Origin of the sequence: Streptomyces sp. NPDC047869 (assembly GCF_040704065.1) — a bacterium.
Classification (GTDB): Bacteria; Actinomycetota; Actinomycetes; order Streptomycetales; family Streptomycetaceae; genus Streptomyces.
Window position 1 is genome coordinate 1 of sequence record NZ_JBEYRK010000049.1, and the last position, 43,499, is coordinate 43,499.

The 43,499-nt window shown below is 69.8% G+C and carries 48 protein-coding genes and 3 pseudogenes; 25 read left to right on the forward strand and 26 right to left on the reverse strand.

Annotated features, from left to right (window positions below; translation table 11 throughout):
- Positions 1-858: 858 nt before the first annotated feature.
- Positions 859-957: pseudogene (locus AB0924_RS36845) on the forward strand (N-acetyltransferase); the annotation flags it as partial.
- Between the two features lie 98 nt (positions 958-1,055).
- Positions 1,056-1,364, forward strand: a complete 309-nt coding sequence (locus AB0924_RS36850; protein WP_366913825.1) for a GNAT family N-acetyltransferase — start codon at positions 1,056-1,058, stop codon at positions 1,362-1,364.
- A 414-nt stretch (positions 1,365-1,778) separates the two neighbouring features.
- Here AB0924_RS36850 and AB0924_RS36855 read toward each other — a convergent pair whose 3' ends face one another.
- Together AB0924_RS36855 and AB0924_RS36860 are read right to left on the reverse strand one after the other, a co-directional pair.
- Positions 1,779-1,982, reverse strand: coding sequence for a cold-shock protein (locus AB0924_RS36855; protein ID WP_358940336.1), 204 nt, complete (start codon positions 1,980-1,982; stop codon positions 1,779-1,781).
- Between the two features lie 773 nt (positions 1,983-2,755).
- Positions 2,756-3,115, reverse strand: a complete 360-nt coding sequence (locus AB0924_RS36860; protein WP_358940337.1) for a hypothetical protein — start codon at positions 3,113-3,115, stop codon at positions 2,756-2,758.
- Between the two features lie 302 nt (positions 3,116-3,417).
- Between AB0924_RS36860 and AB0924_RS36865 the strand changes: the two genes are divergently transcribed.
- Positions 3,418-4,992 (forward strand): serine hydrolase, encoded by a 1,575-nt coding sequence (locus AB0924_RS36865; protein ID WP_358940338.1) that lies wholly within the window; start codon positions 3,418-3,420, stop codon positions 4,990-4,992.
- Between the two features lie 591 nt (positions 4,993-5,583).
- Here AB0924_RS36865 and AB0924_RS36870 read toward each other — a convergent pair.
- From AB0924_RS36870 to AB0924_RS36890, 5 genes and pseudogenes are all read right to left on the reverse strand, one after another.
- Positions 5,584-5,703: a ribosomal protein bL36 gene (locus tag AB0924_RS36870; RefSeq protein ID WP_366913794.1), complete on the reverse strand. Its 120-nt coding sequence runs from the start codon at positions 5,701-5,703 to the stop codon at positions 5,584-5,586.
- Positions 5,704-5,746: 43 nt separating this feature from the next.
- Complete coding sequence (locus tag AB0924_RS36875) at positions 5,747-6,007, reverse strand: type B 50S ribosomal protein L31 (RefSeq protein WP_366913795.1); 261 nt, start codon at positions 6,005-6,007, stop codon at positions 5,747-5,749.
- 49 nt (positions 6,008-6,056) lie between these two features.
- Complete coding sequence (gene rpmG / locus AB0924_RS36880; protein ID WP_358940593.1) at positions 6,057-6,221, reverse strand: 50S ribosomal protein L33; 165 nt, start codon at positions 6,219-6,221, stop codon at positions 6,057-6,059.
- Positions 6,222-6,546: 325 nt separating this feature from the next.
- Positions 6,547-7,215, reverse strand: a complete 669-nt coding sequence (locus AB0924_RS36885; protein WP_366913796.1) for a class I SAM-dependent methyltransferase — start codon at positions 7,213-7,215, stop codon at positions 6,547-6,549.
- 178 nt (positions 7,216-7,393) lie between these two features.
- Positions 7,394-7,498 (reverse strand): annotated as a pseudogene (locus tag AB0924_RS36890) (RNA-binding protein); the annotation flags it as partial.
- A gap of 125 nt (positions 7,499-7,623) precedes the next feature.
- Here AB0924_RS36890 and AB0924_RS36895 point away from each other — a divergent pair.
- Positions 7,624-8,019 carry a VOC family protein gene (locus AB0924_RS36895; protein WP_330346980.1) on the forward strand — a complete coding sequence of 132 codons (396 nt, stop codon included), beginning with the start codon at positions 7,624-7,626 and terminating at the stop codon, positions 8,017-8,019.
- Positions 8,020-8,034: 15 nt separating this feature from the next.
- Here AB0924_RS36895 and AB0924_RS36900 read toward each other — a convergent pair.
- Positions 8,035-8,316 (reverse strand): annotated as a pseudogene (locus tag AB0924_RS36900) (transposase); the annotation flags it as partial.
- Positions 8,317-8,521: 205 nt separating this feature from the next.
- On the opposite strand from AB0924_RS36900, the gene AB0924_RS36905 reads away from it, so the two are divergent.
- Positions 8,522-9,151, forward strand: coding sequence for a DUF1963 domain-containing protein (locus AB0924_RS36905; RefSeq protein WP_366913826.1), 630 nt, complete (start codon positions 8,522-8,524; stop codon positions 9,149-9,151).
- 225 nt (positions 9,152-9,376) lie between these two features.
- Here AB0924_RS36905 and AB0924_RS36910 read toward each other — a convergent pair whose 3' ends face one another.
- On the reverse strand, positions 9,377-10,039 hold the full coding sequence (locus AB0924_RS36910; protein ID WP_366913797.1) for a DUF1963 domain-containing protein: 663 nt from the start codon (positions 10,037-10,039) through the stop codon (positions 9,377-9,379).
- A gap of 367 nt (positions 10,040-10,406) precedes the next feature.
- Here AB0924_RS36910 and AB0924_RS36915 point away from each other — a divergent pair, with 367 nt between their 5' ends.
- Positions 10,407-10,655 (forward strand): hypothetical protein, encoded by a 249-nt coding sequence (locus tag AB0924_RS36915; protein WP_366913798.1) that lies wholly within the window; start codon positions 10,407-10,409, stop codon positions 10,653-10,655.
- A gap of 478 nt (positions 10,656-11,133) precedes the next feature.
- Positions 11,134-11,643: an NUDIX domain-containing protein gene (locus AB0924_RS36920; RefSeq protein WP_366913827.1), complete on the forward strand. Its 510-nt coding sequence runs from the start codon at positions 11,134-11,136 to the stop codon at positions 11,641-11,643.
- 333 nt (positions 11,644-11,976) lie between these two features.
- Here the strand turns inward: AB0924_RS36920 and AB0924_RS36925 are convergent, their stop codons facing one another.
- From AB0924_RS36925 to AB0924_RS36935, 3 genes are read right to left on the reverse strand one after another with little or no spacing between them, the layout of a single operon-like run.
- Positions 11,977-12,975, reverse strand: coding sequence for a hypothetical protein (locus AB0924_RS36925; protein WP_366913799.1), 999 nt, complete (start codon positions 12,973-12,975; stop codon positions 11,977-11,979).
- Between the two features lie 31 nt (positions 12,976-13,006).
- Positions 13,007-13,918, reverse strand: coding sequence for a DJ-1/PfpI family protein (locus tag AB0924_RS36930; RefSeq protein WP_366913800.1), 912 nt, complete (start codon positions 13,916-13,918; stop codon positions 13,007-13,009).
- Positions 13,915-14,454, reverse strand: coding sequence for an isochorismatase family protein (locus tag AB0924_RS36935; RefSeq protein WP_366913801.1), 540 nt, complete (start codon positions 14,452-14,454; stop codon positions 13,915-13,917). Before AB0924_RS36935 ends, AB0924_RS36930 begins: the two co-directional genes overlap by 4 nt.
- A gap of 380 nt (positions 14,455-14,834) precedes the next feature.
- Here AB0924_RS36935 and AB0924_RS36940 point away from each other — a divergent pair, with 380 nt between their 5' ends.
- The 4 genes from AB0924_RS36940 (at position 14,835) to AB0924_RS36955 (ending at position 16,691) form a co-directional block, all read left to right on the forward strand.
- Entirely contained in the window at positions 14,835-15,005 is a 171-nt protein-coding gene (locus tag AB0924_RS36940) for a hypothetical protein (RefSeq protein WP_366913802.1), read from the forward strand.
- A 304-nt stretch (positions 15,006-15,309) separates the two neighbouring features.
- Entirely contained in the window at positions 15,310-15,852 is a 543-nt protein-coding gene (locus AB0924_RS36945) for a hypothetical protein (protein ID WP_366913803.1), read from the forward strand.
- Positions 15,853-15,861: 9 nt separating this feature from the next.
- Complete coding sequence (locus AB0924_RS36950) at positions 15,862-16,089, forward strand: hypothetical protein (protein WP_366913804.1); 228 nt, start codon at positions 15,862-15,864, stop codon at positions 16,087-16,089.
- A gap of 266 nt (positions 16,090-16,355) precedes the next feature.
- Positions 16,356-16,691: a hypothetical protein gene (locus AB0924_RS36955; RefSeq protein WP_366913805.1), complete on the forward strand. Its 336-nt coding sequence runs from the start codon at positions 16,356-16,358 to the stop codon at positions 16,689-16,691.
- Positions 16,692-16,860: 169 nt separating this feature from the next.
- On the opposite strand, the gene AB0924_RS36960 is transcribed toward AB0924_RS36955, so the two are convergent.
- The 4 genes from AB0924_RS36960 to AB0924_RS36975 form a co-directional block, all read right to left on the reverse strand.
- Entirely contained in the window at positions 16,861-17,319 is a 459-nt protein-coding gene (locus AB0924_RS36960) for an SMI1/KNR4 family protein (RefSeq protein WP_366913828.1), read from the reverse strand.
- A gap of 498 nt (positions 17,320-17,817) precedes the next feature.
- Positions 17,818-18,294 carry a hypothetical protein gene (locus tag AB0924_RS36965; RefSeq protein WP_366913806.1) on the reverse strand — a complete coding sequence of 159 codons (477 nt, stop codon included), beginning with the start codon at positions 18,292-18,294 and terminating at the stop codon, positions 17,818-17,820.
- 118 nt (positions 18,295-18,412) lie between these two features.
- Positions 18,413-19,045 (reverse strand): hypothetical protein, encoded by a 633-nt coding sequence (locus AB0924_RS36970; RefSeq protein ID WP_366913807.1) that lies wholly within the window; start codon positions 19,043-19,045, stop codon positions 18,413-18,415.
- Between the two features lie 219 nt (positions 19,046-19,264).
- Positions 19,265-19,597: a hypothetical protein gene (locus tag AB0924_RS36975; protein ID WP_358940706.1), complete on the reverse strand. Its 333-nt coding sequence runs from the start codon at positions 19,595-19,597 to the stop codon at positions 19,265-19,267.
- Between the two features lie 1,153 nt (positions 19,598-20,750).
- On the opposite strand from AB0924_RS36975, the gene AB0924_RS36980 reads away from it, so the two are divergent.
- The 4 genes from AB0924_RS36980 to AB0924_RS36995 all read left to right on the forward strand — a co-directional run bounded on the left by AB0924_RS36980 (position 20,751) and on the right by AB0924_RS36995 (position 22,608).
- Positions 20,751-20,963, forward strand: coding sequence for a hypothetical protein (locus AB0924_RS36980; protein ID WP_358940705.1), 213 nt, complete (start codon positions 20,751-20,753; stop codon positions 20,961-20,963).
- 342 nt (positions 20,964-21,305) lie between these two features.
- On the forward strand, positions 21,306-21,563 hold the full coding sequence (locus tag AB0924_RS36985; protein WP_366913808.1) for a helix-turn-helix domain-containing protein: 258 nt from the start codon (positions 21,306-21,308) through the stop codon (positions 21,561-21,563).
- Positions 21,560-22,327 (forward strand): IS3 family transposase, encoded by a 768-nt coding sequence (locus AB0924_RS36990; RefSeq protein WP_366913809.1) that lies wholly within the window; start codon positions 21,560-21,562, stop codon positions 22,325-22,327. Before AB0924_RS36985 ends, AB0924_RS36990 begins: the two co-directional genes overlap by 4 nt.
- Before the next feature lie 11 nt (positions 22,328-22,338).
- Entirely contained in the window at positions 22,339-22,608 is a 270-nt protein-coding gene (locus tag AB0924_RS36995; RefSeq protein ID WP_366913810.1) for a hypothetical protein, read from the forward strand.
- A gap of 43 nt (positions 22,609-22,651) precedes the next feature.
- On the opposite strand, the gene AB0924_RS37000 is transcribed toward AB0924_RS36995, so the two are convergent.
- A complete protein-coding gene (locus AB0924_RS37000; RefSeq protein WP_359557497.1) occupies positions 22,652-23,023 on the reverse strand; it encodes a helix-turn-helix transcriptional regulator in 372 nt (123 codons plus the stop codon).
- A gap of 284 nt (positions 23,024-23,307) precedes the next feature.
- Between AB0924_RS37000 and AB0924_RS37005 the strand changes: the two genes are divergently transcribed.
- Together AB0924_RS37005 and AB0924_RS37010 are read left to right on the forward strand one after the other, a co-directional pair.
- On the forward strand, positions 23,308-24,516 hold the full coding sequence (locus tag AB0924_RS37005; RefSeq protein WP_366913811.1) for an RNA-guided endonuclease TnpB family protein: 1,209 nt from the start codon (positions 23,308-23,310) through the stop codon (positions 24,514-24,516).
- Positions 24,517-24,683: 167 nt separating this feature from the next.
- A complete protein-coding gene (locus tag AB0924_RS37010; protein ID WP_366913812.1) occupies positions 24,684-25,160 on the forward strand; it encodes a hypothetical protein in 477 nt (158 codons plus the stop codon).
- Positions 25,161-25,380: 220 nt separating this feature from the next.
- Here the strand turns inward: AB0924_RS37010 and AB0924_RS37015 are convergent, their stop codons facing one another.
- The 7 genes from AB0924_RS37015 to AB0924_RS37045 all read right to left on the reverse strand — a co-directional run bounded on the left by AB0924_RS37015 (position 25,381) and on the right by AB0924_RS37045 (position 31,803).
- Positions 25,381-26,319, reverse strand: coding sequence for a sigma-70 family RNA polymerase sigma factor (locus AB0924_RS37015; RefSeq protein ID WP_366913813.1), 939 nt, complete (start codon positions 26,317-26,319; stop codon positions 25,381-25,383).
- Between the two features lie 10 nt (positions 26,320-26,329).
- On the reverse strand, positions 26,330-27,520 hold the full coding sequence (locus AB0924_RS37020; protein WP_366913814.1) for an FAD-dependent oxidoreductase: 1,191 nt from the start codon (positions 27,518-27,520) through the stop codon (positions 26,330-26,332).
- Positions 27,521-27,975: 455 nt separating this feature from the next.
- On the reverse strand, positions 27,976-28,548 hold the full coding sequence (locus AB0924_RS37025; RefSeq protein ID WP_366913815.1) for a dihydrofolate reductase family protein: 573 nt from the start codon (positions 28,546-28,548) through the stop codon (positions 27,976-27,978).
- A 410-nt stretch (positions 28,549-28,958) separates the two neighbouring features.
- Positions 28,959-29,186 (reverse strand): hypothetical protein, encoded by a 228-nt coding sequence (locus AB0924_RS37030; protein ID WP_366913816.1) that lies wholly within the window; start codon positions 29,184-29,186, stop codon positions 28,959-28,961.
- A 201-nt stretch (positions 29,187-29,387) separates the two neighbouring features.
- The gene (locus tag AB0924_RS37035) at positions 29,388-30,680 is read right to left on the reverse strand and encodes a BN159_2729 family protein (RefSeq protein ID WP_366913817.1); all 1,293 of its coding nucleotides are present in this window, start codon (positions 30,678-30,680) and stop codon (positions 29,388-29,390) included.
- A complete protein-coding gene (locus AB0924_RS37040; RefSeq protein WP_358939997.1) occupies positions 30,677-31,276 on the reverse strand; it encodes a sigma-70 family RNA polymerase sigma factor in 600 nt (199 codons plus the stop codon). The genes AB0924_RS37035 and AB0924_RS37040 overlap by 4 nt, the downstream gene beginning before the upstream one ends.
- Before the next feature lie 221 nt (positions 31,277-31,497).
- Positions 31,498-31,803, reverse strand: coding sequence for a helix-turn-helix transcriptional regulator (locus AB0924_RS37045; RefSeq protein WP_358939995.1), 306 nt, complete (start codon positions 31,801-31,803; stop codon positions 31,498-31,500).
- 220 nt (positions 31,804-32,023) lie between these two features.
- Between AB0924_RS37045 and AB0924_RS37050 the strand changes: the two genes are divergently transcribed.
- The 3 genes from AB0924_RS37050 (at position 32,024) to AB0924_RS37060 (ending at position 34,113) form a co-directional block, all read left to right on the forward strand.
- Positions 32,024-32,551, forward strand: coding sequence for a transcriptional regulator (locus AB0924_RS37050; protein ID WP_366913818.1), 528 nt, complete (start codon positions 32,024-32,026; stop codon positions 32,549-32,551).
- A 542-nt stretch (positions 32,552-33,093) separates the two neighbouring features.
- Positions 33,094-33,333, forward strand: coding sequence for a hypothetical protein (locus tag AB0924_RS37055; RefSeq protein ID WP_358939991.1), 240 nt, complete (start codon positions 33,094-33,096; stop codon positions 33,331-33,333).
- Between the two features lie 216 nt (positions 33,334-33,549).
- On the forward strand, positions 33,550-34,113 hold the full coding sequence (locus tag AB0924_RS37060) for a dihydrofolate reductase family protein (RefSeq protein ID WP_366913819.1): 564 nt from the start codon (positions 33,550-33,552) through the stop codon (positions 34,111-34,113).
- Positions 34,114-34,354: 241 nt separating this feature from the next.
- On the opposite strand, the gene AB0924_RS37065 is transcribed toward AB0924_RS37060, so the two are convergent.
- Both AB0924_RS37065 and AB0924_RS37070 read right to left on the reverse strand, forming a co-directional pair.
- Complete coding sequence (locus AB0924_RS37065; RefSeq protein WP_366913820.1) at positions 34,355-34,840, reverse strand: hypothetical protein; 486 nt, start codon at positions 34,838-34,840, stop codon at positions 34,355-34,357.
- A 104-nt stretch (positions 34,841-34,944) separates the two neighbouring features.
- On the reverse strand, positions 34,945-35,757 hold the full coding sequence (locus AB0924_RS37070) for a class I SAM-dependent methyltransferase (protein WP_366913829.1): 813 nt from the start codon (positions 35,755-35,757) through the stop codon (positions 34,945-34,947).
- Between the two features lie 388 nt (positions 35,758-36,145).
- Between AB0924_RS37070 and AB0924_RS37075 the strand changes: the two genes are divergently transcribed.
- The 5 genes from AB0924_RS37075 (at position 36,146) to AB0924_RS37095 (ending at position 43,238) form a co-directional block, all read left to right on the forward strand.
- Positions 36,146-37,243, forward strand: coding sequence for a MerR family transcriptional regulator (locus AB0924_RS37075; protein ID WP_358940003.1), 1,098 nt, complete (start codon positions 36,146-36,148; stop codon positions 37,241-37,243).
- A gap of 268 nt (positions 37,244-37,511) precedes the next feature.
- Positions 37,512-38,432, forward strand: a complete 921-nt coding sequence (locus tag AB0924_RS37080; protein WP_366913821.1) for a serine hydrolase — start codon at positions 37,512-37,514, stop codon at positions 38,430-38,432.
- Between the two features lie 1,374 nt (positions 38,433-39,806).
- Positions 39,807-40,019 (forward strand): hypothetical protein, encoded by a 213-nt coding sequence (locus AB0924_RS37085; protein WP_366913822.1) that lies wholly within the window; start codon positions 39,807-39,809, stop codon positions 40,017-40,019.
- A gap of 494 nt (positions 40,020-40,513) precedes the next feature.
- The gene (locus AB0924_RS37090) at positions 40,514-42,430 is read left to right on the forward strand and encodes a hypothetical protein (protein WP_366913823.1); all 1,917 of its coding nucleotides are present in this window, start codon (positions 40,514-40,516) and stop codon (positions 42,428-42,430) included.
- Between the two features lie 115 nt (positions 42,431-42,545).
- A complete protein-coding gene (locus tag AB0924_RS37095) occupies positions 42,546-43,238 on the forward strand; it encodes a hypothetical protein (protein WP_366913824.1) in 693 nt (230 codons plus the stop codon).
- Positions 43,239-43,499: the final 261 nt, after the last annotated feature.

Here is a 43,499-nt window from a genome sequence, read left to right on the forward strand (position 1 = left end):
CTGGGGCAATAGCCCTCTTTTTCCCCGCCCGGGGGGGGGGGCCGGGGGCCCCCCCCCCCCCCCCGGGCCCCGAGCTTTCAACACCATCTACCGGCTGACTGCGCCGGCCCTTTGTGTCCGCAGGGTCCGCCTGGGAGGGCGAGACTGCGGGGATCGCGAATGCGTGACCGGGGACCACCTTCCAATCCAAGGCCTTGCGGTACCCGGGCGGACTGCTCCCTCACCCGGGCGATCCTGATGGCGTTCGGCTCCTTACCTTCGGTTACTGGGTTGTACTGCTGAATCGGTACTGCTCGCGGCCCCTCCGGGTCGCGTCGTGCTGACCTGCTCGCATGGCAGTTCGTGTCTGCCGTGCCCACTTGGACTTCCTGGGTACAGCAAGAACGGTACCCCCACCACACCCCAATGTCTACTGCCGTCATGACAGATTTTCTCTGTGATCGATGCTCGGGCATCTTCCTCACTGGCATGCGGAAGAGTGGTGCCCCTGATCGAGCTCCGGCCCGGCCGGTTCACCTGCGGCTGCGCTCTCGACGCCTGCGCGGGACGTCGACGCCACCTACGGCCTCCTGTGGTGGCCGCGGCGGAGAAACGGCTTCCCTCCACCACTCGTCGACTCGGGTGCGCGTCACTGCGCACGCGACGGATCAGTCGACATCAGGGGAAACGCGGTGATCGCGCGCTGTGTGGTGCTCGATGCGCCCGCCGGCCTCGGGTTCTCCCTCGCTTTCGTCCCAGTCGCCAAGTCCCTGCCCCCGCAAGGTCCCTGCCGTCCCGTCCGCGCAGCCCGCGCGCTCGCCGACAGTGCGTCCGAGTAAAGCCGTTGAGCTGCCCGACCTGCTTTAGGCATGATCAACTGTGCACACCTACCTGGAGACCGAGCGCCTGACCCTGCGCCGCTTCACTACCGACGACGCGGACCTGCTGATCGAGTTGGACAGCGACGCCGCGGTGATGCGCTATCTGACCGGGGGTGAACCGACCGCGAGATCATCCGCGAGCGCCACCTGCCGAACATCATCGCCGGCTACGAGAGGTGGCGCGGCGATCTTGGACTGTTCGCCGCGCACGAGAAGGACGGCGGCGCGTTCATCGGCTGGTTCTGCCTGCGTCCCGAGTCTCAGGGCCCGCTGGACGAGGTCGAACTCGGCTACCGGCTACGGCAGGCGGCTTGGGGCAAGGGTTATGCCACCGAAGGCTCGCGGGCTCTGCTGGGCAAGGCGTTCACGGAGCTCGGTGTGCGCATGGTCTGGGCTGAGACGATGGCCGTGAACCACGGTTCGCGCACAACATCATGGAGAAGCTCGCCGTCGCCACTGCGCGAACGGCCGTTCTGTATCCACGCCGTTGAAACCGGCGGGTGAACGGCACAAGTCGCACCAGCGGTTGCCATCGCGCGGGGTGCGATGCCGGCGCGGACGCGGGAAGCTTCCTTGGCGAACACGTCTCTCACGTGGCGCACCTTGATCGTCAAGGGTCCGCGTTCGTCGCCGCCAGGCACGGTCAAGCAGGCCGTACGTTCGTGTACGCGTTGCTCATCTCGCAGAAGGCCCGCACCCGGGGCTTGCGTTCCAGGCAGCCGGACACCGGCCGGGTGCCCATGCCCATCAGCGCGGAGGATGGGAAAGGCCCGTGTGACCGGGCCTTTCCCGTCTCTCAGCGGGGACAGGACGTGAAGGTGCGACCTGTGGGTCATGGGCCCAGCGAGCTACCGGGCCGCTCCGCCCGCGTCGGTGCCGCCGCTTTCCGCATGAGTGGGACGGGGCAGGGCGGTGACGTCAGCCCCGGACGATGTTCTCCGCCTGAGGCCCCTTCTGTCCCTGTGTCACATCGAAGGTGACCTTCTCGCCTTCCACCAACTCGCGGTAACCGTTCCCGGCGATGTTGGAGTAGTGCGCGAAAACGTCCGGTCCGCCGCCGTCCTGGGCGATGAAGCCGAAGCCCTTCTCGGCGTTGAACCACTTCACGGTGCCGCTGGCCATGCTGTTGTCCTTCGTTCTCGCCGGGGCAGGCCCGGCTGGTGGTGAGGGGCGCCCGCACAGGGACACCCGGCGTCCTTTCTACCCGAGGCACCTGCGGGTTATCCGACTTTCCGCTCGCACCGCTCACGGGAATCGGCCGTCCTGACGCTTCCTGCCGCCCCGGTTCGACGACAGGGCGCGTACCCCCAGACGCTCGCCGTTCTGGGCAGGGTGGGTTCATCCGCGACGATGTGGATGCTCTGCCGGTCCCGCTCATCCAGCGCGGTGATCAGCGAGGGCCAGCACAAGGCAGCCCTTCACCGGTTCGAAGACCAGGCTTTCGAGTAGGGACGAAGCCCTGCGGCGGCCGCACCGTGCGACGCCGGTGAGAGAGACCTCTCCCGGCAAGGAGGCCCGTCCGTTGACCGGCTGGACGCAGACGCCCGAAGTCTGAGCCGTGACGCGGCCCTGACCAGGTATGGCTCTCGTCCGAGAGCGCGCGCGGTGTGAGGGGTCAAATGATGGGTTGATCAGTTCGGTGACCGGGCGCGGTACGGGTCGGTTGGCTCGCTCGGCTGTACGCGGCCCCGTCTTCGGAGAGTGACTGTGCCCCGCGGTTGATCAGGATCCGCTTGCCGCACATCGATAAGTCCCAGCGCAGGGGCATCGATTCGTCGTGGTCGGCGCTCGACCCTTCAGTCCTGTGGCCGCAACGCCGACTTGGTGGCCGTCTCGCGTTCGCGGCCACCGAGTCGGCACCTCTCTCAGGTCCTAGTCCCACACTGAAGTCTTCCTCAGAAGTCCCTGAACGGGCTGAGGCACACAAGGTGGCCGGGGACGATCGTCTTGACGATCACCACACGGTCGTCAAACCGGAAAATCCGGATCACCACGTGGCGGTGCACGAAGAAGCAGAACCGGTGGTGCCGGTGCAGCCGGAAGATACGGCTGTGGTTCCGGTCACCGGACCCGTGGTTTGTCCGGACGTCGCCGAACCCGACCGCGTTGTCTTCGCCGTGGCCGACCCGCCCCCCGTTGTCGGATCCAGAAGCCGTTCCAGGCTGCGGCATGGTGCTGGTAGTGGGCGGAGCCGGGCTGGGTTGCGGGTCTGCCATAGCGGGTGCCGCCCCCGTGAAGGCCACTCCGGCTGCCACGAGGGGGATGATCGTGGCTGTTGAGAGACGCACAGTACGTGACCTCCTAATATGGTTTGCCACATATGCCATCTCGTGTACGTATCTGGCGTCCGCAGAGATTGCGCTGGTGACACGTCCGGGGCAGCGGTGCCCCTCCGCACAGGGGAAGGCGATTCCCGAGTGCCGTGGTCCGCCGCTGAGGCGAGTATGGAACGGGTGCCGTGCGTGCCCCTGAGGGCATCCGAGCGCGAGGTATCTGGACGATGGTGAATCGGCGTCGCGGGAGAACGCTGTGCCGACGGGCCCAGGTGGGTGCCGCGGTGGTGTATCTGGGTGTGCTCGGGGCGGTGCTGCCTGGGTGCGCCGGCACGGGCGCCGCGACCAGCAGCCCGTCCGCCGAGGCGTCGCTCGCCCCCACGCCGCCGAAGCAACCGCCACCTCAATTGACGCGGGCGCAGGTGGGAGACGCCGTGGGCCGGCTCGACGGCCTGGTGGGGGACGCGATGCGCAAGACGGGGGTGCCGGGGGTCGCCGTGGGCGTCGTCCACCAGGGCAAGGTCGTGTACGCGAAGGGCTTCGGCGTCCGTGAGCTGGGCAAGAGCGGCAAGGTCGGTCCCGGGACGGTCTTCCAGCTGGCGTCTTTGTCCAAGCCGCTGTCATCCACCGTCGTCTCCGGGGCCGTAGGGCGCAGGGTGGTCGGCTGGAACGACCGGATAGTCGTCCATGATCCGGGCTTCGCGCTCAAGGACCCGTACGTGACGGCGAACGTGACGGTCGCGGACCTGTTCTCCCACCGCAGTGGACTGCCCGACCACGCCGGTGACCTGCTGGAGGACCTTGGCTACCAGCGCGACTACATCCTGCGGCACCTGCGGCTCGAGCCGCTGACCGCGTTCCGCGCGACCTACGCCTACACCAACTACGGCCTCACCGAGGCGGGCGTGGCGGTGGCCGACGCGGCGAGGACCAGTTGGCCGCGGCTGGCGGCGGACACGCTGTTCAAGCCCCTGGGTATGGGTCACTCCAGCTACGAGCGTGCCGACTACGACAAGGCCGCGGACAAGGCGTCCGCCCACGTGGAGGTCGACGGACGCTGGAAGCCCTCCACCACCGAGAACGCCGACAGCCAGGCGCCCGCGGGCGGTGCCAGTTCGAATGTCGACGATCTCTCCCAGTGGATGCGCCTGCAACTGGCCAACGGCGCGTTCGACGGGAAGCGGCTGGTCGACCCGGCGGCCCTGGACCAGACCCGTATCCCGCACGCCGTGGCGATGGACCCACTCGCCCCGGCAGGTGAGCCGGGCTTCTACGGGCTCGGTTGGAACGTCGGGTACGACGAGCGCGGACGGCTGCGCCTGAACCATTCCGGCGCCTTCGACCTGGGCGCCGCGACCGAGGTCACCCTGCTGCCCAGCGAACGGCTCGGCATCGTGGTGCTGACGAACGGGCAGCCCATCGGCGTGCCGGAGGCGGTGGCCGCCGCGTTCTTCGACATCGCCCAGAACGGCAAGCAGACCGTCGACTGGCTGGCCTTCTACCGAAAAGTGGTGCAGGCCGCCGCCTACACGGGTCTCTCCCCGACGAACTACGCCGAGCCGCCCGCCAAAGCCGCCCCGGCCCGGGCCGACGACGTCTACACGGGCACCTATGCGAACGAGTACTACGGGCCGCTCACCGTCACCCGTGACAACAGCGGCAAGCTGAGCATGACGCTGGGCCCGCTGAAGATGTCGTTCCCCCTGAGGCATTACACCGGTGACACCTTCAGCTACCGGACACAGGGCGAGAACGCTGTCGGCCTGTCCGGCGTCACGTTCCACACCCGTTCCGGCAAGGCCACGAGCGTCACCGTCGAGCACCTCGACGCCAACAAACTGGGCACCTTCAGCCGCTGACGGCCTTTGGCCCGAGGCCCCGAGGGCACGACCACCGTCACAGGGCCGGCAGAGCGCGACATGGCGCGTCGACGATCACGCTGATCGCCCACCCCGAGGTGGAGCATCCTCACGACCACGGCCGGTGAGGCGGTGAAGGACAGGAATACCGCGGTCATGACGAACGCCGCAGCAAAGATCACGCGCGCCATCGCGGACAGCCCCTCCCCCGCAGCGAGCCGGTGGTCGCCGGTCGGGTGCCAGACCTCGGCGACTGGGGACAGCAGGAAGATCTCGCAGTCCCTGGACACCGCAGGCCCCCCCACAGCACGAGCCGCTGAGCCGCGCGTGCCGCCGGTAAGGGAGGCCGACCAGGCAGTGGTGCCGGCCGGCGGGCGTCGAACCCCTTGCGGTACCCGGCCGTCCGGCGGATCCGGGCGATCATCCGGGCTGTGCCGGTCTCCCGGAACAGCTCGACCGTCCGGGGCGAAGGCCGGCACGTCCACCGGTTCAGCTGTGCCCGCGCCGGCCGCCCCCAGGGCCAACCGGCGCGGGCCCGCGACGTTCCACGAGGCGACCGACGCACGCTGGACGCGCGGCGGGGGCGGAATTTCAGCCCTGCCGGGCCTTGAAGCGGGGGTCCTTCTTGTTGATGACGAAGGCCACGCCCCGTCGGCGCACCACTTGGGCGCCGGGCCGGGTCTTCAGTGACCGCGCAAGGGACGTGCGCACCTTCCTGAGGGGCTCCTCTTGGGCAGATCGAACGGGCCCGCGGTCAGTGGCGGGCCGAGGTGGTATGGCCGTAGCGCCGCTCGAAGCGCTGCACGCGGCCCGCGGTGTCCACGACGCGTGCGTTGCCGGTGTAGAACGGGTGGCTCGCCGACGAGGTCTCGACGTCGACGACCGGGTAGGTGGTGCCGTCCTCCCACTGGACCGTCTGCCGGGTGTCGATGGTCGAGCGGGTGAGCAGGTGGAACCCCGCCGCCCGGTCGCGGAAGACGACGGGGCGGGAGACGGGGTGGATGCCGGGCTTCATGGAATGTCCCTCCTTGGGAACCTCCGTCGCCGGGCGGCGAAGGCGGGTGTCAGCGCTCCTCGCGGAACGGGACGTGCTTGCCGATCACGGGGTCGTACTTGCGCAGGACCAGCCGGTCGGGATCGTTGGTACGGTTCTTGCGGGTCACGTGGACGGCTCCGGTACCGGCCGTCGACCTCAGCGTGACGACGGGCCGCGCGGTGCTGCGTGCCATGAGGGGGCTCCTTCCCTTGTCCCACACCCCGAGTCGATTGACTCAGCCATGCCAGACAGCCATGTCAACCACACCACCCGCCAGCGCATTCCCGCCGGTCAGCGACCTCAACGAGTGCACGTCCTCCACGACGGAGGCTGTGAACCGCTGACACAGGGTGTTCCCCCGCGGAACCCTCACCGCAGCGACCGACACCTTGTCGCATCCGGCTCGCGTGGTGGGCCTCCAGCCCCGAACTCGAGGTGCGGGTCCGAACACGAGGGTGCGGGGGCGCCAGGTCATGAGTGCGGGCACGAGCCCCTGTGCCGCCTCCGGCAACTGATCCTCAGGCGGGGCGCTCGGCCATGACGATGAGACCCGGCCCGCTGAACTCATCTGCCGGGAGCCGAAGTTCGGCGACGGGGCGCAGTCCGGCCTGCTCGATCAGGCCGACGAACTGTTCCGGCTGCCATTTGTGCGTCGTCCAGCGGACGGGCACACCTCCGTAGGCCTCCGTGCGCACCACATCCTCCTCACCGACGTGCGTTCCGGTGATGAAGTGCCCGCCGGGCTTGAGGGCTCGCGCGAACAGGGCGAGGACCTGAGGAAGGACGTCGCGCGGGAGGTTGAACAGTGACCACCACCCGAGTACGCCGCCGAGGGACGCCTCTTCAAGGTCGAGGTCGGTGGCGGAGGCGATGTGGAAGCGGCAGTGCGGATACAGACGGCGGGCGTTTTCGATCATGCCGGGCGAGAGATCGACTCCGGAGACGTCGAGTCCGCGTTCGGCGAGGTAGGCGGTCACTGTTCCGGGCCCGCATCCGACGTCGAGGACGGGCCCGAACTCGCTCACGGTGTCGGCGAAAGCGTCGATCGATGCCTTGAGCCAGGGATGGCGACGGATGTCGCCCATTCCCGTCGTCGCCACCATCTCGGCGTAGTTGTCGGCCACCCGGTCATAGGACTCACGGACTACGTCGAGATCGGCCGGTCGGTCGATTTGGTGTGCACGCATCAGCCAACGATAGGGCGAGGAGTTCGCTGGGGCAGGAGGTGAAACAACTCGGTTATGTGGACAGGACACCGTTGTGTCGCGGCCGAACGTCGCGGGCACTGGGCCGGCTGTGGCAGCTTGCTGCGCGGGTCGCCCGGGACTCGCTCACGTCACATCGCAGACCTGGCGGGAAACCGCGATACTGCACCCGCACCTCGATCGTCTTCTGCCCGGCCGCGACAAGGTCGAAGCAACGTCGGTAGAGGTTCAGTTCACGGACGCGCGCGGCAGCAGGTTCCGTCATCGGGCGGAGACGCTCCTGGGCGGTTCCTGCGGATCAAGCCCGTTCGATGTCTCTGGTCAATAAGATCTCGGATCTGTCGGGCGGGCGACCTACGCTGAGCCCCGTCCGCACTATCTGGGAGAAGCATGACAAGCAGGTTCACCGAGTTGACCGTTGACTGCCATGATCCGGAGAGGCTCGCGGCCTTCTGGTGCGAGGTCCTGGACTTCAAGGTGATCGACCGGAGCGAGGGCAAGGTCGAGATCGGCTCTTGGGTGCCGACCGTCGAGGATGTCCGGGCCCGACAGATGCCGCCCACTCTGGTGTTCATCCGTGTGCCTGAGGGCAAGACCGTCAAGAACCGGCTTCACCTCGACGTCAGCCCGATCGACGGCAGCACCGAGGACGAGGTGACCAGACTGCTTGGTCTCGGCGCCGTCAAGGTGGACGTGGGCCAGGGCCCGGACCGGAACTGGGTGGTCATGGCCGACCCCGAGGGCAACGAGTTCGACGTCCTGCGCACTCTGGCACCGCAGGACTAGGCCGCCTTCCTCGGATCACCTTTCCGACCAGATGAAGAGAGCGGCGATGTGCAGTCCGGCGAGGTAGAGGGTGGCGGTCTTGTCGTATCGGGTGGCCCGACCGCGCCACGGCTCGATCTTGTTGATGCACCGTTCAACCGTGTTCCGCTGCTTGCAGGCGTCGCGGTCGAAGGCTGGCGGACGGCCGCCGCGCCGGCCGAGCCGCTTGCCATTCGCGGCCTGGCCGGCCGGCTGTGGGATCACCGACCGGATTCCGTGCCGTCGCAGGTGACTGCGGATCGCCCGAGACGAAAACGCGAGCGGCCGCTCTCGCTGCCGTCCCTGCACCGGCACCGACGTCATCGGCGGCGAGCTCATCTCTGGTGAGAGCACCGTTTCGGCAGGTCAAGCGGCTTGCCGGGGCGTTGAGGTACGTTCGTCACGGTGATAGCGGGATGCCTTGGTCGGCGCCTGCGGGCTGGGTCACTGCTCTGTTCTAGAGTCCAGGATCGTGACGACTCTCATGATCGATGCAGGTGCGGTTTCGCCGACTGCTCCAGTGACGCGGACCGGCGGTGTGCCTCTGGCGCCGGCCGAAACTCCCTGGCCCTGCTGTGCTTCGTGCAGCGGCCCGATGCAGTTCCTCGCCCAGGTGGTCCTGGACGACCTTCAGGATGGACCTGAACACCGGGGATTCCTCGCACTGTTCGCATGCCAGAACGATCCGGGAATGTGCGGCGACTGGGAGCGCGACTCCGGCGGGAACCAGGCTTTGCTCTTCCCGGCGGACGGCCTTGAGCCGTTGGCGCAGCCCGCCGACGATGTCGATGAGGCCCTGCTTCTGCTCGGTTCCGTTCGAGCAGTCAGCTTGGTGCAGATGGACCAACCCGATTATGACCAGGCCGGCGAGGAGTGGACAGCGAGAAGCGACCGTCCCAGGTCATCCGTGCTCGGACAGCTGGGCGGAGAACCGGCCTGGATTCAGAACGACGAAACCCCGTCCTGCCCGTCATGCGCCTTGCCCATGCCACTGATCGTCCAGCTCGAGGAAGGCCCTGACCACAGCACCGCCATGAACTTCGGCGGCTGCGGCAGCGGCTACGCGTTCGCCTGCGAGCCCTGTGGCCACGCGAAGCTTCTGTGGCAATGCTGAGCCGGCCACGCACAGACGCGCCGCTGCCCCGCCGAAACACGGCGGAGCACCCGTGATCCACCGGACGTCTCAGAATGTCGTGACGCTCGTGGAACGGTGGCGTGGCTGTCCGGCTGCCGCCGCCTGCACCGGCGTTGGGAGCGCAAGGCCGAACACTTCCTGGCTTTCGCCTGCATCGCCTTCGCCTTGATCTGCTCTCGCCGGCTCCGCCGGGGGGTTTTGCGCTCAGGAACAGTCAAACCAGTGGCCAATCGGACGATCAGGGCATGACCGGCACTCGAATATGTACACGCCGCCCGCATCGCCCAGCATCAGGCCCGCCGCGTCGTGGGCTGCGAGACCCTCCTCGCTGCGATGCGGCTCATGGCCGTCGACGGCCCCACGGTCCTCAACCGGAAGCCACGTGCGCCACGACTCCCCGTCATACTCCCAGCCGGCCACGGTGAGCAGGTGGTCCATACGCCGTCCACACGCCGCGCAGTCCGGCCAGACTGGTTCCTGGGTCCAGCCGGGATAGCCGCCGAGTTTGATGCCGGGGGCGTCGGCGAGGTGGTACCAGTACAGCCAGCCGGTCTCCCGCTCCAACTGATCGAATCGGTCTCGTAGCCTGCTGTGGAGGTCCTCCGGCAGATCCCAGCTGGGGTACTCCGCCACCTGCTCGGGGTGGACCACACAGGGGCTGGGCACGTAGTCCTTCGGTGCGTCGGTGGGTGCGGCAGGAGTGGCCTTCACCGGGCCAACCGGCCGGGAATCTCGCCAGTGGACCTGCGGCAGGGGATAGCAGAACTCCCCGTGGTCGAACGGGCACCACAGAACTTGCAGGAGGTCACACCCCGGCCGGAACGGGACGCTGGGTGCATCCGCCTGATAGACCTGCACAATCGGCACGAGAGGCACCTCGGCCTCATGAGGCGTGTTGCTGCCGATGTCGTAGTGCTCCTCAGCGCACACAGGCCAGGGCTCATCTTCCGGCCACAGCAACGGTCCCCCGACCGAACTGTCGTGACAGGACGGGCGACCCGCCCGAGGATGAAGCCGTACCGTCTCCCGGCGCAACGGCCCCAGTTCGGGAAACAGCCGTTCTACGGCCACTGGGCGGGGCGGGGTACGACGGCTCACCAGCATCTCCAATGCGTTGTCCCTGAAGAACGCATGGACTCTACGGCCCGAGTCTGACATCCGGCCCCCGCCTCCACTCAGGCAGGCGGGCACTCGCCGAGCACCACTTCAGACGACGTCTGAGCAGGCTCCCCGCGTGACAGAGGCGTCCACGCCGGCTGTCGTCAGCCGCTATCACGCCCGGATGGTGAACTGGACGCGGACGCACGACTGCTCCGGCGATGCCGATCGCGCCCCTGCGCTTCCGGGGCGGGTGGAGGTCGAGGACAGTGCCGAAGCACGGGAGGAGCCGGGCCGGCTGACCCTCGCACACGACCCCGTCTCCCCCGCCGGCTTCGTCGCCCTGCCGCGCCTGGTGCACCTTTCCTCGAGGATCGGGCGCTGAGGCCGGGGCCTGGAGCAGTTCCGCAGCGCCGGCTGTCAAACCCTCTCACCACACTGAGATCCGAGCGGACGCGTACGCGCTTGGGCCCATCTCAGGAGGCCGACGCGAGCGTTGTGACGTCCAACGCCGTCAGGTGAGCTGGGCGGTGAAGGCCATGCCGGCGCGAACTGAGCCGCTTGAGGTGGCATCGCAGTGCGGTCGGCGCGTGAAGGCAGGGCCTCGCGGTAGCTCGGAACTGTCGAGGCCAACGAGCTGATCCAAAGGCCCTGTTGCCGCAGTCTTTCGTGCTCGCGTGTGCTGAGTCCAACTCGGGTTCGTCGTGTGACTGCCTCGCGCACAGGTCCGGCAATGCGGCGAACGGCCCAGACCGCGCCCCTTGTTATGGCACGGAGTGGAGTTGGGAGCTGGAGACTTGGCAGTCCGGCATCGAGGACTGCTGTCAGTGGGCTCTGCGATCGTGAGCGTCGTGGATGAAGTCGTGGAACGTGTTGATGCACAGGACCGTGTGCTGGGGCCGGTGAGTCGGAGAGACGCCGTCCGGGAAGGCTGGCTGCACCGGATTGCCGTGGTCGTGTGTCACGACCGGCACGGTCGGATCCTCGTCCATCGGCGTGCTGAGCAGGTGCCCCGATTCCCGGGGTATTACGAGGTCGGAGTCGGTGGAGCCCTGGGAGTCGGGGAGTCTTATGAGCAGGCGGCTACCCGTGAGCTGGAGGAGGAACTGGGGGTGTCGGCGGCAGTGCGCTTTCGGTTCAAGTTCCTTAACCGAAGCGGGCTGAGCCCTCACTGGCTTGGGGTGTGCGATGCCGTCGTTCCGGGGGCTGTCATGCCGAACTCGAATGAGGTCGCCTGGCACGGCTGGCTGAGTGATTCCGATCTGCCGCGGATCCTTCGGGAGTGGACTTTCACTCCCGACAGTCCGGAGATCCTGGACCGGTACTTCGCTGGTCGCGCTGATGGGACGTCTGCGCAGGGACCGTGCTCTTGAGCTGGGTCAGAAGGCTTCTGCTCACCGATCAACGGGCTTGTCCGGTCGAACAAGGTTCCTGACCGGGTGATCGCGCCGGGGGCGGTGAGACGAACAGACGAACCACGCCCCTCTCTCCCAATACAACCCCCACGCATCTCTCAGACGCCATCCGCTTTCCGAACGTGAGCGTTTGGTTCGGGCTGGGTGGGCATGAACTCCTGCTGGCGGCGTCGTGGCTTGTCCTTCAGTCGCCAGCGGCATGGTTCCCCTCCCCCGTAACGCTGGTAGAGAGCGGAACAGCTGACAGGCCTGCCCCGGCCGGCGGACGGTGAGCTGCAGTCCGCCAAGTGGTCACTGGGTGACGAGGCTGATGGGGTGGCTGGCATCGCGGGGACAGGCAGCGATGGTGAGTCGGCCGCGGCCCGGCGATACGCCGGTGGGGATGTTGGCGTCCATGATGTCCGCGTGCGGCCGGTCTTCGAGTGGGATCCAGCTTGCGGTGCCGGGATCCCATTCGCGCTCGTCGACGGTAAGGAGAGGGTGGAGTTCCGTATCGCACTCCGGGCAGGTCAGCGGCTGGGGGGCAGTGAGTCGCCAGGCGATGTGGCCGCCAATCTTCCAGCCGGGGGCGGTGGACAGGTCGTAGATGTACTGGGGGTGGTCGTCGTCCTCGGGGCCTTCCCATGCGTCGATGCGGGCCTGCAGGGATTCCGGGAGGACGCTCAGGTAGGGGTGCTCGACGATGTCCTCGGGGTGCAGAACGCAGCGGGAGGGCACGAGTTCTGGGCGGCCGACGACCTCGGGGGCCGGCTGCTCCTGCAGAAGCGGTCCGACATCTTCCAAGTGGCGCCAGCGCAGGTGTACGTGGGGGTCGTGCCGGCTGTCGCCGTGTTTTTCGAAGGGGCACCAGAACACCTGGAGCAGGTCCTCCCCCTCCCCTGTTTCCGGCAGACCGGGAACGTCACGGCGGTACAGCTGGGCCACGGCCAGCATCGGGATGGGGTCGGTGTCGGCCAGGTGCGGGGCATGGCGGCCGCGTTTGAAGCCGGCGAGGACGGTGGATTCCTCGTCGTCGGGTCCGGACTGCGGGTCACGCTGCCAGGCGCGCGCGAGGATGTCGCGTTCCTGCAGGACGTCGGTGAGCCGGTAGCCGCTGCTTCGTCTGTGCGGGAGGGTGCAGACGGGCCAGGGTTCGCCTGCCGGCCACAGCATGGGGCCGGCCACGGAGCTGTCCTGCGCCGTGGGTGCGCCGCGGCGGGGGTGCAGGCGGGTCGCCGGTCGGCGCATGCGGGCCAGTTCGGGGAAGGCGGCTTCCACGTCGGCGGGGCGCGGCGGGGTGGTACGGGGCATGAGCCTTGGCTCCCGGGGCTCGGTGGGCGGTTCAGGAGGGCCGGGACCGCAGGCGGCGCACCATGCGGGCGTCCTCGAAGCCCACCTGCCGGGCCGCGGACTCGACGGTAGTGCCTTGGCTGATCAGGTGTTCGGCCCGCTCCAGGCGCAGGGTCTGCTGGTAGCGCAGCGGGGTGAGGCCGCCGGTGGCCCGGGAGAACTGGCGGGTGAGTGTGCGGGCGCTGACGCCGGCGTGGGCGGCCAGGCGCGTGAGGGGCAGCGGCTCGGCGTAGTGGGTGTCGATCAGGTCCTGGACTTGGTGCACGGTGTCGTCGACGTGGCTGCGGTGCCGGAGCATGGCGCTGGCCTGGGGTTCGTTGCCGTTGCGGCGCGTGTAGATCACCATTTCGCGGGCCACCCGGGCGGCCAGGGCGGGTCCGTGGCGTGCGGCCAGCAGGTGCAGGGCCAGGTCGATGCCACTGGCGATGCCGGCGGAGGTGACGACCCGGTCGTCGGCCGAGAACAGGACGTCGCGGACCACCGTCGCCCGTGGGTGGCGGGCGGCCAGTTCGTCCTGGAGCTGGTGGTGTGTGGTGCAGCGGCGGCCGTCGAGCAGCCCGGCCTGTCCCAGGGCCTCGGCTCCGGCGCAGACGCTGGCGACGGTGCCGCCCGCGGCGTGGTGCGCGCGCAGCCGGCCGGCGGTCTCAAGGCTGATGAGGGGCCCTCCCCTGAGAGTGGGCGCGCTCCATCCGGGGACCACGACCAGGTCGTCCGGGCCGAGGTCGGGCCAGGTGGTCCGGGCGGTCAGCGGCAGGCCCTGCGCGCTGCGTATCTGGGGTTCCTCGGCGACGTAGTCGAGGTCGTACGGCTGCCCGAAGGCCCCTGCCGTGGAGAAGACCTGGGCCGGGCCGGCCAGGTCGAGCAGGTGGACTGCGGGCAGCAGGACGAAGACGACACGGCTCATACCGGTGATGCTGCCAGCTCATCCACCGTGGCGATCCGCGCGAAGCGGCCTTGCAGGACGGCCAGGGTGCGTTCGGTGATCGCCTCGGCGCTGAGGTCGCCGATCGGGTTGGTCGTGGTCGCATCCGCCACGAACACGACCTCGTATCCCAGGTCGCTGCCGATCCGGGCGGTGGTCTCGACACACTGCTCGGTCCGGATCCCGCAGACCCACAGCTCGCCGACCCCGGCCTCGGTGAGCCGCTGCTGCAGATCGGTGGTGGTGAACGCGTTGTGCGAGGTCTTGTACAGCACCGGCTCTCCCGGCAGCGGCTGCTCCAGCTCCTTCAGCAGCCGGACGTGCCCCGCCTCCGGGTCGAACACGTCACCGCTGCCGGGCTCGGTGTGCAGCACCCAGACCAGCAGGTCACCGTTGTCCCGCGCGATCCGCACCAGCCGGTTCACCGGCTCGGCGATATCGGGGTTGGCGATCTGCTCCCACAGGGGGCGGGCGCGGAAGGATTCCTGGACATCGATCACGATCAAGGCTCGTCTCATGCCCACCAGTGTGACCAGGGCGTACCCGGGGCCGGCAGGCATGATCGGGGCCGAGACCGGAACGATCCGGTCATCTGCCATGGAGCGCCCCAGGAGGTCCTACAGGCGTGTGCGGCCGCAGCCACAGGTCAGCTGGTCAGCTCGCTGGGCGGAACCGTCACCGTCGGGTGCTGTCAGACGGATCGTTGGGCGCCGTAGTAGCCGTGGCGCATCCGGTACCTCATGGGGTCGGTACCGTCCGCTTGGATGTGCTCGATCAGCGTCGATCTCAGCGGCTCGGGCACGTCCCTACCCAAGAACCGCACTGACAAGCCCTCGATCACATGACCCGATCAGTCCCACCAGTTGAACATCAGCTCGCCGACCGTGCCGGGACGCCAGTGACGCACCCCGAAGGCCACGCGCTCATCGAGCGGTCCGTCGATGCCGTACTCGGCCGGGAGGCCACACTCGTCAGCTGCCTGTCGGCACGCGAACGCACCGCGTTCATGGAGCTGCTGGACAAACTGATGGCCGACGTCCGCCGGCGCACGGCCCCCGAGGAGCGCTGAACCGGCCGCCCGGCGTTCGCCCCGCTTGCGGTGCACCCGCCTGCCCGGCGGGCGGACGACGGCCTCCCGGACAAGCACGGCACGCGCCCGGGCCTGGTATCTGCGCCTGCTTCCTTTAGCAAGGCGCGCGCCTACTGCGGCGTGTGCGGCACCGCGACAGGTTCTGGTTTCGGACGTCGGCGGCGAGGATAAGCTCGCCCGGATCGACCAGCGGCCTGGAGTGCTTCAATTTCGCCGAGCTGTCCTTCGCGTTGGGCGGTGTAATCGTCGGTCTCGGTGTGCCTAGGGCCAGGAGCGAATATCCGTGAGCGGCGCTGCCGATCGGGAAGAGGCAGGGCCCGCGATGAGCACGTGGCCGATCGAGCGCCTTCAGGCGTTCATCACGGACGCTCGCGACCGGGGGCAGCTTGAAGCGGCTCGTGTCGTCGCTCAGCAGCACGTCTACTACGACGTTGACCAGCCGCGGGAGGTGCGGCGGCAGTGGGCCAAGGTGTCACTGCTGGCGAACCGGCGCATGCGCGGTGACGGTCCCGGAGATCCCGCGCGCGAGGTCCAGCAGGACTTCATGCTCCGCATGTGGGTCATCGACCACCTCGGCGGCAACGAGGATCCGGACTGGAGCCCCGAGGGGTTGGCAGCCGACACCCTCGACGCACTGGCTCTCGCGCCATCAGACGCCGGCACGCTCGCCGGGAACTGGCGTGGGCTTCCCGTCGAGCAGATCCGCGAGCTACGGCGTCACAAGAACCTGACAACCCACCTGGACAGGCTCATCAGCCACCTGCCGTCCGATCGAACACGGGACCAGCTTCTTATGTGGATCGAGACCCGCCGGCTCCTGCCCTAACCTGTTGGCGTGGAGGAGGCAGCGCTGCTCATTTTGGAGTGGCTCGGCGAGCAGGGCGTGGGAGCCATGATCCGCATCGATGCGGAACGCCTTCGAGAAGGCCGGCCGGCGTGGACCTTCGCTGCCAGCGGCGGCCCGTTGGCCACGGGCTTGAGAGCGGATGGGGCCTCGGTCGCCGAGTGCATGGGCACGGCCTTGCTGCGGCTGCGCGAGGCCGGACTGACCGTCCCCTTCTGAGCATGAGCGGCGCACCCGCCCTCGAACCACGCCGGCTCTGATCGCTCGTACGAGAACACCGGGGACGCGGACGCGGCCTTGGCTCGCGATGGCGTACCGCGGCGCGGGCACCACCGTCGAGGACACCCCGGCAGTCGACGCCGGCGCCGTCGCCCGCGCATTTTTGTGCCTGTCACCGGGTGCACGGGTCCGCGGGGCCGGCGCGCTCCTCTGAGGCTCCTCAAGTCGCTTGGCGCGCCGGCAACATGAGGGTCAGGCTGATGTTCATGACGGGAATTATGGGACTGAGCAGGAAGAACAACGTCGTGCTGACCGTTCGGGACGCCGACGTGGTCGCGGCAACCCTGCGTCAGGCGCTGGAACAAGCCTCACCCCTGGAGCGCCCGGGTCTGGAACGTGCCGCCGCTCTCGTGGAGGCCACCGCCGCCGCGACCGAGAGTCAACTGCGGGCCCGCTGGGTCCGCTTGCGGCTGGCCGCCGTCGGCTTCACCGGTGACATCGCCTCGGTCGCGGCGGTGAAGGCACTGCGCCAGGCGGAGCCGAAGCTCAGCCTGCTCGCGGCGGTGCAACTGCAGAAAGAGGCAGTGGACCACCCGGAGTGATACGGCAGCCTGCGCAGCACGCGGGGTCCAGTGCCCGTGTCCCTGCCCCCATGAGAGACGGGGAGGGGCACGGCGTGCCCGATGGCCGGCCCGGACCGCTGCTTCCCGCCTGGTGCGCTGGAAGCTCACCGCAGCCAGCGGTTCACACATGAAGTGCTCAAGGGCCCGGCTACAGGCATCCCGGCTCACCGTTGGCTGCGAACCGTGTCAGGGATCGCTCCAGCAGCTCGAGAAACTGCCGCAGGTCATCAGCCACCCGGTCGAGCTCGGGTTCGTCCAGCGACGCCGTTCGCGTCCGGTAGACCACTCCGCCAGGGCCGGCGACATAGGACAGACCGCCACCGTTCGAGCCGATGACCAGACCCCCGGCCTTCGTGCCCGCGCCGGTATCGACAGCGCCGTACTCCTTGAGCCGTAGGAGGACATCACCGGCCGGGTCGACGAAGTAGCCGTTACCGACGTCCGCCCAAGTGACGTAGCCGATGCTGTCGTAGAAGGTGACCAGGTCGGCAGGGACGAAGCTGACCTTGGCAAGCGTGCGAGCAGCGGCCCGGTCGGTGTGGTCGGCCGGCCGGACCTCATTGACTCCCGGGGGAAAGCCGTGCCGGCGCTCGAACTCGCCCATCAATGCCTTCAGGGCCTGCGAGACCCTGCTCGCCCACGAGGCCAGCCAGGCAGGCGAAAGCGAACGCTCACCCATGAGACCGGATCATGGCATGAGACGCCGACGCGAGTTCGAGGAAGGCGCCGTTCGCGCCTTGCTCGACACGGCGTCGGCCCGCGGAGGGCAGCCGGGTTGCGGCGGGTGGTGGAGAGCAACGACTGGTGCCGGTTCTCGCAGGGGGCCGGCTCGCCGTGCGGTGCGAAGGGCCTCGACCGCTGGTACCGGGTGGACGATCGGCTGGACTGCGCGTTCGACGGGGTCCGCGCGGTCGGCTACGGCCGGCTGACCGAGCGGTGCGCTTCGCCACCTCTGCCTCGAGGACCTGGACACGTTCGTACCGCAGGCTTCATCGGCACCGACCGCACGGCCGGGTGGAGCCGGTCCGCCGCGGTGGGACCCACGGCCTGCAGCCGGTGACCTGCGCCTGGACCGGGTTCACGACACCGTGATCCGCGGCGGATCTCAGTCGGCGCCGCCCGCGGGAGCGTCCTGCCGGCCGGGCAAGGCCAGCTCATCGTCGCGAAGGGACCAGAGGGGCTGATGTTTGGACGGCGGTCCGGCAAGGACCCGCAACTGCTGCGGCCGGTATTCGTCGCGCGCGTCCTCGACACCGAACCCCGCCGAGGCCAACACCGCGGCCATCGCCCGCACCATCGCGGCCCCGACCGCACTGGAATGCCGCAGGGCCGGTTCGTCCAATTGCTTCAGCCTGAACGCGCGGCTCGCGCGGGCCCGCAGGCGAGGGCTTGCCTGCCAGGCCACGAACACGCCGCCTGCCGCGTCGGCACCGTCGTCGATGTTCACCTCGGCCCCACCGGCCAGGACCGGGTCCAGGCCCGGGGCGAGCACGGGCAGGCCTGCGGCCGTCAGCTCGTTGCGGACCTTCCGGGCGAGAGCCTCCAGGGCCTCGGACTCTTCAGCACTCACTCGTTCGAACACTCGCTCAATCTAGCCAACCAGAGCAAGGCGCCGACGGCTTGAGAGTTCCTCGGGACCGAGGTCGGGTGGATCAGCTCTCTGCTCTCAGCAGCGGGGCGGGTCCGGCGCGGCCGCCCGGTCAGCCGTCGAGCGCGGCGGAAGGTGCGTCCCCGTTCTGGGCCTGTCGGGCCCGCTTGGCGAGCACCGTGGTCAGGTCCCTGACTGCGTCCTCGTCGATGCCGCGCTTGTCTTTGTCCGCGGAATCCGCCAGCGTCCACAGCAGCGTCGTGCCGACCCGGGTCTGGGTCACGGCGCCGGGCTCGCCGTGGAAGCCGGAGGAGCCGAACCGGGCGTCGCGCTCGTCACCGATCGGGCCGATCCCGAACGTCCTGGCCCTCTGTCCCGCCCTCTTGCCGTAGTAGCCGTCCCAGAGCACGTCGTACGCCTCCCGGGCGGCCTGTTCGCTGTCATAGGCGATGATCAGAAAGGTGACGGTGGCGGCGTTGTCGTCGTGCCGGAAGGTCGAGGCGCCGTAGAAGCGGGAGTTCTCGCAGCCCGCATTGTCCTTGATGGGGCAGGCCTGCGAACGGTGAAGCTTGTCCATCTCAACGGCCGTGGGCCGAGCGGACTCCTTCCAACCCGTCATGGCCTCGCCATCGGGCAACGTCTCGCGTACTTGTTCCTTCGTGAGTGGCACCGCCTTGGCGTTCTCGCTGTCGCTCTCCGCGCCATCGCCACAGCCGGCCAGCAGCAGCGCCGCCGCGATCGCCACGCACCACCGGTAGTTCCTCATGGTCATGCCACCGCCCCTCGAGCGGTGATCTTACGCGGACGGTCTTCGCGCGGCAGGCCGGCCACACTCCGTGAAGCGGGGCGTGGCAGCGCGCCGCCTCGCGAACGACCTGGATGCCGGGGGGCGATGTCTACGGGCCGCCGCCCGCGGTCAGGGCGCTGACCGCGGGCGGCTCGGATGTGGTGTGGACTTAAGACGTCAGTCGCAGTCCCAGTTGGAGCCCCGGTGGTGGTTGCCGTACCGGTACTGGCCCCAGTTGTCCCAGCGGTCGTAGCGGCAGTGGTTGCGGTGACGCCAGCGGTCGAAGCGGCCGTAACGGTCGTTGCGGTCGTAGCGGTCGTCGTCGCAGCCCCGCCGCCACTCGTCGAAGTGGCGGGAGCCGTAGCCGTGGTGGTTGCCCGGGTGGAACGAGGGCGCCACTGCCGTCGCGTGGACCGCCGCCGGGGCCGCGGATGCCTCCATCGAGAGAGGCGCCATGACAGCGCCGGCCGCAAGAAGCGTGCCGGCTACTGCCTTAGCAATGGTCTTCACCTGATCTCCTTTCAAACACCAGGGCTGGTTTAGCCCTGCCGCTGATCCTGACGCTACACAAATGCCTCGCCATTCGTTGCGGACGTGAGTGCCCGTCAATTTTGCCGGGCATGCGGGTGCGATATCGAAAACGGCAGCTCAGCGGCGTTGCGGTGTCCTTCTCGGAAATCCGTGCCTTGCTCGACGAAGGCGTCCGACCAGGTGAACTCCCGCATCGGTCAGGCCGGTTCGTGAGAGTGCGACACGTTGAGCCTGATGGTGTTAATAGGCTGCCGGAAATGACCCGGGGTTTTCGGAGTCGCGGGATGAGAAAGTGCGCGGCGGTCTGCAGTGAAGTCTGTGGGGCGGTTTCGGTACTGCCCTGACTTTCGTGGAGTGTATTTCTCGCTGAAAGATGCCTGCCGGCCGTCCGAGGACGGAAGGACACGCGGGGCTTGGCGTGTCGCCGTCCAACCGTCACACGGCGGCCATGGGAGGGGCGAGGGCCTCCAGGCTGTGCCGGGCGGCGCGGCGCACCGTCCGGCACGGCGGGGACGACGGTCCGGGGACGCCGGTCGGGGTTTGGGGGGGCACTTCGGCGGTGGCATGCCTCGGTGCGCTTTCGAGTGGCGGGAAGTCCGGGCCCGCCGCTGCTCTCACGGCGCTGCCGGCAGCCGGCTGCGACTGGTTCCTGGGCGGGGCGTTCTCGATGCCTCGGCAGGGGGGCGGCCGACCCGGCCGGTGCCGCCCTCGCGCCCGTGCGGGCCGTCGGCCGGGCGGGAGTGGCGGCCACAACGCACAGTGGCGGGCGGGTGGTTGAGGTTCAGCGGCGAGGAAGGGAACAGGCACACGCTTTTGAACGGATGTCGGATATAAGCGGTTTGCGTTGACCGTTCCTCTTCCGCTACCGTCCACGCTCTCCGGACGAATCGTCCGGAGGCTCCGGACGGCGGGGTTGCGCATGGTCCTGCCGTCCGGAGTGACAGTTCCCGTACGGGATCCGTGCGACGCCATCGCGCCTGGTCTTCCGGCTTCTGCAGTGGCCGGCGGACCTGGTGGCCGGTGGCGCCGGCCGGGGGTGGAGTGCGGCCGGCGGCGGCAGTCGGTGTGGTCGCCGCCTGGCTCAAGGCTCCTGATTTCGCGTACATCCCTTCCTTCATTGAAAGGCTTCCTCATGAACAACGACTGGCTTGAGGCCGAGACCGCCGAGCTGCTGCCCGGCCGTGAGGCGCTGGGCAAGTTCTCGTTCAGCTTCACGAAGATGACGACGGTCTCGAAGAAGATCGCGCACGTGGACGCCCACAACGAGTCGATGGCGGTGAACCAGTACTCGCCGTTCGCGGTCGCCCAGTCGCAGGCCTCCCAGGCCATCAGCGTCCGGCAGTAGCACGGCCTGGTGACGCGGACGCAGGGGCAGGCCTTTTCGGGGCGTGCCCCTGCGGCGCGGCGCCGCGGGGGTCGAAGGCACACGGCATGCCGGGTGGTGGACACGGTCGGCAGCCGGTGCCGGTGCCGGACGGACACTGCCTGCCGCCGGTGCCAGGGCCCTTGCGGCGCCCGCCCGTTGAGCGGAGGACGCACCGTGGTTGTGCGTCGGCCCCTTGAGCTTCGGGCGGGCGGCGGGCCGGGCGGTATCCACCGGCCGGCGTCAGGCAGTGAACCGTTCCCCGGGCAAGGTCCTTATCGCCCGTCCTTCGGCGGCGGCATGAACGAGTGGGATCCCGATCCAGTGAGCAGTCCTCACCCCGCAGCACTGCGCGCCCGCGCGGAGCAACTGGCCCTGGAAGGGCGCCCGGCGAAGGAGGTGGCACGGCAACTGGGCATCTCTGCACAGACCGTGTACCGCTGGCGGCGCTCCGGTTCGCTGGGGGCGGAGCTGGCACGGGCCCGCACCCGTATCGGCGAACTGGAGAGGGAAGTGTTGTTGTGCCGCGAAGTCATCGCCACGTTGCGGCAGATGATGCCCCCAAAAGACGCTACGAGGTGATCCACGACCTGACGTCGCACGGTTTCACCGCGCGCCACCTCGCCGTGCTCATGGGCGTCTCGGAGTCCGGGTACTACGCCTGGCGCGCCCGCACCCCCTTACCCCGCGCGCTGCGCCGGGCGTGGCTGACCCGCCTGATCCTGGACATCTACCAGGAGTCCGGCTGCGCCTACGGATACCGCAGGGTGACGCAGGAACTCGGCCGCCGCTACGGCATCGACATCGGCCACACCACCGTGGAGGCCGTCATGAAGGGGGCCGGGATCCGCGGCCAGGCAGGACGGCCTCACGAACACACCCCGCCAGAAGGCGCCCGTACCCCCCAACAGCGCTGGGTTGTCGACGTGCTGGCCGTCACCACGCTTCAGGGCCCCCTGTATACGGCGGTCGTCCTCGACACCGCATCGCGTTGCCTGATCGGCTGGAGCACCGCCGCGACAGCGCACCGCGGCCTCGTCCAGCACGCCCTCATGGCCGCCATCACCCGCGTCGAACCCGCCGCCCAGACGGCCCACGAGCCCTTGCCGTCCTGCTCCTTCACCGAGCGGACCGGCTCACTTCGATGCGCGCCCGTCCGCGCAACCGCCGGGGACTGGTACGACCACGCACTCGTCGGCGCGTTCTGGGACACCGTCCACCGCGACCTGCACGGCCCGGCCCCCTGGCCGGACCGGCAGTCGGCCGAGAACCGGCTGACCGAGACTTTCGACCGCTTCGCCCGGCAGGCCCCGGCCGCCCCGCCAGCGCAACCTTCCACCCCATAAGGCGGACCACATTGGAAACGACAGCATCTGTGCCCGCCGCCGGCGGCCCCAGGCCCGACATCCACCCCGGGCAGGACACCTCCACCGCCCACGCCCACCGGCTGCGCCTGTACGGCGCGTTGGACCGGGTGTGTGTTCCCCTCGCCGCCGCGGACGTCCAGGCCGTGTTCAAACTGGCCGAACTCGACTGCGTCACCGTGCACGCCGTCATCGACTGGATCACCACGGCACGAACGCTTGAACCGCACCCGCATCCGCATCCGCATCCGCATCCGAGGTGACGGCACCCGGCGCAAGGCCGGGAGACATGCCCCCCCCTTTTCCCTACGGGGTGCCGTTCGCGTGCAGCAGGGACTCGACGAGGACGGCCACATGCCGGCGGTCCGCCGGGCTCAGCTTGTGCACGCTCGCGATGAGGATCGCCACCTCCGGATCCGCGGCCTCGGGTGCGTCCTCGAGGTACAGGTTGACGCCCGCGGCATCGGCGGCGGCCCGCTGCACCGCCGCCACCGGGATGCCCAGTCCCCTGGCCAAGCCCTCCACCGTGGTCTGCTGGGGCATCTGCGCCAGCCGTTCCGACGTCGCCAGATGATGGACCGTCGAACGGGAGATGCCACCACGGCGCGCTACATCGCTGTAGGACCAGCCGTGCTGGTCCAGCTTGTGCTTGATCATTTCCTGCAGTGTGTTGGGCACGCCGGTTCTTCCTGTGAAAGAGGGAGGGACCGCCTGTCGATGAGTCTAACGGCCCTATCGCCGGGGCGTTCCGCACCTTCTTCTCCCCCACCGCCCTGCGCTACCCTGCCCGCCGACTTCACGCCATCGGGTCTCCTTCGTGGATACCCCGGCCTTCAGGCCGGGGAGGAAACGAAGCTCCCGCGTAGCGGGGCAGGGAAAGGCGAATCGCCGCCAGGGCGATTCGCCGTCTATGGCCACCGGCCGAACCCGGCTTTCACACGGGAACTGATAGAATGTTAGCTATGGCGCAGCAGGTCAAGCGGGCGTTCAAGTACCGCTTTTACCCCACGAACGAGCAGGCAGCAGAGCTGTCCCGCACGTTCGGCTGCGTCCGCCTCGTGTACAACAAGGCGTTGGAGGAGCGCACACGGGCCTGGTACGGCGAGCAGCGCCGCCTCTCCTACGTGCAGTCGTCGGCGGCGCTGACGCAGTGGAAGAAGACCGAGGAACTGGCCTTCCTGGCGGAGGTGTCCTCCGTCCCTCTTCAGCAGGCGCTGCGCCACCTTCAGACCGCGTTCGCCAACTTCTTCGCCAAGCAAGCGAAGTACCCGCGCTACAAGAGCCGGAAGAAGTCCCGAGCGTCGGCCGAGTACACCCGCAGCGCCTTCAAGTGGCGTGACGGGCGACTGACTCTGGCCAAGATGGCCCAGCCGCTGGACATCCGCTGGTCGCGTCCCCTGCCCGAAGGCGTGGCGCCGACGACCGTGACCGTGTCCCGCGACGCGGCCGGGCGTTGGTTCGTGTCCCTGCTGTGCGAGGACACCATCACGCCCGCGCCCGCAACCACGCAGGCCGTGGGCATCGACGCCGGGATCACGTCCCTGGTGACCCTGTCCACCGGCGAGAAGATCACCAACCCGAAGCACGAACGCCGTGACCGCGCCCGCCTCGCCCGCGCACAGCGCGAGCTGTCGCGGAAGGCGAAGGGCTCGGCCAACCGGGAGAAAGCCCGGCGTCGCGTCGCCAAGATCCATGCGCGGATCGCCGACCAGCGCCGCGACTTCCTGCACAAGCTGTCCACTCGGCTCGTCCGTGAGAACCAAACGGTCGTGATCGAGGACCTCACCGTCCGCAACCTGCTGAAGAACGGCAAGCTCGCGCGCGCCATCTCGGATGCGGCCTGGACGGAACTTCGCTCCATGCTGGAGTACAAGTGCGCCTGGTACGGGCGCGAACTCGTCGTGATCGACCGCTGGTTCCCGTCCAGCAAGCTGTGCGGGAACTGCGGCACGGTCCGCGGGAAGCTGCCGCTGAACGTCCGCGAGTGGACGTGCGACTGCGGCGCCGTGCATGACCGCGACGTGAACGCGGCACGCAACATCCTGGCCGCCGGGCTGGCGGCGTCTGCCTGTGGAGACGGTGTAAGACCTCAACGGGAGTCCTCCCGGACGGGGCGGTCGTCGATGAAGCAGGAACCCCAGCGGGCGACCGCTGGAATCCCCCGCCTTTAGGCGGGGGAGGAAGTCAAGATCGAACGCCCGCGGAACCGGGCCGGCCGGCGTCGTGCCGGTGCTGGTGCCCGGTGTGCGGGGCTGCCAGGACGGCGCCGACGCCGTGATCACACGGTGATCGCACCGGCCACAGCGAGATCGTCCCCAGAGATCCACGGCATGCGACGATGACGGCCATGTCAGGTCAGGTCTGGGGGTCACTCATATCGCTGGGCGGTGTCGTCCTGGGCGGTTCGTTGTCCTACCTCGTCCAGCACAGGACTCAACTCTCGGCGCAACGCGCTGAACAGCAACGGCAGCAGGTCTCCTTGTCCGAGGCACGGCGGGCGGAACGGCTGGCCTTGCTGGAGCGGTTCATCGAAGTGGGGGCCGAGGCCGAACGCTCCGCCTTCAGCCGACCGACCGAATGGGACGACACCCACGACTGGTTCCTCACGACCCGGGACGTGATGAACAGGCTGTGGGTCGCGGAACGGCTCATCCGCATCCAGTTCCCCCTGCCCGTGCACGACGCGGCACGCGCGTACTTCCTCGACCTCAACCGGACGGTGTGGGAAGGCCTACCGGACGGCGAGAGCGTGCGGGACTACCTGGAGGACAACCGGCTCGCGTTCTTGGACGCAGCCCGCGCGGTCATGGGGTAGCGCACCGCCGACCCCAAGGGCCCTTCACGGGACAGCTCCTATTGCGGGCGCGCCTTCGCGTGGCTTCACTGGTTCGAACGATTCCGCTTCCGCTGCGACGTTGGGGGCTGCGGCTGGCGCGGCTGGACGAGGGCGATCGCCATCTCGCCGCCCGAACCCTGGCTGAACTCGAAAAGGGCCGCCTCACTCCGATGCGGTTCTGTGGATTGCGGTGGCTGCGTCACCATGCGTTGATGATCGGCGCGTCGGGGTCGCGCTGCCGCCAGGCCTCGTCGAGGCGGGCGAGTCGGTCCGCGGCGGCGATGCCGATCAGGGATGCGACCTTGCCGTCGCTGACTTCGAACGCCACGGCGCCCACGACCCGTTCGCCGGTCACGGCAAGGATGGCCGGTGAGCCGTTGACCATCGCGATGTGCATCGCGGGGGAGCCGCCGGCCAGCCGCCGCTTCGCCGCAGTGGGCGTGAAGCCGGCCCGCACATAGGAGGCGACCCGTTTGCACGTGGTGTACCGCAGCAGCCGCCTGGCCAGTCCGAAGCCGTCCGAGATTGCGGTCGCGTCGGCGGTGAGCAGCGCCACCAGCCGTTCGGTGCGCCCCGACGTGGCGGCGGCGAGGAATGCCTCGACGATCCGTCGCGCGGACGCGGGGTCCACCTCCTCGCCGCCGCGGCGCTCGGCGGTGACCCGGATCCGGGCCCGGTGGACATGCTGCTGGCTCGCGGACTCGGTGATGTCGAGGATCTGGGCGATCTCCGCATGAGGGTAGGAGAAGGCCTCGCGCAGGACGTAAGCGGCCCGTTCGACGGGTGAGAGGCGCTCCATGAGGATCAGGACGGCCAGGGACACCGATTCGCGCTGCTCGACAGTCTCGGCAGGGCCGAGCATCGCATCGCCCTCGAGGAGCGGCTCGGGCAGCCAGTCGCCGACAGCGCGCTCGTGGCGCGCCTGCGCCGAGCGGAGCCGGTCGAGGCAGAGATGGGTGACGGCCTTGGTCAGCCACGCTTGCGGCACCTCGATCCGGTCGCGGTCTGCGGCCTGCCAGCGCAGGAACGCCTCCTGCACGGTGTCCTCGGCGTCGGCGGCCGAGCCGAGCAGGCGGTACGCGAGCGAGGCCAGCCGGCTCCGGCCGGCCTCGAACCGATCGACGGCTGCGCTGTCCATGCGCAGCAGCCTAAGCGGCGGCCCTCACACCGGCCCGATCAGGGGCGGTGCCCAGACGGTGCCTGCGCCGGGGCATGCCGAAGGTCGGGTGGGCGATGCTCCACCCGGCCCCCTTGAGCACGCCCGACTTGAGGCGTGCGGCGGTCCGGCCGCCCAGGTACCAGGATTTCGAGCGGGCGTTAGCGCCGACCATCTGGAAGATCGCGTCTCGCCGCCCGAGGCTGATGTGGTTGCCGTAGTACTTCAGCCCGACGGTCGGGACCTTGCTGCCCCTCAGGCGCGCGATGATCGCGGCGGTCGCCTGCATGTTGGTGTAGCCGGCCGAGGCGCAGGACATCGGCAGCGGCCGGCCGTTGTCGCCGATCGCGTAGGCGCTGTCACCGGCGGCGTAGACATCGGGGTGCGAGAGCGAGCGCATGGTGCGGTCGACGACGATCTGGCCGGTCTCGGCGACCTGGAGGCCGCCGGCGGCCGCGATGGGGTGTACGGCGAACCCGGCCGTCCACACGGTCACGTCGGCCGGGATGGACCTGCCGTCGGCGGCGATCGCGCGTGTCGCCTCGACGGCTTCGATGCCGGTGTGTTCGTGGACGGTGATGCCGCACCGGTCGAAGGCCTGGCGCAGGTGGCGGCGGGCCTTCGCAGAGAGCCAGGCGCCCAGCTCGCCGCGGGCGGCGAGCTGGACCGAGAGGTCGGGCCGGGACTCGGCGAACTCGGTGGCGGTCTCGATGCCGGTCAGCCCCTCACCGACGACCAGCACGGTGCCGCCCTCGCCCAGGCCGGCCAGGCGTTCACGCAGACGCAGCGCCGAGGCGTGGCCGGTCACATCGAAGGCGTGCTCGGCCACGCCGGGCACGCCGTGGTGGGCTACGGAGCTGCCGAGCGTGTAGAGGAGTGTGTCGTATGCGAGCTCTGTGTCGCCGTCCTCGCCGGTCACGGCGACGGCCTTGCGCTCGGGGTCGATGCCGGTGACGCGGGCCAGGCGCAGCCGCACCCCGGTGCCCGCGAACACGTCGGCGAGCGTGCGGAACGTGAGATCCTGGCCGATCGCGAGCTGGTGGAGCCGCATCCGCTCCACGAAATCGGGCACGGCGTTGACGACGGTGATCTCGGTGTCGGCCGGAGAGAGCCGGCGGGCCAGGCTTCCGGCGGCGAAGGCCCCGGCGTATCCGGCGCCGAGTACCACGATGCGGTGCTTCATGGCGTTGCTCCTGTCTCGTTCGCGTGCCCCTTTGAACGAGACGGCGCCCCGATCGCTGACAGGAGCCGAGTGTGACGCGGGTCACCGAACCACGAAGAACGGCTGAACCCGCGACAGATGCCGGGGTCTGCCTTCGGCAGTCGCGGATCTGCCGCGCCCGCGTCGCCTTCGGGCGCGGAGGGCGGTAGCCGTAAGCCCTTGCCGGCGGCGCTTTCCCGGCCGTCGCTCGGCGGCGGGAGCACACCGGTGGTGCGGGAGGGATCGCGGCCGGCACATCCGGTCCCCGTGCCTGCGCGGGCCACCGCGCTGAGGCCGGGGTGGCGCCTTGGGCGCCACCCGCTGGAACCAGCCCGCACACCGTCGAGGGACGTATCAACCGTCTCGGGCAGTGGCGCGGCATCGCCACCCGCTGCGACGAGACCGGACACGGCGGTGGTGCGGGCCCGGGAGCCCTGTCAGCGCACGACGTCGAACACGTTCTTCTGCAGGCCGTTGGCGTAGACGTCGTGCTCGACCAGCTTCAGCTTCTGCGTGTCCTTGTCCGTGGTGCTGAACAGCCGCTTGCCCGCTCCGAGCAGCAGCGGGAAGACGAGCAGGTGGTAGCGGTCGATGAGGTCGGCGTCCGCGAGGGCCTGGTTCAGGGAGGCGCTGCCGTGGACGATGATCGGGCCGCCTTCGGTCTTCTTCAGCGCGGCGACCTCGTCCAGTGAGCGCAGGATCGTCGTCTCGCCCCAGTTCGTCACGAGATCGTCCTCGCCAAGGGTGGTCGAGACGACGTACTTCGGCATCAGTTTGTAGTCGGCGAAGTCCTCCATGTCGGGCCAGACCGGGCTGAACGCCTGATAGCTGGTCCGGCCCATCAGCATCGCGGTGGCTTCCTTCTGCTCCCGGCCCTTGATGTCGAACGCCTCGGGGAGGAACTCGATGTCCTTGAAGGTCCAGCCGGAGTTCCGGTAGCCGGGCTCGCCGCCGGGGGCCTCCACGACGCCGTCGAGCGAGATGAAGGCGGTGCTGATCAGGGTGCGCATCTTTGTTCCTCGGTATCTCGTGTCCGGTTCTCAAGCCAACTCGGCCGGCGCCGGCTGCGAGGCGCCCTCGCGGCCGCCGCGCACCAACCGTGATCTTTGACTGCCGATCATGAAGGAACTCATCGGCCGTCGCCGCCCCTTTTCTGCGGACTCGGCCACCCGATCACCTCGGGGTGACAGCCGCACCCCCGATCGTGCGCCGTTGCGACGGCCCGGCAGCGACGAGCGGCACCGGGCCTGCCGCGAAGAGTGGGGCGGTGTCCGATGCGGTCGAGCTTACTGATCCGGACGAAGCGGCCCGGCCCGGCGCCGGGCCGGCCGATGTCCTCTTTTGCGATGCTGCGCGGCGAAGACCTTCTGCGAACCCTGGCCCGCCGCAACCGGGTGAGGGTTCGAAACCGCCGCTCGGTTCAGTACTCCGGCCGAAGCCGGCGGCGAGCTGTCTGAAGCCGCTGCTCGTCGTCAGGCGCGAACAGCTCGGGAAGCGCTTTGTCCGGCGTTCTGGTGATCCGATGGATCGGTGCCCAGAGCGCCGGGTCGTCGGCGACCCGGCTGAGGTCTGTCATCTGCGGCGTCTCCGGCCAGTGCGACAGCACCAGCGCCTGATCACTCGTGAGCCTGATCGTGACCTGCTCCATCGCCCGTGCACGCAACACCCCTACGGCTCGGCCCGCCCGCCCTTCGACCACGCGAACCTGCTTCGCCCTTGACCCGACGGGCCGGGTCCCCTCCCCCGGCAGGCGGACTGCTGCGGTGCGGGCGGCCGTCGACTGCCGTGCGGGGCTCCCGTGGTGGGGATCCGGGGCGGTACGAGGGGTGGCCGGCGGTGCGAGGCGTGGTCAGCCTGTTTCGGGGTGGTCGGGGTGGTCGGGGTGCGCGGCGGCGGGGGTGAGGGGTCCGTTGGCCACCACGACGGAGGTGAGCGGGTAGGGCGGGCCGCTGGTACCGCCCAGGGTGAGAAGGGGGGTGTCGTCCTCCTGGCGCAGGCCGTCGTAGAGCCAGGTCTGGCCGAGGCGGTCGGTGTGGCCGAGGGCGAGGTCGTAGACGCGGCCCCCCAGCACGAAGGGGTCGGCGGCCTGCTGCACCGCCTCCTGAAGGAGACGCGGCACCGCTTCCGCGGCGAGATGAACCTCCACACCGTCGAGGTGCCCGGTGGCGGTCTGGACCCATCCGCTGCGGCGGGTCGGCGCGTTCGGGGGCGCACCGATCGCGGACAGCCAGTACTCCCAGTCGCCCAGCGACACGGCGTGGATGTGGACGTCGACGCGTTCATCATCCGAGGTGATCTGCGTGACCTCGAGCCGGGCGGCGTTCTCGGCCCGCAGCCTGGCCGCCGTGCCCGCGGCCGAGGGCTGCGCCTGGCCCTCGCCGGGCGTGCGCGTCTCCTGGGCACCGGCGCTCTGGTCCGGGACCGGTTCGAGCGCGGCCGGCTGCTGGGCGGGCGCGGCGCTCTGGCGGTCGGCGGTCGGCAACCGCCTCTGGCCTCCGTCGGCCGTGCGCGGCCCCCGGGCGCCGCTGTTCTGTCCGGTGACCGGTCCGAGCGCGACCGGCCGCCGGGCGGCAGCCAGGGCAGGCGCGGAAGTCTGCTGCTGGGCGGGTGCCGGGGCGCGCGCGGCGGCCCGCTCAGCCGGGGGCCGGGCCTGGCCCTCGTCGGGCGTGCGCTGCTCCTGGGTACCGGTGCTCTGTCCGGTGACCGGTCCGGGCGCGGCCGGCTGCTGGACCAGGGCCGGTTCGAGCGCCGCGGCCGGGGCGTCGTACGAGTCGGGCACGTTCGCGCCCGCGGGGTACGGCTCCGACGCGCCGAGGATATGCAGCGGGCGGGGCGTTGTGGGTGGGCGGGGTGCGTCCTCGGCGGAGCGGGGCGCGGTGACCGCCTCCCACAGGGTCGGCGCGCCCGGTGCGGGGTGCGCCTCGATGCCGGTGGCCTCGCGTCCGGCGTCGCCGGGCTCGGCGTTGAGCTCGGCAGGCGGCGTCGGTTGCTGTTGTCTGAGTCGTCTGAGTGTGTCGGCGCCGCCCGTTTCCACCAGGCGGCCCTGTGCGTTGAGATCGGCGATGAAGGCGTGGGCGAGTTCGCTGAGGCGGGCGGTGAGTTCCCGCTCGAGGTCGGTGTCCTTGTTGTAGGCGATGGTCATGCCACAGCTCCCGGGTAGGCCTTGCGGAGGGAGTCGAGGGCGCGCCACTGGAGTGTTTTGACGGCGCCGTCGGTGGTGCCCATGGTGCGGGCGGTCTCGCGGACGGACATCTCGCCCAGGAACCGCAGCCGGATGACGACCTGCTGACGGGGGGTGATCTCGGAGAGGGCGTGATGCAGGTCGTCCAGCGCGAGCGAGGACAGAACGGTTTCTTCAGTGTCGCGCACCGAAGGGGCCCAGGTATCTGTCACCTGGGTGATCTGGCCGACGAAGGTGAGGTTGCGGGTCATGGCGGTCTTGAAGTGGTCGGCGACCACATGGCGTGCGATGGTGCACAGCCAGGCACGGATCGACGTCCCGTTCCACGTGAAGGTGTTGATCTTGATCCATGCCTTCATGAAGACGTCCGCGGTGAGGTCCTCGGCCAGGGCGGTGTGTGATCTGACGCGCTGGCCGATGAGGGTGGCGATGACGCCGTGGTGCATCCGGTACAGCTCGGCGAACGCCTCGCGATCGCCTTGCTGGGCGCGGGTGATGAGGGCCGGTTCCCCCGGGGCGCCGCCGTCGGGGGCAGCGTCGTGAGCCTGAGTGGTCAAAGGATTGCTCCGGTCGTCGGGAAAGGAGGAGTGGTGAGGTGGGCTGCCGGCAGAACGTGGGGCGGGGGTCGCGAAGACCGCCCGGCGGGCCGCGAGCCCCGGGGGGTGAAGGCAACCGGGCCGGTTCTCGGACGGCCGCATGCCGGCCGAGGCCCCCGTGCCGGGTCGGGACCGGGCCGGTTCCCGGTCGGTCGCGTGCCGGCCGGGGACCGGGCCGGTTCTCAGTCGGCCGTATACCGGCCGAGGTCCCCGGGCCGCAGGCGGTGCCGTTCCCGGGCGGGCACACGCCGGCGCTGCGGAAGGCTGCGCTGCAGCGTCTGCGGGTCGTCGTAGACGAGCGCGTCGAGCCGGACACGGTAGGCGTCGCGCAGCGTCCAGAGCGTGGCCAGGCTCGGCTGTTTCGTTCCGCTCGCGAGCCGGTGGAGCGTCGACCTGCTGATACCGGTGCGCTGCGCCATGTCGGCGACGCTTTCGTCACCCAGTTCCCTGGCCTTGAGCAGGAGCGTGGCCATATGGAGGCGAAGCATGGTCAATAGACCCCCTCAGCAACGTGCAGCCGTGCGGCTGACCCACACGCGCGCAACATATGCAAGTTGCCGGATATGAGTGACGCAAGGGTATTTTGATTCGCACACCAATGCGAGATTCGGGATGTGGCCTGCACAAATGCCGATCTAGGTTGTGACCTGCAAAGGTGCACGCGTGCAACCAGCATGTGACAACATGCCTGCGCGCTACCCTCCGACCATGCGGAGTGCGAAGGATTCCCCCCACGACAGCCGTGCCGAACGACAGGCTCAGGCGCAGCGGATCGGCGCGTATCTCACCCAGGCTGCCACGGCAGCCGGATACGACGTCCGCCGGCGCCACGGCGGCCGGGCGCAACTGGCGGCCGCGACCGGTCTGAGCCTGACCACCATCAGCCGGACACTGGAGGGCAAAACATTGCCGCTGTCCTCGCAATTGACGACGTGGGCGACCGTCCTCAATCTTGATCACCGGATGGTTCTGGTGGAGAGCGGTCTCATTCCCGAGCAGCGAGGACCCGAATCACCACGACGGGGATCTCCCTCACCACGACAGGCACCGAACACGGCGGCACTCTCACCGGACGAAGCCATGACCGCATGGAGAATCACCGATCCCATCATCCGCAGGACACTGAACGGGAGCATCGTCCACGCGATCGCACTGCAGGCGGAAATCGACGCGGCCGCCAGATCCCGTGCCGTTTTGGAAGACGACCACAACGGCACGTGGCGCACCCGCAGATGACGCCCCTGCCGCCAGGATCCCCCTCCCCCGGGTCCCCCTCCCCCGGATCGCCGCACGCCGGCCGTCGCGGCAGGAACTGACCGCCCGAGGAGGGGACGTGACGCACCGGCCGCCCAATCGCCAGACGGGCGCGGCCCGTATCGCGCGAGGCGTGCGGGCCGGTGTCGCGCGAGGCGCGCGGGCCGGTGTGCGTCATCTGCCGCCACACCCCGGGGGGGGTGGTGGCCCGGCGCGCGCCCGAGTGGCGCGGCGCCGGGCGGACCGGGGCCGGGGGCCTGGTGGCCGTGTACCGCGATCACCGGCAGCGTCACCACGCCTCGCGGCCGCGCCGAAATTCGAGCACATGCGCGCCCGCCGGGTCCGCCCCCCTCGGCAATGGCTCTCCCGCTAAGCTCGGCGGAATCTTCCCGGAATCCAGTGCCCGCACCACGGCTCACGATCACCGGAAGAACGGGGAATATCCTCCTGCCGTGCCACATCCAGCGGGTCGAAAAGGGCCACGCCGAGAGGGGTATCAGGTGCTTGTCGTACACGGAGCCCCCATGACCGCTGTCGTGCGCAGCCACACCGGCGAGGCGGTGGTCCTGCTTTCCGGTGACGCGCTGCGGCAGGTACCGCAGACGACGCTCACCGATATGATCAAAGCTGCTGCCGCCGTTCTCAGCGCCGAAGAACTCAAGACCGTCCACAACGCCGTTCCCACACTCGGCACAGGCCCCCCGGACTTTCATGTCCATGTCGACGGAAACGAGCTGACGGTCTACCGGCTGACCGTCAACTGAGTTGCCGGTGCAGCCGGCGGACGTCATTCGTCTTTCCCGCTGCCGTGGGGCGGCCGGTCTTTCCCGGCGGAGCCCGCCCCGGGCGGCGTAAGGTCTTTCCGGGCGAAATGATCTCGTGGGACGACTCGGCCCCGGAGGGATGTCGCGAGCCGCGATGAGTTGTACGGCGCCTGGCGGTCCTGCAGTCGAACCGGCGTCACCCGAGGAGGACTTTGGATGCGCAGCGTGACCTATTCGATGAGCGTCTCACTCGACGGCTACATCGTCGGACCGGACGGCGAATTCGGCTGGACGGCGCCCGACGAGGAGGTCTTCCGCTTCTGGATCGACGAGATCCGCCAGGTCGGCGTCCACCTGCTGGGGCGACGGCTCTACGAGACGATGCTGTACTGGGAGAACGCCGACCAGGACCCCACCCTCGACGCCTCCGAACTGGAGTGGACCGCCCTGTGGAAGCCGCTTCCCAAGGTGGTGTTCTCCACCACGCTCCAGGCGGTGCAGGGCCAGGCCCGCCTCGCCTCCGGCACCCTGGCACAGGAGATCGAACGGCTGCGCGCCGAACCGGCAGAAGGCGACATCGCGATCGGCGGCGCGGCCCTCGCCGCCGAGGCGGCCGCATCGGATCTGATCGACGAGTACCGGGCCATGGTCTACCCGGTACTGGTCGGCGGCGGCACCCCGTTCTTCCCCCGGCACGAACGCCGAGTCGACCTCGAACTCGCCGAGACCCGCACCTTCCGCTCCAACGTCGTCTACCTCCGCTACCGCGTGGCACGGTAGGGCCTGCTGGAGGCATCACCGGCCGGCGTCCCGGTGGCCGTACACCACGGCCACCGGGCCACGGCCGCGGGGTTACAGCCGCGGCTGCGGCTGCAGGGGGGGTCTCTTGGTCGACCTGTCGGCCTGTCGACCTATGGCGGTCGCATGAGGTCCGGTCCTCATCCCGTGCATCCAGTGCCTCGCCGTGTCCTGCCTCTTCACACGAGCCCGGGTTGTGACAGCACTCTTCGGGATGCGGAACTTACGATCCAGAGCGCAGTCCCAGAACACTGTGCTCCACCGCGCCCGGGGGAAGGTCGCTCCTTCGCGAAGCCCTGGCGGTCAACTCGACCAGACCGGCGCGGAGTTCGGCGGCGCTCTCACCGGGGACGATCGCGCTGATGACCAGCTCCATCATCAGGCAGTCGTACGCGTCGCCCATGCTCCGACAGCGCTTGCCGTCGGCCTCGACCACGGCAGAGGCGATCCTCATCCCACGGCCGGCCGCCGGGGCGAAGGACACCTCGTAGACGCCGTGGCCGGTCCAACTCCGGTGCATGTAAAGGACATCGTCCTCAACGAAGAGGTTCCACTTCTCATCCATGTCCCGGGCTCGGTATCCGTGCCGGATCCGGTCCCAGTCCTCGTCGGTCCAGACACGGTCCGGCAACTGGGACACCGGCCGGGGCGTGCTGATCGGGTTCAGGCGCCGGAACGACTGGCGGGTGAGCGGGGCATCGGCCGTCATGACGCTGATCCTATGGAGGCACCACCTGCACCAGGACAGCGGATCACCTCCAGGAAAGAGCAAGCGACCTGGGCGGAGGGCGCCCTGCGGAACCGGGAGGCGCTTCACCGGCGGACCGCCGAGATCAGCTGGCCGGGCCGCTCCTCGCGCTGCGGCGGGGTGCTGATCGGGCGGCCGTAGGCGGCGGCACGCTCGCGCAGGGTGTGGCTGTCGGCCTCCCAGCCGTGCCCGGCCAGCCAGCGCACCGGGTCGTCGGGCATCTCCGAGATCCACAGGGACGCCGCCGATCCCGGCGCGGCGTCCGTGCCGAAGCGCTCGATCACGCCGCGCGAGCCCAAGGTCAGCCCCATCCGGCTGCCTGCCGCCGACCGCGTGCTGATCCGGGCCAGCAGCAGCTCCACCGCATCCTCGGGCAGGTAGATCAGCAGTCCTTCGGCGATCCACGCGGTCGGCGCGGCCGGGTCGTGCCCTGCGGCGGCCAGCGCGGCCGGCCAGTCCTCACGCAGATCCACCGCGACGGTGATCCGCTCGCAGCGCGCGACGGCCCGCTCCCGGCGCAGCACCGAGGCCTTGAAGTCCAGTGGCGCGGCGGTGTCGACCTCGAACAGCCGGGTGCCGTCGGGCCAGTCCATCCGGAAGGCCCGGCTGTCCATGCCGGCACCGAGCAGCACGACCTGGCGGACCCCGGACGCGCAGGCCTGCCGCAACAGGTCGTCGAGGAACTTCGTCCTGATGACGATGGAGAACGACACGGCCAGCCGGCGGCGTCGCGCGGCCTCGTCGCCGGGCGGCGGCGAGGAGGGCCACAGGCCGCCGGCGGCGGCGAAGGCCTGTGCCAGCGGGTCGCGAAACAGAGCGTTCTCCCGCTCGGTCTCCAGCGCCCGCACCCTGGCCACCCCCACCGCCGTGGCCCACACTCCCGACGGCTGCACCCGCTCCTGCTCATCAGTCACCACGCCAGCCTAGATCGGTTCCAACGGGGCCTGATGAGTGGAGCCGGCCTTGAGGCACGGCCGGCCCGGTCATGCGCGCACTGACCGCCCACGACCACCAAAACCACCCTGCGGCGAAGATCAGCGGTCGCCCTGTGTACGCGACCACGCGAGGTGGGCCGGAGCGCGGGAACGAACAGCGGATGTTCACCACCGGCCGGCGTGAGGCAGTACGGGCGGGCCACGCCCCCTATTGGCCCGGTGGACACCGTCGCCTTTTCTGGCGGGCGTTCGGCGCTTCGCCGTGAGGGGGGCTGTTGACCCTCACGCGGCGTCAGGCTGCATAGTCGGTGCCGTGGAGGATCACTGGAGGGTGGGACGCGTGGCCGAACTGGCCGGCGTGAGCGTCCGCACACTGCATCACTACGACGCGATCGGACTCGTACGCCCCTCGGCGCGGACCGCGGCCGGATACCGGGCCTATGCGGCGGGCGACGTGGAGCGGCTGCGCCAGGTGCTGGCCTACCGGCGGCTGGGCTTCGGACTGCGGGAGATCGCACAACTGGTCGGCGACCCGTCCACCGACGCGGTCGCGCACCTGCGCCGGCTGCGCGGCCTGCTGCTGGAACAACGTGACCGCGCCGAGGCCATGGTGGCGGCCATCGACCAAGAACTCCGGACCAGGGCGAAGGGATGGAAGGTGACACCGCAGGAGCAACTGGGGATGCTCGGTGCACGGCTGTACGACGCGATCGGCGGCGCCTACACCGCGACACGGCGCACCGATCCGCGGATCGCCGCGCAGGTCTGGGCGGCGCTCGGCGACGCGCGGACGGTACTGAACGTCGGGGCCGGCACCGGCTCCTACGAACCGGCCGACCGCGAGGTGACCGCGGTGGAGCCGTCGGCGGTCATGCGCCGACAGCGGCCCGCCGGGGCGGCGCCGTGCGTGGCCGCCACCGCGGAGAGCCTGCCGTTCGAGGACCAGTGCTTCGACGTCGCGATGGCCGTCTCCACCGTCCACCACTGGCAGGACCCCATAGCCGGGCTGCGCGAGATGCGGCGCGTGGCCCGCCGCGTGGTGGTGCTCACGTTCGACACCGACGAACCCGGATGGCAGAACCGGTTCTGGCTCACCCGCGACTACCTGCCCGAGTTCACCACCGTCCTCGCCGAATTTCCCTCGCTCGCCTCGATGGCCGACGCGATCGCCGCCCGCACCGAGCCGGTGCCCGTCCCGTGGGACTGCACCGACGGCCTGTTCGAGGCCTACTGGCGCCGCCCCCGGGCGTATCTGGAGGACCACGTGCGCCGCGCGATGTCGGTGTGGACCAGGGTCGGGCCGCAGGCCGAACGGCGGGCGGTACGAAACCTTGGCGACGACCTCGACTCCGGCCGGTGGGCCGAACGCAACCCTTCCCTCGCCGACCTCGACGCGGCAGATCTCGGCCTGCGCCTGCTCATCGCCTGACCCGCGAAACACGTCCACCGCCGCCAGGACGGCACCCTGGACGGCGAGCCGGCTCGACTGGTCCTCCCCCCTGCCACCCGGCCGGCCCCGTGCCGCGGCGAAAACGGCCATCCTCCGCCCGGCCGGCCCCATATGAACGGCCATCCTCCGCCCGGACGGCCCCATATGAACGGCCATCCTCCGCCCGGCCGGCCCCATGCGGCCGGCGGCGGACACGCTCATGGTGAACACCGCTGCCCGCGCGGTCGCCAGGCACCACGGTGAGCGGGTGATTGAAGAGACGATTGGCGAGGTGTTCGCGGCCGGCGGCTGCTTCGGAAGCCTGAGCGCGGCGGAGATCGACGGGCGGGGCCGGCTGTCGGTGGCGGGAGCAGAGCTCGCGGTGGCGGCCTCCACGGTCAAGATCGCCATCGGCCTGGAGTTCTTCTGCCAGGCAGGAGAAGGGGAGTTGGACCCCACTGAGCGCGTGGTTGTCGTGCCGGCCGAAGCGACGGCGGGCGGTCAGGGGCTGTGCATCGCTGAGGACCCGGTGGAGATGTCGCTGCGGGATGTTGCCCGGTTGATGCTGACCATCAGCGACAACACGGCCACCGACGTGCTGATCCGCCGGGTCGGTATCGAACGGGTCAGGGCGCGCCTGGCCGGGCTCGGCTCCACCGGCTTCCACCTGCCGGGCACGATCCAGCACGAGTTCGACACCGCGGCGCGCGACGCCGGGTTCGCCGGCTGGGGCGCGATGGCCGACGCGGTCCGACACGCCGCATCACCGGAGGAGGGCGAGGCGCTGTGGCAGCGGGTGCTGGCATCGCCGGGGATGCGGCCGGGACGGATCAGCAGTGCAACCGCCGACGACCTGGCCGCCCTCGTCCGCGCGATCTGGCGGGACGAGGCCGGCCCCGCCGAGGCGTGCTCGAACCTGCGTCGGACGCTGGGACAGCAGCGGCTCACCCGGAAGATCGCCACCGGCTTCGAACCCGACGTGCTGGTCGCGTCCAAGTCGGGCACCGTGCCCGGTGGCGTCAGCAACGACGTCGGCGTGGTCGCCTTCCCCGACGGACGGCGGTACGCGATCGCCGTCCTCACCCGGCCGCTGACGCCCGGCACACCCGTCCACGACGATGTCCTCGGCACCGCGGCCCGAACAGCCCTGGACCACCTGCGAACGGATCGGACGCCCCAGGCCCAGTGAGGACCGCGGCGCCACACCCGAGAGCAACGGCGCGCGCCCGGGAGCGGCGCCGAGTTCGGAGCGGGGGCGCGCCCAGGAGCGGGGGCGCGTTCGGTGGCCGTGGCCCGGTGTCCCGCGGCGCCCACCTCGCCGGGGGCGGGGGTACTGCGGCCGGGAGGGGCATACCGCCCCGTCTGGCGCATCGGCGTCTGAAAGCCAAGTCGAGGAGGCTGCGCGCCACGCAAACCGCAAGCGGCCTGATCAGAAGCGTCCGTGCGCTCGGCGAACGAGCCGCCGTTCCAAACGCGGGCAACGCCGGCACTTGCTGCAGCACGTCACCCTCACCCTCAGCCGGATCGGCGGCATCGCCGGTGCCGCCGTCGTCCTCAGCGGAATCCGGAAGTGATCACCGTCGAGTGCAGGGCCGAGCATGCTGGTCCCCTCCGCGAACCGCTTGCGGGGCTGAAGGGCGGTCAGCGGACCGAGGTGGTCGACAATCCGGTCCGCCGCGGACTCGGCAAACCCCGAACGGCGAAGCCAGTTGGCCACGAGACACGGGCGACATGACCCGTTCCCGGGCCCCGTTGAACAGGCGCCCAGAACCAGCCGGCACAAGACACCGAGCCGACCCGGCGGCCCGGCGGCGGCCGTGTGCGCGCCCGCGCACACCGCGCGCGAGCACACCCTGCGTCAATGCGCGACGACCGGACTTGCGTTGACGACGACGCCGTCCCCGCCGTCCCACGCCCCATACCCCCGCGCCCACGACTGCGGTGCGTGCCAGCCCCCATGGCCGCACCCGCTACACCTCCACCCTCCCACCCACGGTGGCACGACCGCGCGGTGCCGCCGCCCGGCCGTGCAGAGCACCGGCCGGCACCCGCGGCCCCGCGCCCGGCCGGCACGCCCGGACGCGGGGCCGGGGGGCACCGCGCCCGGCCGGGGCCCGGCGCGCGGCACGACGGACGCGGGGCCGGGCGCAGCCGGTCCTGGTGACGCCGCACGAAAGAACAGCCGTGCGACTTTGAACGAATGTCGCATTTGGATCGTTTGCGCTTTTCCTTCGGCTTCGGCTACTGTCCGGACCCTCCGGACGAACTGTTCGGAGACTTCGGACGGTTGGGCGGCTCACCCCCAGATACGCCGCGCCCCGACTTGAGCAGCCGGGTTTCCGCATGACCCGGCGACGAAAGGCGAGGCACTTCCCGCCGTCCGTCGAACCTTCCGGCGCGGGCCGTGCGGACAACCTGCTGCTCGCTCACTGTCCGCCGGAACGCGCCGGCAGGTTCGAACAAGCGAGACCGGCAGAAGCGGCCCACCAACACATGCCGGGACGCGAGCGCCGGAACTCCTCCCCATGCACACACCACTTGAAGGATGAAAGGAACCCTTTTCATGAACATGGACCAGCTCGAGGCCGAGACCGCGGAACTGCTGCCGGGGCGTGAGGCGCTCGGCAAGTTCTCGTTCAACTTCGCCAAGATGACCACCGTCACGAAGAAGGTGGCCCACGTGGACGCGCACAACGAGTCGACCGCGCTGAACCAGTGCTCGCCGTACGCGGTCGCCCAGTCCGAGGCCACCCAGGGCATCAGCGTGCAGCAGTAGCACACAGGAGCCGGGCGGGGCCGGGCCGGTGGACGGCCCCGGCCCCGCCCGGCTCACCCGGCGGACACGCACCGCGCCACACCCCCTTCCTTCTTCCATGGGGCGCCAAGCGACGTCACCACCAACCCAGTCGGCAGCAGGCGCCCTACGTGAGCGCTCCGGCCGCACCGGCCTTCAGCGCTCGAGCCCGCCACGCCGGGACCGCCCTCCTCGCAGCCCGGCCCCACCTCATCCACGTGCGGCACCGCCCGGCCGGCCCGGCCCGCGCCGAACCGGCGGAGCGACCAACAGCAGGCCGGCAGCGATGTCGCGGCCCACGCACCGGCCACCCGTGAACCGCCCCCGCGGGCCCGTTCACGAGGGGCGCCGGCCCGCGCAGGGGGCGGTGCCACCCGTGAACGGGCCCACGGGGATCACGCGCCGCTCCCACCGGCCGCGCCGCGCACCGCGCCTCGCCCACGTGCCGAACCGTCAACCGCGCCCAGGAGAAGACCATGCCGGCGTCCGACGACCACGCCAGCCGCACCACCCTGCAGGCCCACCCCCCACACCCCGGACACCTCCCCGGGCAGGCAGCCGCCACCGGCACACCCGACGCCCACACCCCCGCCGGCCACGCGCACCCGGCACCCCCCACGACGGCCCACACCCCCGCACCCCCGCACGGCGCACCCGTCCCCCAACCGAGCCAGGGCCTGCAGACCCTGGGTGAATACAAGGGGTCGGGCTTCACCGAACGCCGCTACATCGTCCGCCGCGGCGACGGACAGGTCATCCAGCTCTCCCGGCTGCTGTACCTCGTCGTCGCAAGCATCGACGGCGTCCGCGACGCCGAAGCCGTCTCCCACCGGGTCAGCGGCCGCTACGGCGCCGAAATCACCACCGACAACATCCTCCACCTCATCGAGCACAAACTCACCCCGCTCGGCATCACCCTCCCCCCGGACGGCCACCCCGGCGACGCCGCCAACGCGCCCCGCTCCGACCTCCTGCTCGCCCTGCGCGGCCACAGAACGATCTTCCACGACAGACACGTCGCCCGCATCGCCGCCGCCCTCGCCTGGCTGCACCGCCCCCCGATCGTGGCACTCACCCTGGCCGGCGCCATCGCCATGGACGTCTGGCTCTTCGCCGTCCACGGAGCCATGACCGCCGTCCTGCAAGTCCTCGAACAACCCCTGTGGATGCTCATCATCTTCCTGCTCACCGTGGCCTCCCTCCTCTTCCACGAGTTCGGACACGCCTCCGCCTGCCGCTACAGCGGAGCAACACCAGGAAAAATCGGCTGCGGCATCTTCCTCATCTGGCCCTCCATGTACACCGACGTCACCGACGTCTACCGCATCGGGAAAGCCGGCCGCCTGCGCACCGGACTCGGCGGCGTCTACTTCAACATCCTGTTCATGCTGGCCCTCACCACCGGCTACCTGATCACCGGCCAGCCCTTCCTCCTCGCCGCCGTCTACCTCGCCCACTTCGAAGTCCTCGAACAACTCATGCCCGCCGTCCGCCTCGACGGCTACTACATCCTCGGCGACCTCGCCGGCGTCCCCGACCTCTACGGCAAGATCAAACCCATCCTCCACAGCCTGCTCCCCGGCAAACACCACCGCACCGCCGCCGCCCAGGTCACCGGCCTCAAACGCTCCGCACGCACCATCGTCACCGTGTGGGTCCTCACCATGGTCCCCCTCCTGACCGCCGAAGCCGCCTACGCCCTGTGGAACCTCCCCCGCCTCCTCACCACCGCCACCCGCGCCCTGCACCACCAAACCCTCGGCACCATCACCGCGTTCACCACCGGACACCCCACCGCCGGACTCGTCGGCACCATCGGCACCCTCATGCTCCTGTGCCCCCTCGCCGGCGGCACCTACCTCACCACCCGCCTCACCACCCGCCTCTGGCGCGCCGCAGCGAAAGCAACCCACGGCAAACCCATGCTGCGCCTGGCACTGGCCACCGCCACCGCCACCACCTGCGCCGTCCTCGCCACCGCCTGGACCCACGGCCTCACCCCACAACCCCTCCCCCAAGCAGCCCCCGCCACCCCCCTCCTCCAACCAGGCACACCCACCCACCCCCCCAAACCCACCCCCACACACCCCACCACCACCCCTCCGGCCACCCACCCCACCCCCACCACCACAACCAGCCGGCCCGCACCAGCCCCCCACCCCACCACCAGCAACCAGCCCACCCCCACCGGCACGCCCTCCACCACACCCCCCGCCACCCCACCCCCCGACACCCGCACACCCCACCCCACAACCCCGCCCACCCCCACCCGGCCCAGCCCATCCCCAAGCCACACCCCCACCCCACCCCCCTCCCACACCCCCCCACCATCCCAGTCCCCCACCCCGACCTCACCCCCGGCAACCACCCCGCCAGGCCCCAGCCAGCCCTAACCATCACGTCACCACACCACCCCCGGCGGCCCTCCTCACCCCCAACGACCAAGCCATCAACCCCAGACCACCCCTGACACCCCGTCACCACACCGCCAGCACACAGGAGAAGACCATGCACCACCGCAAACCCCGCACCCCCACCACCACCAAAACAGCCATCCGTCTCGGCGCCGCCGTCACCGCCGGCCTCGCCATCACCACCATCACCACCACAGCACGCGCCACCCCCACCCGCACCGGCACCTTCCCCCACGCCGCCATCGCCGTCGACACCGCCTACAGCCACGCCGACAGGACCCACATGAACCAGTTCCAGAAAACCTTCGCCATCCACGAATACGGCCCCACCACCGCCGTCACCGCCAACAACCGCGCCACCGCCATCTCCGCCGGCTGCAGCACCGACAACCCCTGCCGCTCCATCGCCCTCTCCTACCAGATCGTCACCACAGCCGGCCCCAACGCACGCCTCATCAACGCCACCAACCTCAGCCAAGCCGTCAACAACCACTGCCCCACCTGCCAAACCCTCTCCGCCGCCTACCAATTCATCATCACCACACCCCGACAACTCACCCTCAGCCGCCAGGCACGCACCGAACTCGCCGACATCAACCGCCAAATCGACACCCTCAAAACATCCCGCCTCCCCATCGACCAGATCACCCACCACGCCGACAACCTCGCCCACCAAATCAAAACCATCCTCGACCGCGAAGCCGCACAAGCACCCCGCACCAGCAACACCACCAACCCCCACACCCACTTCACACCCACCGTCACCATGCACCGCCACATCCGCTAACCCCACCCCCACCCCACCCCCAGCCCCCTCCAGGACCACCAGCCCACACCCACACAGACGACAACCACCCGCACAACCACCCAACCCACCAGAACCACGCAGAAAGCCCACCACCACCCACCCAGAACCGCCCACCACCCACCAGGCACCCGCCCCGAACCTCCCGCCCGACCCCGCCACCCACCCCCGACCCGCCCACCCCGGCGACGGATGCCGCAAACACACACACCCCATCCAACCCCCGCCACCAGCCCACACCAG

Bases quoted from the DNA above. Each gene is read 5' to 3' on its own strand.
- AB0924_RS36855 (WP_358940336.1), bottom strand. From the start codon at position 1,982: ATGGCCAGCGGCACCGTGAAGTGGTTCAACGCCGAGAAGGGCTTCGGC.
- AB0924_RS36875 (WP_366913795.1), bottom strand. From the start codon at position 6,007: ATGAAGCCCGGCATCCACCCCGTCTCCCGCCCCGTCGTCTTCCGCGAC.
- rpmG (WP_358940593.1), bottom strand. From the start codon at position 6,221: ATGGCACGCAGCACCGCGCGGCCCGTCGTCACGCTGAGGTCGACGGCC.
- AB0924_RS36885 (WP_366913796.1), bottom strand. From the start codon at position 7,215: ATGCGTGCACACCAAATCGACCGACCGGCCGATCTCGACGTAGTCCGT.
- AB0924_RS36895 (WP_330346980.1), top strand. From the start codon at position 7,624: ATGACAAGCAGGTTCACCGAGTTGACCGTTGACTGCCATGATCCGGAG.
- AB0924_RS36905 (WP_366913826.1), top strand. From the start codon at position 8,522: ATGATCGATGCAGGTGCGGTTTCGCCGACTGCTCCAGTGACGCGGACC.
- AB0924_RS36925 (WP_366913799.1), bottom strand. From the start codon at position 12,975: ATGCCCCGTACCACCCCGCCGCGCCCCGCCGACGTGGAAGCCGCCTTC.
- AB0924_RS36930 (WP_366913800.1), bottom strand. From the start codon at position 13,918: ATGAGCCGTGTCGTCTTCGTCCTGCTGCCCGCAGTCCACCTGCTCGAC.
- AB0924_RS36935 (WP_366913801.1), bottom strand. From the start codon at position 14,454: ATGAGACGAGCCTTGATCGTGATCGATGTCCAGGAATCCTTCCGCGCC.
- AB0924_RS36955 (WP_366913805.1), top strand. From the start codon at position 16,356: ATGACGGGAATTATGGGACTGAGCAGGAAGAACAACGTCGTGCTGACC.
- AB0924_RS36980 (WP_358940705.1), top strand. From the start codon at position 20,751: ATGAACAACGACTGGCTTGAGGCCGAGACCGCCGAGCTGCTGCCCGGC.
- AB0924_RS37005 (WP_366913811.1), top strand. From the start codon at position 23,308: ATGGCGCAGCAGGTCAAGCGGGCGTTCAAGTACCGCTTTTACCCCACG.
- AB0924_RS37010 (WP_366913812.1), top strand. From the start codon at position 24,684: ATGACGGCCATGTCAGGTCAGGTCTGGGGGTCACTCATATCGCTGGGC.
- AB0924_RS37015 (WP_366913813.1), bottom strand. From the start codon at position 26,319: ATGGACAGCGCAGCCGTCGATCGGTTCGAGGCCGGCCGGAGCCGGCTG.
- AB0924_RS37020 (WP_366913814.1), bottom strand. From the start codon at position 27,520: ATGAAGCACCGCATCGTGGTACTCGGCGCCGGATACGCCGGGGCCTTC.
- AB0924_RS37025 (WP_366913815.1), bottom strand. From the start codon at position 28,548: ATGCGCACCCTGATCAGCACCGCCTTCATCTCGCTCGACGGCGTCGTG.
- AB0924_RS37030 (WP_366913816.1), bottom strand. From the start codon at position 29,186: ATGGAGCAGGTCACGATCAGGCTCACGAGTGATCAGGCGCTGGTGCTG.
- AB0924_RS37035 (WP_366913817.1), bottom strand. From the start codon at position 30,680: ATGACCATCGCCTACAACAAGGACACCGACCTCGAGCGGGAACTCACC.
- AB0924_RS37045 (WP_358939995.1), bottom strand. From the start codon at position 31,803: ATGCTTCGCCTCCATATGGCCACGCTCCTGCTCAAGGCCAGGGAACTG.
- AB0924_RS37050 (WP_366913818.1), top strand. From the start codon at position 32,024: ATGCGGAGTGCGAAGGATTCCCCCCACGACAGCCGTGCCGAACGACAG.
- AB0924_RS37055 (WP_358939991.1), top strand. From the start codon at position 33,094: ATGACCGCTGTCGTGCGCAGCCACACCGGCGAGGCGGTGGTCCTGCTT.
- AB0924_RS37060 (WP_366913819.1), top strand. From the start codon at position 33,550: ATGCGCAGCGTGACCTATTCGATGAGCGTCTCACTCGACGGCTACATC.
- AB0924_RS37065 (WP_366913820.1), bottom strand. From the start codon at position 34,840: ATGACGGCCGATGCCCCGCTCACCCGCCAGTCGTTCCGGCGCCTGAAC.
- AB0924_RS37085 (WP_366913822.1), top strand. From the start codon at position 39,807: ATGAACATGGACCAGCTCGAGGCCGAGACCGCGGAACTGCTGCCGGGG.
- AB0924_RS37090 (WP_366913823.1), top strand. From the start codon at position 40,514: ATGCCGGCGTCCGACGACCACGCCAGCCGCACCACCCTGCAGGCCCAC.
- AB0924_RS37095 (WP_366913824.1), top strand. From the start codon at position 42,546: ATGCACCACCGCAAACCCCGCACCCCCACCACCACCAAAACAGCCATC.